The sequence below is a fragment of the Brevibacillus sp. FSL K6-6036 genome (assembly GCF_037964015.1).
Lineage (GTDB): Bacteria > Bacillota > Bacilli > Brevibacillales > Brevibacillaceae > Brevibacillus > Brevibacillus borstelensis.
This window is the reverse complement of sequence record NZ_CP150173.1, coordinates 3,142,156-3,199,826: the sequence shown is the minus strand read 5'-3', so window position 1 is coordinate 3,199,826 and position 57,671 is coordinate 3,142,156. Positions and strand designations below refer to the sequence as shown.

The 57,671-nt window shown below is 53.5% G+C and carries 57 protein-coding genes and 2 riboswitches (1 of these 59 running past the window's edge); of the genes, 46 read left to right on the top strand and 11 right to left on the bottom strand.

Features of this window, described 5'->3' with window-relative positions:
- The 8 genes from NST37_RS16070 to NST37_RS16035 all read left to right on the top strand — a co-directional run.
- Positions 1-690, top strand: partial view of a DNA topoisomerase III gene (locus NST37_RS16070; protein ID WP_003386221.1) — the final stretch only. Its footprint begins 1,464 nt before the window's first position; only the last 690 of its 2,154 coding nucleotides appear in the window; its start codon lies beyond the left edge, outside the window; its stop codon occupies positions 688-690.
- Between the two features lie 170 nt (positions 691-860).
- Entirely contained in the window at positions 861-1,526 is a 666-nt protein-coding gene (locus NST37_RS16065; protein WP_024984277.1) for a PspA/IM30 family protein, read from the top strand.
- Positions 1,527-1,746: 220 nt separating this feature from the next.
- On the top strand, positions 1,747-2,151 hold the full coding sequence (locus NST37_RS16060) for a DUF350 domain-containing protein (RefSeq protein ID WP_003386219.1): 405 nt from the start codon (positions 1,747-1,749) through the stop codon (positions 2,149-2,151).
- Between the two features lie 26 nt (positions 2,152-2,177).
- A complete protein-coding gene (locus NST37_RS16055) occupies positions 2,178-2,684 on the top strand; it encodes a DUF4178 domain-containing protein (protein WP_003386218.1) in 507 nt (168 codons plus the stop codon).
- A 12-nt stretch (positions 2,685-2,696) separates the two neighbouring features.
- Positions 2,697-3,485 carry a DUF4247 domain-containing protein gene (locus NST37_RS16050; protein WP_003386217.1) on the top strand — a complete coding sequence of 263 codons (789 nt, stop codon included), beginning with the start codon at positions 2,697-2,699 and terminating at the stop codon, positions 3,483-3,485.
- Positions 3,486-3,789: 304 nt separating this feature from the next.
- The gene (locus NST37_RS16045; RefSeq protein ID WP_003386215.1) at positions 3,790-4,020 is read left to right on the top strand and encodes a spore coat associated protein CotJA; all 231 of its coding nucleotides are present in this window, start codon (positions 3,790-3,792) and stop codon (positions 4,018-4,020) included.
- Positions 4,017-4,286: a spore coat protein CotJB gene (locus tag NST37_RS16040; RefSeq protein ID WP_003386213.1), complete on the top strand. Its 270-nt coding sequence runs from the start codon at positions 4,017-4,019 to the stop codon at positions 4,284-4,286. Before NST37_RS16045 ends, NST37_RS16040 begins: the two co-directional genes overlap by 4 nt.
- Before the next feature lie 21 nt (positions 4,287-4,307).
- Entirely contained in the window at positions 4,308-4,877 is a 570-nt protein-coding gene (locus tag NST37_RS16035; protein WP_024984275.1) for a manganese catalase family protein, read from the top strand.
- 57 nt (positions 4,878-4,934) lie between these two features.
- On the opposite strand, the gene NST37_RS16030 is transcribed toward NST37_RS16035, so the two are convergent.
- Together NST37_RS16030 and NST37_RS16025 are read right to left on the bottom strand one after the other, a co-directional pair.
- Positions 4,935-5,819, bottom strand: a complete 885-nt coding sequence (locus tag NST37_RS16030; protein ID WP_155808033.1) for an IS3 family transposase — start codon at positions 5,817-5,819, stop codon at positions 4,935-4,937.
- Entirely contained in the window at positions 5,759-6,085 is a 327-nt protein-coding gene (locus NST37_RS16025) for a helix-turn-helix domain-containing protein (protein ID WP_024985204.1), read from the bottom strand. The genes NST37_RS16030 and NST37_RS16025 overlap by 61 nt, the downstream gene beginning before the upstream one ends.
- A gap of 421 nt (positions 6,086-6,506) precedes the next feature.
- Between NST37_RS16025 and NST37_RS16020 the strand changes: the two genes are divergently transcribed.
- The 19 genes from NST37_RS16020 (at position 6,507) to NST37_RS15930 (ending at position 27,895) form a co-directional block, all read left to right on the top strand.
- Positions 6,507-6,953, top strand: coding sequence for a DUF4912 domain-containing protein (locus NST37_RS16020; protein ID WP_024982951.1), 447 nt, complete (start codon positions 6,507-6,509; stop codon positions 6,951-6,953).
- Between the two features lie 126 nt (positions 6,954-7,079).
- Positions 7,080-9,110 (top strand): sugar phosphate nucleotidyltransferase, encoded by a 2,031-nt coding sequence (locus NST37_RS16015; protein WP_339185563.1) that lies wholly within the window; start codon positions 7,080-7,082, stop codon positions 9,108-9,110.
- 146 nt (positions 9,111-9,256) lie between these two features.
- A complete protein-coding gene (locus NST37_RS16010; RefSeq protein ID WP_031932974.1) occupies positions 9,257-10,669 on the top strand; it encodes a phosphoglucomutase/phosphomannomutase family protein in 1,413 nt (470 codons plus the stop codon).
- 214 nt (positions 10,670-10,883) lie between these two features.
- Positions 10,884-11,531: a serine/threonine protein kinase gene (locus tag NST37_RS16005; protein ID WP_031932973.1), complete on the top strand. Its 648-nt coding sequence runs from the start codon at positions 10,884-10,886 to the stop codon at positions 11,529-11,531.
- Positions 11,532-11,639: 108 nt separating this feature from the next.
- Positions 11,640-12,089, top strand: coding sequence for a signal peptidase II (lspA, locus tag NST37_RS16000; protein ID WP_003386201.1), 450 nt, complete (start codon positions 11,640-11,642; stop codon positions 12,087-12,089).
- Between the two features lie 53 nt (positions 12,090-12,142).
- A complete protein-coding gene (locus NST37_RS15995; RefSeq protein ID WP_339185562.1) occupies positions 12,143-13,072 on the top strand; it encodes an RluA family pseudouridine synthase in 930 nt (309 codons plus the stop codon).
- 54 nt (positions 13,073-13,126) lie between these two features.
- Positions 13,127-13,528, top strand: a complete 402-nt coding sequence (locus NST37_RS15990) for a VOC family protein (RefSeq protein ID WP_003386199.1) — start codon at positions 13,127-13,129, stop codon at positions 13,526-13,528.
- A 129-nt stretch (positions 13,529-13,657) separates the two neighbouring features.
- A complete protein-coding gene (locus NST37_RS15985; RefSeq protein ID WP_339185561.1) occupies positions 13,658-15,025 on the top strand; it encodes a hypothetical protein in 1,368 nt (455 codons plus the stop codon).
- Between the two features lie 249 nt (positions 15,026-15,274).
- Complete coding sequence (gene pyrR, locus NST37_RS15980) at positions 15,275-15,814, top strand: bifunctional pyr operon transcriptional regulator/uracil phosphoribosyltransferase PyrR (RefSeq protein WP_003386197.1); 540 nt, start codon at positions 15,275-15,277, stop codon at positions 15,812-15,814.
- Positions 15,815-15,967: 153 nt separating this feature from the next.
- Positions 15,968-17,323: a solute carrier family 23 protein gene (locus NST37_RS15975; protein ID WP_031932970.1), complete on the top strand. Its 1,356-nt coding sequence runs from the start codon at positions 15,968-15,970 to the stop codon at positions 17,321-17,323.
- A gap of 189 nt (positions 17,324-17,512) precedes the next feature.
- On the top strand, positions 17,513-18,457 hold the full coding sequence (locus NST37_RS15970) for an aspartate carbamoyltransferase catalytic subunit (protein WP_277614051.1): 945 nt from the start codon (positions 17,513-17,515) through the stop codon (positions 18,455-18,457).
- The gene (locus tag NST37_RS15965; protein WP_171505974.1) at positions 18,427-19,707 is read left to right on the top strand and encodes a dihydroorotase; all 1,281 of its coding nucleotides are present in this window, start codon (positions 18,427-18,429) and stop codon (positions 19,705-19,707) included. The genes NST37_RS15970 and NST37_RS15965 overlap by 31 nt, the downstream gene beginning before the upstream one ends.
- Positions 19,708-19,723: 16 nt before the next feature.
- Positions 19,724-20,821 (top strand): carbamoyl phosphate synthase small subunit, encoded by a 1,098-nt coding sequence (locus NST37_RS15960; RefSeq protein WP_003386192.1) that lies wholly within the window; start codon positions 19,724-19,726, stop codon positions 20,819-20,821.
- Complete coding sequence (carB, locus tag NST37_RS15955; protein WP_039070117.1) at positions 20,805-24,017, top strand: carbamoyl-phosphate synthase large subunit; 3,213 nt, start codon at positions 20,805-20,807, stop codon at positions 24,015-24,017. Before NST37_RS15960 ends, carB begins: the two co-directional genes overlap by 17 nt.
- A gap of 80 nt (positions 24,018-24,097) precedes the next feature.
- Positions 24,098-24,802 (top strand): orotidine-5'-phosphate decarboxylase, encoded by a 705-nt coding sequence (gene pyrF, locus NST37_RS15950; RefSeq protein ID WP_035979068.1) that lies wholly within the window; start codon positions 24,098-24,100, stop codon positions 24,800-24,802.
- A gap of 25 nt (positions 24,803-24,827) precedes the next feature.
- A complete protein-coding gene (pyrE, locus tag NST37_RS15945; RefSeq protein WP_003386189.1) occupies positions 24,828-25,472 on the top strand; it encodes an orotate phosphoribosyltransferase in 645 nt (214 codons plus the stop codon).
- A 211-nt stretch (positions 25,473-25,683) separates the two neighbouring features.
- On the top strand, positions 25,684-26,424 hold the full coding sequence (gene nfsA, locus NST37_RS15940) for an oxygen-insensitive NADPH nitroreductase (RefSeq protein WP_003386188.1): 741 nt from the start codon (positions 25,684-25,686) through the stop codon (positions 26,422-26,424).
- A gap of 150 nt (positions 26,425-26,574) precedes the next feature.
- Complete coding sequence (locus NST37_RS15935) at positions 26,575-27,027, top strand: hypothetical protein (protein WP_141334163.1); 453 nt, start codon at positions 26,575-26,577, stop codon at positions 27,025-27,027.
- A complete protein-coding gene (locus NST37_RS15930) occupies positions 27,008-27,895 on the top strand; it encodes a tetratricopeptide repeat protein (RefSeq protein ID WP_122958675.1) in 888 nt (295 codons plus the stop codon). Before NST37_RS15935 ends, NST37_RS15930 begins: the two co-directional genes overlap by 20 nt.
- Here the strand turns inward: NST37_RS15930 and NST37_RS15925 are convergent.
- Positions 27,886-28,506 carry a YdcF family protein gene (locus NST37_RS15925; RefSeq protein ID WP_339185559.1) on the bottom strand — a complete coding sequence of 207 codons (621 nt, stop codon included), beginning with the start codon at positions 28,504-28,506 and terminating at the stop codon, positions 27,886-27,888. The two genes, NST37_RS15930 and NST37_RS15925, sit on opposite strands and share 10 nt — an antisense overlap.
- Positions 28,507-28,619: 113 nt before the next feature.
- Positions 28,620-29,237 carry a TetR/AcrR family transcriptional regulator gene (locus NST37_RS15920; RefSeq protein WP_003386184.1) on the bottom strand — a complete coding sequence of 206 codons (618 nt, stop codon included), beginning with the start codon at positions 29,235-29,237 and terminating at the stop codon, positions 28,620-28,622.
- 149 nt (positions 29,238-29,386) lie between these two features.
- Here NST37_RS15920 and kynU point away from each other — a divergent pair, with 149 nt between their 5' ends.
- From kynU to dapF, 5 genes are all read left to right on the top strand, one after another.
- Positions 29,387-30,673, top strand: coding sequence for a kynureninase (gene kynU, locus NST37_RS15915; RefSeq protein WP_024982935.1), 1,287 nt, complete (start codon positions 29,387-29,389; stop codon positions 30,671-30,673).
- Between the two features lie 46 nt (positions 30,674-30,719).
- Positions 30,720-31,355: an arylformamidase gene (kynB, locus tag NST37_RS15910; RefSeq protein WP_003386182.1), complete on the top strand. Its 636-nt coding sequence runs from the start codon at positions 30,720-30,722 to the stop codon at positions 31,353-31,355.
- 67 nt (positions 31,356-31,422) lie between these two features.
- On the top strand, positions 31,423-32,118 hold the full coding sequence (locus NST37_RS15905; RefSeq protein ID WP_003386180.1) for a tryptophan 2,3-dioxygenase family protein: 696 nt from the start codon (positions 31,423-31,425) through the stop codon (positions 32,116-32,118).
- 219 nt (positions 32,119-32,337) lie between these two features.
- The gene (locus tag NST37_RS15900) at positions 32,338-33,573 is read left to right on the top strand and encodes a dicarboxylate/amino acid:cation symporter (protein ID WP_327970457.1); all 1,236 of its coding nucleotides are present in this window, start codon (positions 32,338-32,340) and stop codon (positions 33,571-33,573) included.
- A complete protein-coding gene (gene dapF / locus NST37_RS15895; protein WP_003386178.1) occupies positions 33,570-34,436 on the top strand; it encodes a diaminopimelate epimerase in 867 nt (288 codons plus the stop codon). Before NST37_RS15900 ends, dapF begins: the two co-directional genes overlap by 4 nt.
- Before the next feature lie 203 nt (positions 34,437-34,639).
- On the opposite strand, the gene NST37_RS15890 is transcribed toward dapF, so the two are convergent.
- From NST37_RS15890 to NST37_RS15880, 3 genes are all read right to left on the bottom strand, one after another.
- Entirely contained in the window at positions 34,640-36,376 is a 1,737-nt protein-coding gene (locus NST37_RS15890; protein WP_024982932.1) for an amidohydrolase, read from the bottom strand.
- 15 nt (positions 36,377-36,391) lie between these two features.
- Positions 36,392-37,537: a spermidine/putrescine ABC transporter substrate-binding protein gene (locus NST37_RS15885; RefSeq protein WP_003386176.1), complete on the bottom strand. Its 1,146-nt coding sequence runs from the start codon at positions 37,535-37,537 to the stop codon at positions 36,392-36,394.
- A gap of 130 nt (positions 37,538-37,667) precedes the next feature.
- Positions 37,668-38,870, bottom strand: coding sequence for a saccharopine dehydrogenase C-terminal domain-containing protein (locus NST37_RS15880; RefSeq protein ID WP_003386175.1), 1,203 nt, complete (start codon positions 38,868-38,870; stop codon positions 37,668-37,670).
- 627 nt (positions 38,871-39,497) lie between these two features.
- Positions 39,498-39,609: riboswitch (SAM riboswitch) on the top strand.
- Between the two features lie 103 nt (positions 39,610-39,712).
- A riboswitch (SAM riboswitch) is annotated at positions 39,713-39,827 on the top strand.
- An 85-nt stretch (positions 39,828-39,912) separates the two neighbouring features.
- Here NST37_RS15880 and NST37_RS15875 point away from each other — a divergent pair.
- From NST37_RS15875 to NST37_RS15835, 9 genes are all read left to right on the top strand, one after another.
- A complete protein-coding gene (locus tag NST37_RS15875) occupies positions 39,913-41,163 on the top strand; it encodes a homoserine dehydrogenase (RefSeq protein ID WP_003386174.1) in 1,251 nt (416 codons plus the stop codon).
- 101 nt (positions 41,164-41,264) lie between these two features.
- Positions 41,265-42,758 carry a glycerol kinase GlpK gene (gene glpK, locus NST37_RS15870; protein WP_122958680.1) on the top strand — a complete coding sequence of 498 codons (1,494 nt, stop codon included), beginning with the start codon at positions 41,265-41,267 and terminating at the stop codon, positions 42,756-42,758.
- A gap of 240 nt (positions 42,759-42,998) precedes the next feature.
- Positions 42,999-44,075 (top strand): extracellular solute-binding protein, encoded by a 1,077-nt coding sequence (locus NST37_RS15865; RefSeq protein ID WP_003386172.1) that lies wholly within the window; start codon positions 42,999-43,001, stop codon positions 44,073-44,075.
- A 12-nt stretch (positions 44,076-44,087) separates the two neighbouring features.
- On the top strand, positions 44,088-45,215 hold the full coding sequence (locus NST37_RS15860; RefSeq protein ID WP_339185558.1) for an ABC transporter ATP-binding protein: 1,128 nt from the start codon (positions 44,088-44,090) through the stop codon (positions 45,213-45,215).
- Positions 45,212-46,918, top strand: a complete 1,707-nt coding sequence (locus NST37_RS15855; RefSeq protein ID WP_003386169.1) for an iron ABC transporter permease — start codon at positions 45,212-45,214, stop codon at positions 46,916-46,918. Before NST37_RS15860 ends, NST37_RS15855 begins: the two co-directional genes overlap by 4 nt.
- 12 nt (positions 46,919-46,930) lie before the next feature.
- Positions 46,931-47,701: an HAD-IIA family hydrolase gene (locus NST37_RS15850; RefSeq protein ID WP_003386167.1), complete on the top strand. Its 771-nt coding sequence runs from the start codon at positions 46,931-46,933 to the stop codon at positions 47,699-47,701.
- Positions 47,702-47,750: 49 nt separating this feature from the next.
- The gene (locus NST37_RS15845; protein WP_003386166.1) at positions 47,751-48,317 is read left to right on the top strand and encodes a glycerol-3-phosphate responsive antiterminator; all 567 of its coding nucleotides are present in this window, start codon (positions 47,751-47,753) and stop codon (positions 48,315-48,317) included.
- 128 nt (positions 48,318-48,445) lie between these two features.
- Positions 48,446-50,161 (top strand): glycerol-3-phosphate dehydrogenase/oxidase, encoded by a 1,716-nt coding sequence (locus tag NST37_RS15840; protein ID WP_339185557.1) that lies wholly within the window; start codon positions 48,446-48,448, stop codon positions 50,159-50,161.
- A 42-nt stretch (positions 50,162-50,203) separates the two neighbouring features.
- Positions 50,204-51,019 (top strand): VOC family protein, encoded by an 816-nt coding sequence (locus tag NST37_RS15835; protein ID WP_003386164.1) that lies wholly within the window; start codon positions 50,204-50,206, stop codon positions 51,017-51,019.
- A gap of 69 nt (positions 51,020-51,088) precedes the next feature.
- On the opposite strand, the gene NST37_RS15830 is transcribed toward NST37_RS15835, so the two are convergent.
- Both NST37_RS15830 and NST37_RS15825 read right to left on the bottom strand, forming a co-directional pair.
- Positions 51,089-51,571, bottom strand: coding sequence for a cytochrome c biogenesis protein CcdC (locus NST37_RS15830; protein WP_003386163.1), 483 nt, complete (start codon positions 51,569-51,571; stop codon positions 51,089-51,091).
- Positions 51,572-51,676: 105 nt separating this feature from the next.
- Positions 51,677-52,879 carry an MFS transporter gene (locus NST37_RS15825; RefSeq protein ID WP_003386162.1) on the bottom strand — a complete coding sequence of 401 codons (1,203 nt, stop codon included), beginning with the start codon at positions 52,877-52,879 and terminating at the stop codon, positions 51,677-51,679.
- A 157-nt stretch (positions 52,880-53,036) separates the two neighbouring features.
- Between NST37_RS15825 and NST37_RS15820 the strand changes: the two genes are divergently transcribed.
- Positions 53,037-53,720: a type II CAAX endopeptidase family protein gene (locus NST37_RS15820; protein WP_339185556.1), complete on the top strand. Its 684-nt coding sequence runs from the start codon at positions 53,037-53,039 to the stop codon at positions 53,718-53,720.
- A gap of 22 nt (positions 53,721-53,742) precedes the next feature.
- Positions 53,743-54,303: an RNA 2'-phosphotransferase gene (locus NST37_RS15815; RefSeq protein WP_024982924.1), complete on the top strand. Its 561-nt coding sequence runs from the start codon at positions 53,743-53,745 to the stop codon at positions 54,301-54,303.
- On the opposite strand, the gene NST37_RS15810 is transcribed toward NST37_RS15815, so the two are convergent.
- Positions 54,267-54,812: a DUF309 domain-containing protein gene (locus NST37_RS15810; protein WP_003386159.1), complete on the bottom strand. Its 546-nt coding sequence runs from the start codon at positions 54,810-54,812 to the stop codon at positions 54,267-54,269. The two genes, NST37_RS15815 and NST37_RS15810, sit on opposite strands and share 37 nt — an antisense overlap.
- 88 nt (positions 54,813-54,900) lie before the next feature.
- Between NST37_RS15810 and NST37_RS15805 the strand changes: the two genes are divergently transcribed.
- Positions 54,901-55,140: a hypothetical protein gene (locus NST37_RS15805; RefSeq protein WP_003386158.1), complete on the top strand. Its 240-nt coding sequence runs from the start codon at positions 54,901-54,903 to the stop codon at positions 55,138-55,140.
- Between the two features lie 52 nt (positions 55,141-55,192).
- Here NST37_RS15805 and NST37_RS15800 read toward each other — a convergent pair whose 3' ends face one another.
- Complete coding sequence (locus NST37_RS15800) at positions 55,193-55,363, bottom strand: YjzC family protein (RefSeq protein ID WP_003386157.1); 171 nt, start codon at positions 55,361-55,363, stop codon at positions 55,193-55,195.
- 143 nt (positions 55,364-55,506) lie between these two features.
- Between NST37_RS15800 and NST37_RS15795 the strand changes: the two genes are divergently transcribed.
- Both NST37_RS15795 and NST37_RS15790 read left to right on the top strand, forming a co-directional pair.
- Complete coding sequence (locus NST37_RS15795; protein WP_024982922.1) at positions 55,507-56,451, top strand: GntR family transcriptional regulator; 945 nt, start codon at positions 55,507-55,509, stop codon at positions 56,449-56,451.
- Between the two features lie 23 nt (positions 56,452-56,474).
- The gene (locus tag NST37_RS15790; protein WP_039070107.1) at positions 56,475-57,410 is read left to right on the top strand and encodes an EamA family transporter; all 936 of its coding nucleotides are present in this window, start codon (positions 56,475-56,477) and stop codon (positions 57,408-57,410) included.
- Positions 57,411-57,671: the final 261 nt, after the last annotated feature.

Here is a 57,671-nt window from a genome sequence, read left to right as displayed (position 1 = left end):
CAGTTGATCACCTTGATGAAAACGGCGGGCAAGCATTTGGACAACCAGGAGCTGGAAAAGGTCCTGATGAAGACGGAAGGCTTGGGGACGGAAGCGACCAGAGCCGGGATCATCGCCATGCTGAAGCAGCGCAAGTACATCGAGGTAAAACGGAACCAGGTGTTTGCCACGCAAAAAGGCATTCTCTTGATCGAAGTGATTGGAGACAAGATTCTGGCATCCGCCGAGATGACGGCGCGTTGGGAGCAGCGTCTGGCCGAGATTGGCCAGGGACAGGCGTCTGCCCAGGCGTTCATGGAGCAAGTGCGAAAATTGTCCCATAAGATCGTCCAGGACGCCGTGGAGCAATCGAAGGAATGGAACCTGCAGGACTACGATGTCCAGGCCCTGCCCAAACAGGCTTCGCGATTCAGACTCGGCAAAAAGGTGGCCGCCTGCCGGGTATGCGGCGGAGATCTGGTAGACAAGGGAGATTTCTACGGCTGCAGCAACTACCAAAAGACAAAATGCAGCGTGACCATCTCCAAGCAGATCATGGGCAAGAAGATTACCGAAACCAATGCCAAGAAGCTGATGGAGCAGGGCAAAAGCAACAAGATCAAGGGATTTAAAAAAGGACAGGAGAGTTTTGACGCCTATCTGGTTTGGGACGAGGAGGAGAAAAGAGTGAAGGTCGAACAGGACTCGTAATACTGGCGCTGAAGCCTTGAATGGGTGATCGGGGAGCGAAAAGAGTTTCTCTGCCCTGAGTCCTATCGTTTTTTGAAACTTCTTTTGTACTCATCCGTACCTATATAGAGAAAGAGGTACAGCGTCTAAAGTTGTATTTCCAAGTTCCTTATCCGAGGAGGAAAAGACCTATGTCCATTTTTAAAAGACTTCGCGACCTGACCATGTCCAATCTGTATGCGCTTATAGAAAAAGCGGAAGATCCGATTAAAATGACCGACCAATACCTGCGTGACATGCAGGAAGACCTGGCGGAAGCGGAAAAAGCGGTGGCTGCTCAGATCGTTTTGGAAAAGAAATTCAAACAACTGTATGAAGAGCAGGAAGCCCTGGTGAAAAAACGCGATGAGCAGGCCCATGTCGCAGCGCAGGCGAAAAATATCGACCTCGCTCGCCGCGCGCTGGAAGAAAAGAAAGCAGCCGAGCAAAAAATGGCCGAGTACAAAACAAGCTATGAGCAAAACAAGGCTGCTGCCGATATGCTGCGCGAAAAGCTGGAAGAAATGCGCAAGCAGATTACCGAGCTGAAAAACAAACGGGAAACATTGGCTGCACGCGTGAATGCCGCCAAAGCGCAAAAGCAAATCAACCAATCGATGTCCGGGTTCGACTCCAGTACTGCTATGGCCGGGCTGAAGCGCATGGAAGAAAAAGCGATGCAGCTGGAAGCAGAAGCGGAAGCGAGCGGAGAGCTGTACAAGAAACAATCCTCTCTGGACGAAGAAATTGCCAAACTGAGCAAGGATCAGCAGGTTGAAGACGAGCTTGCTGCGCTGATGAAAAAATACGAGGGGTAAGCCGCCTGGGCGGTCCCCCTTTTTTCGTCGCAGGAAGTAACGAAATGATGCGTAATGGACCGATAGTACAACTATTGAAGCCCGTGTCCCCTTGGGCACTGCGTTCAGCCAAGGCTTGGCAAAGCCGGCTTTCTATCAGCAGAGACGGTTGGAGCCGAGGGAAAGACGAAGGCACGGGATTTTCCGGATTGAATGAACTTGATGCGTGGGGGGATTGTCAGTGGCCTGGAGAGAAATTCTCGCCATGCTCGTTTGGACGGGAGCAGGGGCTATCTTGTTGTTTGTGCTCATGTGGATAGATTCCTTGTTTACCAGATACAAAGATTTGACGGAAATGAAAAAAGGCAATGTGGCCGTCACGACGAGATTTGTGATGAAGCTGTTTGCACAGGGATACATTCTGTCGCAGTCGATTGCGACATCCAATGACCTGTGGGAAGCGCTGCTCGTCTCGGTGGTATCTTTTATCATCTTGTTCATTTTGGAATTTGTGGTGGAAAGGCTGTTAAAAACGTTTACAGGCCTGGATCTGGATGAAGGCACCCAGCAGGGAATGGTAGCGTATGCGCTCCTGGCCGGGTCCTTTCATGTCGTTGGAGCATTGATTTTGGGGGCCTGTCTGTAAATGGTTAGATTGAGAGGGGTTCACCAATGAGTGTATGGAAGAGAATCCAAAACATCTTTGCCAAGCATGAGCCTCCTCATGAGGAAGAGAGCTTGCTTGCGATCGGACCGGGAGATGTCATCGAAGTCTCGCTGGAGACCTATCAAGTGACGGGCAAGACCCGCAATCTCAACCGGAACGCTGTGATGCTCACTTTGCAGGATGGCAATCGAGTGCGCTACTTTTTGATTGAAGAGCGGGAGCGGACGGTTTATCAGCTATATGACGTCATTGACGGGCGGCTGGATTCAGTGGATGAAATCCCGAGCACGATTGAATTGGACGATGCCACCTACCATCTGGAGGAGCAATTTTCCGGAAAGGTGACGGCGACGGGAAGCACAGCGTTCCAATCCTCGGGGGAGCAGCATATTTGGCAGTTCCAATCAGATGACCGGCGGCTGCTCAGAATCGAGTGGCAAGACGGACGCATTATGCTGTATGAAGGGGAGAGCATCCTGCCGGCCGACGTGCAGATTATTCGCGGGACGTAAAGGGGGAGAGACATGCGACAGGCACTGTATAAAGCGATCAAGCTCATCCTGGTCCCGGCCCTGTTGCTGCTTGCCTTGTCAGGGTGCAACACCCAATCAGTAGGTGAAACCTATCCGCTGGAATCTGTGATTTCCAAAGACGGAAGCCAGACCTCCCGCGTTTACCGCGCTGAAAATAAAACGGTGCCGGAAGTGGCCAAGGAGTTGTCCGCGCAAAGAGAGCCGGACGAAATCTCCAAAGAGGACGAGAAACACATGTTTCTGGTCTACTCGGATGAATGGTATCATTTGCAGCAGGATGAGGCCAAGCCTTCAGATACGCTCATCGAAGTGGACAGCAAGGAATTTGTTCGACAAAACTACAATCCGTCCTTCCTCGAAGGGTACATCCTTGCAAGCATCCTGAGTGATCTGTTCGATGGCCACAAAAGCTATCCGGGTACGTACCGGGGCTACACGACCAAGGAAGTGTACAAACCGTCAGGGACGTACCGTACACCTACTGCAGAAGAGATAAAGAAGGCTCCGCCGATCACAACGCAGGGAACCGGCAGCATCATCAAACGGGGAGCGAAAGGAAAAGATACGACCGTCGGCTCCGAGGGCAGCATCACCAAGAAGCCGGTGGATACGTCTTCAGGCTCGAGCAAGAAAGGAAAAATTACCCGAACCTCAAGCAAGGGCAGCAGCATTTCTGACAGCAGCTCCAGCAAGAAGTCGTCGATCTTTTCCACGCCCCGAAGCAAATCGCCGCCGCGTACGAAGGTAGGGGGCTACGGACGAATAACCAAGAGAAGATAATCCGTATGAGAAAGATCCGCTTTCAGAAGCGGGTCTTTTTTGTTTGTACATACATGCAGGATTTCCAATCGTAATCGCATGCATTTTTTCATCATCAATAACTGACGGAGAGGAACAGACATTTCTTCTCCTAAAGCTGAGAGGCGGAGAATTGGACGCATTGACCTGTGACCGGAACGATTGTCATACGCAAATAGACGATTTTTATTTACGCGAATCGGGCGATTGCCCAACACCGGGCATGGGTAATTGTCATAGAGTGGTAGTGGTTAGTCAAAGACCTATCCCCAAGGAGGTTTCAGCATTGTACTCCCAGTACCGAGTCTATTATCCGTATGTCAGCCCGTTTGATCCTTGCCCTCCGCAACGAGTGAAGACATATGTGGTTCCGCCGCAGCTATTTATTCACTTCCAACCTCCCAATTTGCCGCAGTTTTCACCTCGTGAGGCGCTATTCCACGGCACACTGTGGCCAGAGCTGTACAGCCCTTATGAAGGACGCGGCGACAGGAGCGAAGGGAGGAGAAAAAAATGAATGAACCAAAGCCTGTTGACGAGCGATACTACCAACTATTGCATCAACTGCAGGCACTCGATTTCGTCTTGGTCGAATTGACGCTCTATCTCGATACACATAGCAATGACGCTGACGCGCTGCAGCAGTTCAACCAAATATCCGAGGAGCGCTGGAAGGTTGCTTGTGAATTTGAAGCAAGCTACGGACCGCTGCTGCAATTTGGTCTCAGTTTTTCTGGTTACCCGTGGCAGTGGAACGACACGCCTTGGCCCTGGCAGGTATAAAGACGAGGAGGAGAACACATCGTGTGGGTGTATGAAAAGAAACTGCAATATCCTGTCCGCGTGAGCAAATGCGATCCGCGTATGGCAAAATTCCTGCTTGAGCAGTACGGGGGCGCGGATGGTGAACTGGCTGCGGCTCTCCGCTATCTGAACCAGCGGTACTCGATTCCTGACAAGGTCATCGGCCTATTGACAGATATCGGGACGGAAGAGTTCGCTCATCTTGAAATGATCGCGACGATGGTCTACAAACTGACGAAAGACGCTACGCCCGAGCAGCTGATAGAAAACGGGCTTGGCGATCATTACGCCAACCACGACAAGGCATTGTTTTATCAAAATGCATCCGGCGTCCCCTGGACTGCAACCTACATCCAAGCCAAGGGCGATCCCATCGCCGACCTCTACGAAGACATCGCCGCAGAGGAAAAAGCGAGAGCGACCTATCAGTGGCTGATCGATATGACCGATGACGTGGATTTGCAGGACGGTCTGAAATTCCTGCGTGAACGGGAGGTCATTCACTCGCTTCGTTTCAGGGAAGCAGTGGAAATACTGAAAGAAGAACGAGATCGGAAAAAGTTTTTCTAGCCCGGGGCCACCGTGGTCAAGACCCCATTTAGTGGACAGTAAGAAAAAACCCGACCGTTAGACCGACAGCTGACGTCTGAATTCAACAGGCGTCAGCCTTTTTAATTTTCGTTGTGGTCGACTTTGGTTGTAGAATTGAATATATTCCTCAATTCGCCTTTGTGCCTCATCCACACTTCGGATATCATAAGGGTAGAGCCCTTCCGTTTTGAGATGCGAGAAGAAGCTCTCCATCGAGGCATTATCATAACAGTTGCCTCTCCGAGACATGCTGATTTGGGCGCCAACCTTCGGCAACATGTCGTGGTAAGCGTAGGACGTGTACTGGAATCCCTGATCGCTGTGAACGATCAGTCCAGTCACGTCTTTCGTCTTTTTAAAGGCTTTCTCAAAGGTCCGTAGGACCAACTGATTGTCGTTGCGAACTCCAATGTGGTAAGCCACAATCTCATTATTAAACAAATCCTTAATAGCAGACAGGTAGAGCCACGTATCCGCGACACGATACTGTGTGACATCGGTTACCCATTTTCGATTAGGTGCATCCGCTTTGAAATTCCGCTGCATCACATTCTCAGCGACTCGTCCACCTTCGGTTGAAGCATAGTGACCTCGATATTTGCGGCGTATTCGAGAACGGAGCTTCATTTCTTGCATCAGACGTAGTACCTTCTTATGGTTGACCCATACCCCGTGATCTCGTAAGAGAAACAGCTGGGTTTGTCGATACCCATATTTACCATCATACTTCTTATAAACTACTTTGATGAGGTCTTTCACGGGCTTGTCCCGGTCCGCTTGTTGCCGTTTCAAGTATGCATAGTATCCACTTCTTGAGACTCCAAACAGCTTGCAAAGTTCACTAGTCGTATACTCACCAGCTACTTGCTTGATCGCCTCATACTTATGGGCTGCACCTCCCGCATCCAGATTTTCAAACACTTTTTTAGCATCGAGTTCTCTCGTTTTAGCTTTTTAACATATCGATCTTGATCAACATATTCTTCACGTCTACCTCGTTGATCCATCAACCCAAATTCGCCTAACTGTTTATATTTTTTCATCCATACTTTAAGCCGGTGGCGGTCCGGAATCCCCAGATGCTCCATGATTCGACGGTATGTCCATCCTTCTTCGATATGCAGTCGTATGGCTTCCACCTTTAATTCGTGAGAATAACTTCTAAACGTTTGCCCCTTTTTCACCATAAAAAATGCACCCCTTAAATTTCATCGGATTTACCAGGGGTTTAATCCAATGTCCATTCTAAGGGGTGCACTTCACCGCACAGGTGGGCTCTTTTCTTTTGAGTTGAAACAGCTATGTAGCCTGAGGTCGCTGGAAATAGCTGCTTACGATGTAGAGATTTTCCATAAATTTTCTCCTCGTTCAAGATGCAACAATTTTAAGTGATTCCCTCCAATCAAAACGGTCAAAACGATTTTTGTACGATGATGACGAAAAAGAGCTGTTTACTCGACAAAAGAACAAGCGATATGTTTGCAGCGTTCGACAGTTTTTGTCTGCCACTTCCGCTATGATTGCAATGGTGATTGATCCGTAAACAGTCTTCGTGGGATAGGAGAGAAGAACTACATATGGGAATACGACAGAAGGGAGCGATGTACGGTGCTCATTCAACCAGTTCCAATCCATTCACAGTCGAAGTCCGATTCTCAGGAGAGCCCGTGTCCGTTTGGCCACAACAGAATCTTGACTGCTGTAAAAAGACCTGACGCCTTCTGTGTAAAGTGGGAAATAGGCGCAGCCCGGCTGCGGATGATTGCTTCCTACCTGCAGGCTGACGAACAAGAAGTAGCCCAAGGGCTTCGTGTGTACGATGCCACGAATCTGCGAATAAATGGCAAACCTCCTCATCCCATCAGAGAGATTTGCGTGCAGGCGGATACAAGGGAAACTGTTGTTGATCGCTTGCGCCCGGGTGGAACGTATCTCGTTGATTTCGGATTATTTCACGATAGACGATTTTGTCCTGTCCTGCGCTCGGAGCCAGTGACGATGCCAGCGAGGAATCAGATGTTTTGGCAAAGACTGCATGCGGGAGGCAGCCGATAGAGGACAAATTCATTTCAAGCAGTAAATCCGCCGTTTTGTTCTATTGGCCGGAAAATCGGAATAGAGTAAACGTACGCTTCTTTCCCGGGGGTTCCGGATGATTGTGCAAACAAGGAGGTACCGTGGATGAAGGCTGTAATCTTGGCGGACGGAAAGGGCGAAGAGCTCCTTCCATTGACCGTTCGTACTCCAAAAGCGATGGTACCGCTATTGAATCGCCCGTGCATGGAGTACACGGTCGAGCTCTTAAAGCAGCATGGCATTACAGATATTGCCGTTTCGCTAGAGTACCTTCCCGAGCTGGTTCGGGATTACTTTGGCGACGGTTCCCGGTTCGGCGTTGCACTTACCTATTTTGAGGAGCAGAGGCTGTCTGCAGGCGATGAAAAAAATCGGCAGAGCCTTGCGGAATTTCTGAATGATACAAGCGTCGTCATTCGCGGAGACATCTTGACCGACTGCAATCTGTCGGAAGCCATTGGCTTCCATCGGGAAAGGCGTTCGATGGCGACTCTGGTGCTGTCTGGTGACGAGTCTCGTTTGGAAGGTCTCCACGTATGGACAAATCGGGAAGGCAACGTAACAGGGGTTGCGGAACAATCAGTCGAAGAAGGCAGTTTTGCCTTGGGTACGGGAATTGTGTTGATAGAGCCGGAGATTTTTTCGCTGCTTGAGGATGAAGGCGAACTAGCGGAACCGGAACAGCTTGTTCACTCGCTTTTCCAACAGGGAATCCCTCTGAGCGGTTATGTCATGAAGGCGTATTGGTCGAAAATACACTCGCTGATGGAATACAAGCAGGTTCAATGCGATCTGCTGGACGGCAAGGTGGACAGGGCTATCCCCGCCAGGCAGCTGGCTCCCGGAATTTATGTGGAGGGAGATCTTGCAATCGATGCCTCTGTGAGATTGGAAGGACCGCTCCTGATCGGAAAAGGGGTCCACCTGCAAACAGGGACATCGGTTGGGGCTTACTCTGTCATCGGGAGCCGATCTGTCGTAGCAGAAGGGTCAGCATTGACACAAACGATCCTCTGGGAAAACAGCTATATCGGGATGCAAGCGGATGTGTCGGGCAGTATCCTCGGGAGAAACACAAGCATCGGCGATTGCGTCCTGCTCGGGGAGAACACAGTCGTGGGGGATGGTTGCCGCATCGGACGCGCAGCCAGTGTCAAAGCCGGTGTGCTGATCTGGCCCCACAAAGGAATTGAGGAAGGAGCAACGGTGAACCATACGGTTATTTTCGGCAATACGCAGCCGAGGAGGTTGTTTGACAGCCAAGGGATTACGGGGATAGGGAATGTTGACATAACCCCGGAGTTTGTTTCCCGACTGGCTGCTGCCTACGCCTATCAGCTTCCGCCGGGGAGCCGAATAGCGCTTTGCGCTTGCGATCATCCATTTGCTCAATTGCTCAAGCATAGCGTCATGACCAGCCTATGTGCAGCAGGGATTGATACAATCGATTTCGGTGTCGGTATTGCGCCTCAGCTTCGCTATGGTGTACAAAGCCTTTCCTGCACCGGCGGCATCCATATCCAGATGGCAAAGCAGCATGGAGAAAAGCAGGTAACGCTTCGAATTGCGGATCAAGACGGATTGCCCATCAACCGTGAGATGCAGCAAAGCATCGAGTTGTCATGTAGACAGGAGATGTACGCTCGTTCCCTGGGGCGCTTGGGTCAGCTGCATGTGGAGCATCGCGTTTGGGATGCGTATAAACAGGCATTGTTTATGCAAGTCGATGGCGGAACAATCAAGCACAGGGGATATACAGTACTGGTTGAATGTGAATCCCGTTTTTTGCTTAGCCTTTTATATCCTTTATTCACTGAACTGGGAATGACCGCTTTGGTTGGCTCGATTGCCGACGGCGTCAGCAGCTATCAGGCGGATATGGGCGTACGGCTTCTGCAAAGCGGGGAAGCGCTCGAGCTGTTTTCCCATACGGGCGAGCGGTTGACGGAGGACCAGCTTGCCGATCTGCAAATGATCTTTAGCGAGACGAGAAGCGAGGGAACCAATGAGGCCCGTTTCCATCCGAAGCTGGATGCTGTCTACATACTCATGTGCATCGTAGATTACCTTTGCAAAAAGGAGCTTTCGCTGGCGGATTTGGTTCTTCAGAGACGGGCTGCGCTCCGTTTGCAGTGAGGCAAAAGATAGCCGGTTGTCCATGGTTATCAGGGGGAAAATCGCGGCGTAAAATGTGGGAGGAAGGAAATCTGCAGCCTTTCCATTTTAAATGGATCCATAAAGGAGACGAGAGAAATGAAGCAAGAGAGCTGAGGTGAAACAATGTGACTGCAATACGCTTTGGCACGGACGGCTGGCGAGCCATCGTAGCTGATGAGTTTACGATGGAAAATGTACGGGTCGTGGCCCAAGCCATTGCTGCTTATACGAAGGGAATCGGTCAGGAGGAGCAAGGCATTATCATCGGTCATGACACCAGGTTTTTGGGTAGACGCTTTGCACTTGCCGTTGCCGGTGTCCTGGCCGCCAATGGCATTCGGACGTATTTGGCAAACGAATCCGTCCCGACGCCTGTTGTCGCTTTTGGAGTCAAGCATTTTGCCGTCAGCGGGGCGATTATGATCACGGCCAGTCATAATCCTCCCGAATACAACGGCATCAAGTATATACCCGATTACGCGGGACCGGCAACGCCGGAGATTACCGAGAGACTGGAGGAGGAAATTCAGCGCATTCAAAACGGGGGAGAAGTGCTGTCGATCACCCCTGAGGAAGCAGTAGCCCGCAGGCTTCTTGAAGTAATTGTGCTGCGTCCCCACTACGAAGCCCATCTGCGTCGCATGATCCATTTTGACAAGATGAGGCAGGCGCATCTTCGTGTTGTGGTCGATCCCATGCACGGTGCCGGGATTGGCTATGTCAGCCGCATGCTTGCAGAAGCAGGCGTAGAAACCTGCGGGATTCGGGAAACAGCTGATCCATTTTTCGGCGGACAGCTGCCCGAGCCAAAGGATCAGCACCTTTCTTTGCTCAAGCAGGAGGTCATCAAGCAGAAAGCGGCATTGGGACTCGCCAATGACGGCGATGCGGATCGCTTTGGCGTCGTGGACCGGTTCGGCCAGTATTTGACGCCCAATGCCATCCTCGTTCTGGTCGCCTATCATCTCGTAAAAAACAGGGGGCTTCGCGGCAGAATCGTTCGGACGGTCGCTACTACTCATTTGCTCGATCGGTTGGCGGAGCGTTACGATCTGGAGCTGGTGGAGACGCCTGTCGGGTTCAAGTACATCGGTGCCCAAATGATGCGAGGCGACGTGCTGCTGGGCGGAGAGGAAAGCGGGGGTGCCAGTATTTTGGGTCACATCCCGGAAAAGGATGGCGTCCTGATCAACCTGCTCTTGGCGGAGATGTGTGCGTGGGAAAAGAAAGGCATCGACCAGACGCTGCGGGACGTGTATGACGAAATTGGCGAACTGTTCAGTACGCGTATGGACATCCGGTTGCCGGAGAAAACGCCTTGGCTGGAGCAAATCAGGACCGTTTCTCCTGCAAAAGTGGGACCTTATGCTGTCACAGGCGTGAACAGAATGGATGGGATCAAGCTCTTGCTCCAGGGAGGACACTGGGTCCTGATCCGCCCGTCCGGTACAGAGCCGCTTTTGCGGATTTATTGCGAGGCAGCGAGTGTCGGAGCGCTGAACAAGATAACGGAAGCCATCCGCGACTGGTTTTCGTAGCCAGCAACGCGTAGAATCGGCGGCCCTTTCACTTTTTCCGGTGAAAGGGCCTTTTTGTGAGTTGCCGACCGTTTTGGCGTTTTGCTAGAATCAAAAGAAGCTATCTTGGTCTCGTTCGACCCGCCCAATAAATCTTGTCTGGAGGAACGAGTGGATGCTTTTTTTGCATCAGACTGCCAAATGCCAGCTTTTTACTCATGAAAGAAGTGGACACATGCGCATTCATCGGGATGTATTAACCCCCTTTTTGCAAACGGTAAAAATAGAAAGTCGCTCACCGGATGATCCTGTGGTCGTTCTGTCGACCCCCTATCCATGGGAATTGGTCGGTACGGGAAATTATGCGGCCGTATTCGGACATCCCGATTATCCCGACGTCGTCGTCAAGCTGTACGCACCGGGACGGCCGGGTTGGGAACAAGAGGTCGAGGTCTACCGGAAACTGGGGGAGACACGTTCGTTCCCGGTATGCTACCAGGCGGAGCCGCACTATCTGGTCTTGAAGCGGATACGCGGCATTTCCTTGTACGATTGCTTCCGCTACGGGATTCCCGTCCCTCCCCAGGTGATCGAGGATGTGGAGGAGGCGTTGCAGGAGGCCCGCTCGAAAGGCCTGTTTCCACATGACGTTCACGGCAAAAACGTCTTGATGGATCGAGGCCGCGGCTATTTGATCGACGTCTCCGACTACTACAAGAGCGACAAGCCGGACAGCAAGTGGCGTGATCTGCGAAAAGCGTACTATCGGTTTTATTTGCCGTTTATCAAAGACCGCGGCTGGAAAATGCCGCTGTGGCTTTTGGAAGGGATCCGAAGAGGGTATCGCTATTACAAAAAGCTGTCCAGGCTGCTGCGAAAGTAAGTGGCCGAGAGGCGAGATTGTTGAGCTATTCCACCTATGGTACAATAATATTTTGACGTGAATCTTTTGCGGCTGTCTGTAGTCGGGACTTAAGGAGGACTTCCATTTATGTACTTTATCATCGCTGCCGCCATTATTGCGCTTGACCAGTGGACAAAGTCTCTGGTGGTAAAACATATGGAGCTGGGACAGTCGATTCCCTTGATTCAGGATGTGCTTCATTTGACATCTCATCGCAACACGGGAGCGGCTTTCGGCATCCTTGCGAACCAACGAATGCTGTTCGTTGTGATCACGATCGCGGTCGTGGTCGGCATTTTGATCTCGCTTATTCGGATCGGCAAGTCCCAACCGCGTGTTTCACTTGCGCTTTCGATGGTTTTAGGCGGAGCGATCGGCAACTTTATTGACCGCGTCACCACAGGGAAAGTAGTCGACTTTGTCGATGTGACAGTGATCAATTTCCCTATTTTCAACGTAGCCGACATGGCGATTACAATCGGTGTGGGGCTGCTTTTGCTCGATGTTCTGCTGGATAGCAAGCGCAAGGCCGTTTAATGGATAAACGGATATTGACGGATACTAGAGTGACTACACCAGAGGAGAGTATCATGGACGATTTGGAGTTGTTTGAAAGGTATGACTGGGTGGCAGAGCCATCGGATGCAAAAGAGCGCATCGATAAATTTATTACCGGGCAAAACGAGGAGTGGTCCCGCTCTCAGGTGCAGGCCTGGATCAAGGAAGGCCGAGTCTTTGTAAACGGAGAGCCGATCAAAAGCAACTACAAGCTGTCTGCCGACGATGAGGTGACGCTGCGCGTACCGGCGCCGAAAGAAATGGAGATCCAGGCGGAGCAGATGGCGCTGGATATTGTTTATGAGGACAGCGATGTCGTGGTCGTCAACAAACCGCGGGGCTTGGTCGTCCATCCGGCACCGGGACACTATTCGGGGACATTGGTGAACGGCCTGCTTGCCCATTGCAAGGATTTGTCCGGGATCAACGGCGTCCTCAGACCGGGTATTGTCCACCGGATCGACAAGGACACGTCGGGACTGTTGATGGTGGCAAAAAACGACAAGGCGCATCTGTCGCTTGCCCATCAATTGAAGGAGCATACCGTAGACCGCAAGTACGTGGCGATCGTACACGGGGTCATCCCGCACGAGATGGGAACGATTGACGCGCCGATTGGCCGTGATCCGAAAAATCGCCAGCAGATGGCAGTCGTCTTTGAGAACAGCAAGCCGGCCGTGACTCATTTTGTCGTGCTGGAACGCTTCAAAGAGTATACACTCGTTGAGCTGAAGCTGGAGACGGGCAGAACCCATCAAATCCGTGTACATATGAAGTACATTGGCTACCCGCTGGCTGGAGATCCGAAGTACGGACCGAAGAACACGCTTGATCTGGATGGACAAGCGCTCCACGCCAAAACATTGGGCTTTGACCACCCGCGAACAGGGGAGCGCCTGCAGTTCGAAGCGCCGCTGCCAGAAGAAATGGTCGATGTGATCGATTATTTGCGGCAAGCGTAAAGCGTACGATTGGAAGGGCTTTTTCAAGATGATCACAGTAACGGAGGCAAAGGTATGCTGCGAAGACTGGCACATGTCACGCTGTACGTGAGGGACTGCGAAGAGGCGCTGCAATTCTACACGGAAAAGCTGGGCTTTGAGGTGCGGATGAGTGCCAAAATGGACTCGGGAGCCTGGTGGCTGACGGTCGGACTCCCGGGGCAGGAAGTGGAAATTGTGCTGCACGACCCGACGCATTGGCACGATCAGGAGACGGCGGAACAAATGCTGGCCCTGGTAGGGAAAAATCCGATGTGGGTGTGGGAGACGGATCGGTTTGACGAGACGTATGCGACATTCCGCGAACGGGGAGTGCACTTTGTCACTGAGCCGCGTGATCAGATGTACGGGCGCGAAGCCATTTTTGCCGATCTGTACGGAAATCTGTTTTTGTTGATGGAGCCAGCCTTGGTATAGGTGTCACATAAAAGCGATGCGATTACTAGGGATTGAGAAATCATTTCCCTGGCGTTTTTTGTTTGGGAGGTAACAAAAGACAGCCGAAATGCGTCGTACGATTGAACAAGAATGAGGGAGGCAAATGCGATGCGGAAGTGGGTTTCCATCCTGTCCGGTATCGTTTGCGCAGCAGTTGTGCTGTTTGCTGGCAGCGGTATCGGCAGTGCAGCCGAACAAATCCAGACACCTGAGAGAATATTTGAGGCGAGCGTACCTGCAAGAGTGGCGTTTACCAGCAACGCGCAATTATGGCTGCTGGACGGCAGTGACCCGAAGGCAAAACCCAAGCAGATCACGACAACCGGTGCAGTGGAGATTGCAGGATGGTCGCCAGACGGAAAATGGCTGTTTTACTTGCACAACCAAAATCCGGCTGATGCTTCATCCGGAAATGTTCTGTGGGCAGTGAAAGCGGATGGATCCGGAGCCTTTCAGGTGGACCCGCGCCGGGTTCTGGAGAAACCGAAATGGGCGAGTGATGCAAAGACCTTTGCATACATGGTTCAATCCACTCAAACAGGTGGTCCAGACAATGCCTATTCTCCCGAGTTCGTCGTGGCAAGACTGGATGGGGAGCGGGTACAGAAGCTGCTGGAGCAAAGGCGGGAGATTGAGGATTTTGCCTGGCTGCCGGATGGAAAGCGTCTGCTTGTGTCTGTTCCTGCTGCAAAGGGGCGTCCTATTACTTTGGAGTTGACCGATCTTGCAGGGAAAAAGCTGGCCGCCTATGCGCTGGGGGGGCCGCCGAATGTCGAGGAAGGCATCTATCCGTATTCGGCCGAAGGACTCACATTGTCCCCTGACGGCAAACGGGTGGCCTACTATGTCCGGGTTTCATCGGGCTCACTGTCGGCCGATGGCGTAAGCATTCAGCTTTTTGACCTGACGAAGCCGGACCGAAAGCCGGTCGAGATCGGGGTGGGGCTGGCTTATCCGGAATGGTTCTCCTGGTCGCCGGATAGTTCCCGATTGGCTTTTATCGACGGGAGCGGACGCATCGCAACGGAAAACAAACATCTGACCCTTGCAGATAAAGACGGCAAGATTGTACATGCAGGACAGCCTGGCAAAGTGGACGCCCTTCCGCGTTGGCCCGAGAAAGCAGTGGACAGCTTGTATTTTGCGAGAGGGTTTGAAAATGCGAAATGGCTCGGGAATTACGATCCGAAACAGCTTCTTATCCCCGGACAACGAATCTGGATGCGAGATACGCAAGGCCGTGCGCTGCCAGTCACCAAGGGACCCGAGGGTACAGCCGATACGTATCCCCACCCTTCTCCAGACGGAAAGCAGCTGATCTTTGTCCGATTGGATGGAGCTGAGCATGGCTCTGTCTACGCTCGCACAACGGATGGGCAAGAGAAAGAGCTGGTTCGCCATGTGACGGGTGACCCGGGATACTATGCGAATTATTTGCCCGAATGGGTGGGAGTTTACTGGATTCAATCTGAGTGAAATGATTCGAGGAATATGAAAAAGTGTTGACACCTTGCCCGATTCATGACATAATGTGTTCTGACGAATCGAGAACCTTTAAATCCAGTCCCGTGAGGCTGGCAAGGGCACGGATACAAGCATGGACAAAAGAGAATGGGGCTCTGCCGCTTTTCTTCTGTCATGCCCAGTGGCTTCTTGTCAACCGGCAAGAAGCTTTTTTTCATCTCGTCAAATATGTCAAGCTGTCAGTCGGGGGAGGAAATACACATGATCAACAAAAGCGTGATTATGGATGAAGCTGCGATCCGTCGGGCTTTAACCCGGATTGCCCACGAAATTATCGAACGCAACAAGGGCGTGGAAGACTGCATCGTCGTCGGCATCAAGACGAGAGGGATTTACCTTGCAGAGCGATTGGTTGAGCGGATCGAACTGATCGAAAATGTAAGAGTTCCTGTCGGACAGCTGGACATTACATTTTACCGGGATGATTTGCAGCACAAGTCCGAGGACGCCGTACTCCACGGTTCCCAACTGCCTGATGAAATTACTGGTAAAACGGTGATTCTCGTCGACGACGTGCTCTTTACCGGCCGTACGGTGAGAGCGGCGCTGGACGCGCTGATCGACAACGGGCGTCCGCGCATGATTCAATTGGCCGTACTGGTAGACCGGGGCCACCGCGAGCTGCCGATCCGGCCGGATTTTGTAGGAAAGAACGTTCCGACCTCGCGTAGCGAAATTATCGATGTACAGCTAGCGGAAGTGGACGCCATGGACATGGTGACCATTCGCCAGTTGATCTAACTGCATGACACCTCTTTAAATGGCAATCCCGTGAGGTTGCAAAGAGGTACTTGCTTCCCGTCTTTCGATGGAAGGAGTATGCCTCTTTGCGCCTCTCGCAAAGAGGTTTTTTAGTAGACAGAAACGTTATACACGCACAGGGGGATATCGAAAATGAGTCAAAAAAACTTTGTTGATGTGCACGAAACGCCGCCGATCTCCAGGCTTTTGCCGCTCAGCATTCAGCACCTGTTTGCCATGTTCGGTTCGACTGTACTGGTGCCGATTTTGACAGGCCTGGACGTGGCGACCGCACTGTTTACCAGCGGGATCGGGACGCTTCTGTTCCTCTGGATTACAAAAGGAAAGATTCCAAACTACCTGGGCTCTTCCTTTGCCTTCATCGGTCCGATCATCACAGTGAGCCAGGCTTACGGAGTCGGCACTGCACTGCTCGGCTGTCTGCTCTCAGGCCTTGTCTACATCATCGTGGCGGCCATCGTCAAGAAGGCAGGTGTCAAGTGGCTGGATCGGGTACTGCCACCGGTGGTAATTGCGTCGGTCATCGTCGTAATCGGACTTAGCCTGTCTGTCGTCGCTGTCGATATGGCGACAAAGGTAACGGTAGACGGACAATCGCACCTGTCCTTGACCTCCATCGAGATTTCGCTTGTCACGATGATCGTGACAATCCTTGCGGCAGTGATGCTGCGCGGATTTTTCGCCCTGATTCCGATTCTGATCGGGATCATCGTCGGGTATCTTTACACCCTGCTCCGCCATCCCGATTTGATCGACCTGAACAAAGTGGCTGAAGCAAAATGGTTTGTCGGCTTCTCGGGGATGTTTCACGATCACTTCAAATTCGGCGAAGTTGCAGCTGTAATCGGCAATCCTTCCGCATGGGTTGCAGCGCTGATCATTGCGCCGGTCGCATTCGTGACACTGGCAGAACACTTGGGTCATCTGCTTGTTACGAGCAAAGTCATGGACCGTGACCTGATGAAAGACCCCGGCTTGCACCGCAGCCTTTTGGGTGACGGGATTGCGACCTCTCTGGCCGCGTTCATCGGAGGACCTCCGGCGACGACGTACGGCGAAAACATCGGAGTTCTGGCAATCACTCGGGTCTACAGCCGGGTCGTGATCGGACTGGCTGCTGTCTGTGCCATCCTGTTCGCCTTCGTCGGCAAAATCAGCACGCTGCTGATGACCATCCCTACACCGGTGCTTGGCGGCGTCTCCATTATCCTGTTCGGAATCATCGCCGCCCAAGGATTGCGCATGTTCGTCGAAAACAAGGTCGACTTTTCCAACAAGCGCAATATGATCATCTCTGCCGCGATCCTCGTAACCGGGATCGGCGGCTACAAAATAAGCTTCGAAGGTGCTACCTTCTGGCAGGCATTCCTGCACAATCTGACGATTGACAACATCGCCTTCGCTACCTTCCTCGGGATCATCCTGCACGTGATTCTCCCGGGGAAAGAATCGGCGATGGGGGAAGCTCACCGCGAAGCACAATCCTGACACGTTCCAAATTCCTTTAAAACAGTCCCGTGAGGCTGGCAAGGAAGTAGGGCGCTGTTTGCCCTGCTTGTCGAACGAAGCGAAAAGCTTCTTGCCTATGCCCGCCTCACGCGGCAGCTTGGCAAGAAGCTTTTTTTGCACACATCTACAGACGGTTTGGAGAAATCGGAAATAACGGAGGGATTCGAGATGAGTAACATGCGGCATCTGACTGGAATCAAGAATTTGTCTAGAGAAGAGATCGGCAGCCTTTTGGAGCGTGCGGATTTCTGGGCAAAGAGTCCGGGCGTGCAATCAGAGGTGTTGCGGGGACGCTTCGTCGCCAACCTGTTCTTTGAAGCAAGTACGCGGACCAGATTCTCTTTTGAGGTAGCCCAGAAGCGGCTCGGTGCCCATGTACTGAACTTCATCCCGGAGACCTCCTCCACGGTAAAAGGGGAAACCATCCTGGATACAGTGCGAACACTGGAAGCGATGGGCGTGGAAGCAGCGGTCATCCGGACTCGCAAGGACGGCCTGTTTGAAGAGCTGGCTGATCAGGTAGAGCTCCAGCTGATCAACGCCGGGGACGGTACGAACGAACACCCGACGCAGTGCCTGCTCGATTTGCTGACCATGCAGCAGCAATTTGGCAAAATCGAAGGGCTGAGCGTCGCGATCATCGGCGACTTGCGGCACAGCCGCGTCCTCGGCTCGCATCTGCACGCTCTGCCGAAAATGGGCGCCCAGCTGCTGCTTGCGGGACCTGCGAGCATGATGCCGCAACCCCAGCTCGTCCCTCATGGAGTTCAAATCGTCGAAATCGACGAAGCCGTCAGGATGGCTGACGTGGTCATGATGCTGCGTGTCCAGCTCGAGCGGCACACCTCCTCGCTGTTCATATCCAAGGAAGAGTATCATCTGGCCCACGGACTCACGCTGGAGCGAGCACGCATGATGAAGCCGGGAGCGGTGATCATGCACCCTGCTCCAGTGAATCGCGGAGTGGAGATTCACACGGATCTGGTCGACTGCGAGCGGTCGCTGATCCATAAGCAGGTGACCAACGGCGTAGCGGCACGCATGGCCGTCATGGAAACATTACTGAGAGGGAGCGATGTGAAATGGGAATCATCCTTGGCAACGGCAAACTGATCAATCGGACGGGAGAGCTGATCCCCGCAGAGGTGCTGGTCACTGACGGACGGATCACGGCGATAGCGGAAAAGGTAGACAGAGCCGGACACCAGTGGATCGATTGCAGAGGCGGGCTCATTTCCGCTGGCTTCATCGATGTGCACGTCCACCTTCGCGAGCCTGGCCTGGAGCAAAAGGAAACGATCGCGACCGGAGCGAATGCGGCGGTGCGAGGCGGATTTACGACCATTGCCTGCATGCCGAATACCCGGCCCTCCATCGACAGTGTCGAGACAGTCCGCTACATCCACGATAAGGCACGCGAAGCAAGTGCTGCCCGCGTCCTCCCTTACGGCGCAATTACGATCCGCCAGCTGGGCAAAGAGCTGACCGATTTTGCCGGATTGAAGGAAGCAGGGATCTTTGCCCTCACAGACGACGGCGTAGGCGTGCAATCGGCCGGCATGATGAAAAAAGCGATGCAGGAGGCGGCGGCCTTGGGTCTTTCCATCGTCGCCCACTGCGAGGACGACACGCTCTTGCCTCCGGGCGGCGCGCTGCACGACGGCGTTGTGGCCGCCCGCCACGGACTGCCCGGCATCCCGTCGGAGTCTGAGTCGGTCCATGTGGGACGCGATATTCTGCTGGCCGAGCAGACAGGCGTTCACTATCACGTCTGCCACATCAGCGCCAAGGAATCCGTACGGCTGGTCCGCGACGGCAAACGCGCCGGAGTCAACGTCACCTGCGAAGTGACTCCGCATCATCTGCTTTTGTGCGATGAAGACATCCCGGAAGATTTGAATACGAACTGGAAGATGAACCCGCCGCTGAGGTCCCGGGACGATCGCGCGGCGCTGATCGCAGGTCTGAAGGACGGCACGATCGACATCATCGCGACGGACCACGCCCCGCATACGGCAGAGGAAAAGGCAAACGGCCTGGAGCGGGCGCCGTTTGGCATCGTCGGTCTGGAGACGGCCTTCCCGCTGCTGTACACAAACCTCGTTCTGACAGGCGAGCTTACATTGAAACAACTGGTCGATTTTCTCACGGTGAAACCGGCTGACTGCTTCCAGTTGCCATACGGACGCCTGGAAATCGGAGCACCGGCCGACCTGACCGTGATTGATCTGGATACAGAAAAAGAAGTAGACCCCGATACGTTTGCGAGCAAAGGCAAAAACACGCCGTTTGCCGGCTGGAAATGCAAAGGATGGCCTGCAGTAACACTGGTTGACGGAAAAATCGTTTACCGCCAAGCGTAAAAAAGGAGGAGCGAAGATGCGAGCGAGACTGATTTTGGAAGACGGTACGGAATGCGTCGGAACGGCGTTTGGAAAGGTGAAGGAAACATACGGTGAAGTCGTGTTCAACACGGGCTTGACGGGCTATCAGGAGGTATTGTCCGATCCGTCTTACTGCGGACAAATCGTCACGATGACCTATCCCTTGATCGGAAACTACGGGATCAACCGCGACGACTTCGAAGCTGTACGTCCGTATATCCACGGATTTGTGGTCAGAGAGCACTGCGACGAACCGAGCAATTGGCGCAACACCAGCACCCTTGACGAGCTGCTCAAGGCGTACGACATCCCGGGAATCGCCGGGGTGGACACGAGGATGCTGACACGGAAAATCCGCTACCACGGAACGATGAGAGGGCTCATCACGACGAGTGACGCTCCGCTTTCCGAATTGCTTGATTCGCTGCGCAGCACGCCGCTCATGACCGATCAGGTGGCCCGCGTATCGACCAAGAGCGTTTTCAGCTGCCCGGGGACGGGACATCGCGTGGTGCTGGTCGATTTCGGCGCAAAGCACGGCATCCTGCGTGAGCTGACCAAGCGCCAATGCGATGTGGTCGTGGTGCCGTACAACGTGACCGCCGAGGAAATTCGCCGCTTGCAGCCTGACGGAATCCTGCTCTCCAACGGCCCCGGCGATCCGAAAGACGTCCCGCAGGCGATCCGGATGATCAGCGAAATACTCGGAGAATACCCGATCTTCGGAATTTGTCTGGGCCACCAGTTGTTCGCGCTCGCATCCGGGGCGGACACGATGAAGATGAAATTCGGGCATCGCGGAGGCAACCATCCGGTCAAGGAAGTCGCCACCGGACGCACGTATATCACCTCGCAAAACCACAGCTACGCGGTGAAGGAAGAGTCGATCGCCGGAACCGGTCTGACGATTACGCATACGGCTCTCAATGACGGAACCGTGGAAGGGCTGAGCTGCCCGGAGAAGCGGGCCTTCTCGGTACAGTACCACCCAGAGGCCGCTCCGGGTCCATATGATTCGGGTTACCTGTTCGACCGCTTTATCGAAATGATGGAAAACGCCAAGGAGGAGAGTTCGCATGCCAAAACACGCTGATTTGAAAAAGATTCTGGTTATCGGTTCCGGTCCTATCGTGATCGGGCAGGCGGCAGAGTTTGACTACGCAGGCACGCAGGCTTGCCAGGCGCTGAAAGAGGAAGGACTGGAGGTCGTCCTGATCAACTCCAATCCGGCCACCATCATGACAGATACAAATATGGCAGACAAGGTGTATATCGAGCCGATCACGCTTGAATTTGTCACGCGTGTCATCCGGCAGGAAAAGCCGGATGGTCTCTTGCCGACGCTCGGCGGACAGACAGGCTTGAATATGGCGGTAGCCCTTGCCGAGGCAGGGGTGCTGGAAGCGGAGAACGTCAAGCTCCTCGGTACCAATCTGGATTCCATCAAACAAGCGGAAGACCGCGAGCTGTTCCGTGCGCTGATGAAGGAGCTGGGCGAGCCGGTGCCGGATTCCACAATCGTCAGCACGGTCGAAGAAGCAGTCGATTTTGCCAACGAGATCGGCTACCCGATCATCGTCCGTCCGGCCTACACGCTGGGCGGCACCGGCGGAGGCATTTGCGCGGACGAAGAGAGCCTTCGCGAGATTGTCGCCAGCGGTTTGAAATACTCGCCGATTACGCAATGCCTGATCGAGAAAAGCATTGCCGGCATGAAGGAAATCGAATACGAAGTGATGCGCGATGCCAATGACAACTGCATCGTGGTCTGCAACATGGAAAATATCGACCCGGTAGGCGTGCATACGGGCGACTCCATCGTTGTCGCGCCTAGCCAGACGTTGTCGGACCGCGAGTACCAAATGCTCCGCTCCTCCGCGCTGAACATCATTCGCGCACTGGGCATCGAGGGCGGCTGCAATGTGCAGTATGCGCTTGACCCGCACAGCTTCCAGTATTACGTGATCGAGGTCAACCCGCGCGTCAGCCGTTCTTCGGCCCTGGCCTCCAAAGCGACCGGCTATCCGATCGCCAAGATGGCGGCAAAGATCGCGATCGGCTACACCCTGGATGAGCTGCGCAATCCGGTTACCGGACAAACGTACGCTTGCTTCGAGCCGACACTCGACTACGTCGTGAGCAAAATCCCGCGCTGGCCATTTGACAAGTTCCAATCGGCCAACCGCAAGCTGGGCACCCAGATGAAGGCGACCGGAGAAGTGATGGCGATCGGTCGAACATTCGAGGAATCGATCATGAAAGCGATCCGCTCGCTGGAAGTGGGCACCTATCACCTGGAGATGAAAGGCGCATCGGAAATTGCCGAAGAAGAGCTGACGGCTCGCCTGATCGCTGCCGACGACGAGCGGCTGTTCCTTCTGGGAGAAGCGCTGCGCCGCGGATGGAGCCTTGAGAGACTTCACGACTTGACCAAAATCGACTTCTTCTTCCTGCACAAATTCCACAAGCTGGTGGCATTCGAGTCGGAGCTGGCTCAAGGTTTGACGGAAGAAAAGCTGTATACAGCCAAGCGCCTCGGATTTACGGACAGGAAAATCGCCGAGCTTGCGGGGCAAACCGAAGACGAGGTTCGCGCACTCAGAAAGCAGCACGGGTTTACGCCGGTCTTTAAAATGGTAGACACCTGCGCGGCTGAGTTTGAGGCGTCAACGCCTTACTACTACTCCAGCTACGAAGTAGAGGATGAGCGCATCGAGACAGGCAAAAAGCGGGTGATCGTGCTGGGCTCGGGTCCGATCCGCATCGGACAGGGGATCGAGTTTGACTACGCGACCGTACACGCTGTTTGGGCGCTGCAGGAAGCGGGCTACGAGGCGGTCATCATCAACAACAACCCGGAGACGGTCTCCACCGACTTCAACACATCCGACCGGCTCTACTTTGAACCGCTCTACATCGAAGACGTAATGAACATCATCGATGCGGAGAAACCGGAAGGCGTGATCGTCCAGTTCGGCGGTCAGACGGCGATCAATCTGGCAGACAAGCTGGCAGCCCGGGGGATCAAAATCCTGGGAACCAGCCTGGAGAACATCGACGCAGCAGAAAACCGGGAGAAGTTCGAGGCTCTGTTACGCAATCTCAACATCGCCCAGCCGCCCGGAAAAACGGTCACCTCGGTACAAGAGGCAGTCGTGGCTGCGGAAGAGCTCGGATTCCCGGTACTGGTCCGCCCGTCTTATGTGCTGGGCGGACGCGCGATGGAGATTGTCTACAACAATGACGAGCTGCTGGAGTACATGGAAAAGGCCGTAAAGGTAAACCCGGATCACCCGGTGCTGGTCGACCGCTACATGGTAGGGACCGAAGCCGAAGTCGACGCGATCTGTGACGGCGAAAACGTCCTGATCCCGGGAATAATGGAACACATCGAACGCGCAGGGGTGCACTCCGGCGACTCCATCGCGGTTTATCCGCCGCAGTCTCTGTCAGATACGATCAAGCAGGAACTGATCGAGATGACGACCAAGCTGGCCCGCGCACTGCAAATCAAAGGGCTGCTCAACATCCAGTTTGTCATCTACAAAAACCAGCCGTACGTGATCGAAGTGAATCCGAGATCATCCAGGACCGTGCCGTTCCTCTCCAAAGTAACCGGCATTCCGATGGCCAACATCGCGACAAAGGCCATCCTCGGCCACTCGATCACAGAGCAAGGCTTTACACCGGGCTACCATCCGGAAGAAGCGATGGTTTCCGTCAAAGTGCCTGTCTTCTCCTTCGCCAAGCTGCGCCGGGTAGACATCACGCTCGGACCGGAAATGAAATCGACCGGGGAAGTCATGGGGCGTGAAAGCACCTTGGCCAAAGCGCTTTACAAAGGGCTGGTGGCTGCGGGCATGAACATCCCGACTCACGGCTCCCTGCTGGTCACCGTGGCAGACAAGGATAAAGAGGAAGCGCTGGGTATCGTCAAACGCTTCCGCATGCTCGGGTTCAAGCTGCTGGCTACGGCAGGGACAGCCGACTATCTGGAGCAGGCAGGTCTCCCCGTCACCCGCGTGAACAAATTGTCAGAGGGCACACCGAACCTCTTGGACATGATTCACAGGGGCGAAGCCAACATCGTGCTGAACACCTTGACCAAAGGCAAGACGCCGCAGCGCGACGGATTCCGCATCAGACGCGAAGCGGTGGAAAACGGGGCGGTATGTCTCACCTCGCTGGATACGGCGACGGCACTTCTGCATGTACTGGAGACGATCACCTTCTCCACGGAGGCCATGCCGGCGCAGCGCTCTGGCGCGCAAGTTGCGGTAACCGTGTAAGGGAACGGTAAGCTTGAATGAAACGGGATAGAAAAGAGGAGAGTAGTGTGCAATCACAACCAACAGATGTTCGCGAGCGGATGATCGTAGCGCTGGACTTTTCCACCAAAAAAGAAGTAGAGCAATGTCTGCAGCGCCTGGATGGACGGGTCCGCTATGTAAAGGTGGGAATGGAGCTGGCATACGCGGAAGGTCCGGCAATCGTGCACTTCCTGAAAGAGAAGGGCCTCAAAGTCTTCCTCGATCTGAAGGTGCACGACATTCCCAACACGGCCAAAGGAGCGATGCGAAGCCTGGCCCGCCACGGGGTAGACATGGTCAACGTCCACGCAGCAGGCGGCACACAGATGATGGCCGCTGCACGGGAAGGCCTGGAGCAAGGAACGCCGGCGGGCGCTGCACGCCCGCTCCTGATCGCAGTCACGATGCTGACATCTACGGGGAAAACGACGATGAACCAGGAGCTGGCTATTCCCGGGAATGTCGAGGATGTAGTCGTACACTACACGATGATGACGAAGCAAGCGGGCCTCGATGGGGTCGTTGCCTCTCCTCTGGAGGTCCCCGTGATCAAACAGGCAGCGGGCAGCTCGTTTCTTACTGTGACTCCGGGGATACGGCCGCTCGGTTCGGACAAAGGAGACCAGACCCGTATCACGACACCGGAGAAGGCTTTTCAGCTAGGCAGCGATTATCTGGTCATCGGCCGGGCGATCACGGGTGCGCCGGACCCGGCGGAAGCATGGGAAAAAATCGTGCAAGAGGCAGAAGCGGCACGCATCTAGCGCGCATGGGGGAGGAAAAGCAATGATGACAAATACAAAAACTACTGCCAAGGAAATCGCGGGCAAATTGCTGGAGATCGGGGCCGTGCATCTGCGGCCGGATCAACCGTTCACCTGGACGTCGGGGATCAAGTCTCCGATTTATTGCGACAACCGGATCACGATGTCCTACCCGACTGTTCGCCGCCAGATCGCGCAAGCATTTGCGAAAGCGATCCGCGAAAAGTACCCGCAAGCGGAAGTGATCGCGGGCACGGCGACAGCTGGCATTCCGCATGCGGCTTGGGTGGCGGAAATTCTCGATCTGCCGATGATCTATGTTCGTGACAAGGCAAAAGGCCACGGGCGTCAAAATCAAATTGAAGGCGCCCTCCACAAAGGCCAAAAAGTAGTCGTCATCGAAGACTTGATCTCGACAGGCGGAAGCTCGCTGAAGGCGGCCCAGGCTGTAGCGGAGGAAGGAGCCGAAGTGCTTGGCGTGATCGCGATCTTCAGCTACCAATTCCCCGACGCTTCGGGGCTGTTCGCGGAAGCCGGCATTGAGGCAAGCACCTTGTCCAACTATACGGCATTGCTGGAAGCTGCCAAAGAGAACGGAGTTATCACTGCTGATCAGGAATCCATTCTCGCCGACTGGCGCAAATCGCCCAGAACCTTTTTTTCTTCCTGATCGCGTGTAGCACGAAGCAGAGGGACAACAGATCATCACGCTTGTGCAAAAAGCTGCGGATTTTCCCGCAGCTTTTTGCTGTTCAGACGAAAGAGGGGCAGACAAGCTATAATAGTGGTATCAGGCTTACGGGGGAAAAACCGAATCGGCAAACCATAAGGAAGAATAAGCTTGATCAAATATTCGTTCAGTTACCGACAGGAGGCATACGATGCAGACAGATGTAACCAGGTTGATCCAATCGCACCGCTCCATCCGCAAGTACACGGACAGACCGATCCCGGACGACGTGCTTGCGGATATTTTGGCAAGCGCCCAGTGGGCTCCTTCCTCGCACAACGTTCAAGCCTACAGCATTGTCGTCGTGCGTTCAGCGGAAAAGAAAAAACAGCTGGCCCAGCTATGCGGGGGACAGAAATGGGTGGAGACATGTCCCGTCTTTCTTGTGTTTTGCGCTGATTTCTACAAGTTGAAGCTGGCGAGCGACATGCACGGAAGCGAATTTTTGGCTGACGAGGTGGAAAATATGCTGGTGGCCGCCGTAGATACGGCATTGGCAGCGGAAAACGCGCTAGTCGCCGCTCGTTCTCACGGTCTGGGCGGAGTAATGATCGGCGGAATACGCAATCAGCCGGAGGATGTCGCCCGCCTGCTTAAGCTTCCTGTGCTAACCGCTCCGATCATGGGCATGTGCCTGGGCTATCCCGATCAAGACGTGGAGCAAAAGCCAAGACTGCCCAAGCGTGCGGTCATCCATGAAGAGGAATACCGGACGGAGCATTTGCCGGAAGCGCTGGAGGAGTACGAAGCGGTTTCCGCCGAATATTATGCCCGCAGAACAAGGAAAGATCATGCGGAAGGCTGGACCAAACAGATGGCCGATTATTTGCAAAAACCAAGGCGTCCGCATCTTGGCGACTTTTTAAGGAAGCAGGGATTTCCTTTGAAGTAGGAGCCGAGATCAGCCAGGGGGAACGGAAAAAAGTGCCCAAAGTTTCGCAGTAGGAAACCGGGCACTTTTTGTTTGTCAATTCTTGACAATGCTTGGTATGCTAGTAAGATTAATGGTGTTTGCATTATCGGGATTGGAGATGACAGTTTGTTGAACCGGGAGCTTTTACAGCCTTCTTTGGCGAATGGAGAGATACGTGTAACCAAATCTTACGACATTGATCGTTTTTTTTATCTCGGCTTTTTCGGCGGCGTGCTGCCGGTCATGATTTTGGGTACGAGAAATGCGATATGGCTGCGGTGCAGCAAGAAGATGATCGCGATGCTGCTTGGAACCAGCTTGCTTCTTTGCGGATTGAAGCTCGCTTACGTCGCCTGGACGGGAGCCGACAGCGTAGCGCTTCTGTCACGGATCATGGGCGTCGCCCTGGCAGTTGTCTATCGATACGCCCAACGAAAGCGCTACAAGCTGCATTCCGTCATCATCGGTGAGGATCAGCCGATTTTTTGGTGGGGACTGCTTGCCGTGGTGGCCGGAATCGTATTCGACAGTTGGCTGGTGACGATGGGGAAGGGGATTCACGATGTATTTGATCAGGGATGACAATAACGTAGCCTGGCAGGAAGCCATGCATTTGTACCACATGGGGCGCTATGAACAGGCAAAAGAAAAATTCATGCCGTTTTTGGCAACCAGTCAGGAGGACGGTCAGCTGCTGTTCTTCGTAGCCTATTGCTCTTTCAAGCTGGACCAGCTGGACGAAGCCGAGACGTTTGCCCGCGAAGCTTTGCGCGTCGGCTACTTCGGGGAAGAGGTATACTCGCTGCTTGGTATTATTTGCAAGGCAAAGGGCGCTTACGCTGAGGCGGAAGAATTTTTTTTGGCCGGCCTTGCCAAAAATCCGCAGGACGGCGATTTGCTCGCCCAATACGGGTATTTGATGCTGGTCACCGGTTACGAGGAAAAGGCGAAGCTGTTGATGGCTGAAGCGATGCGAGTCGACCCGGAAAGCGAAGTCGTCCTGCACTACCATTACCATTTTTTGCGGGCGTACGATGAGGTCGAAGCCCAGCAGGAAACGATCCGAAAATACAACGAAATCGCCGGAAGTGATGTTGACAAGCTGCTGAAAATGGGGCTGGCCGCACTGGATCGGGGAAATTATCGGGAAGCCCGGGAGTGTTACCGGCAGGCCTATTTGCTGGATCCCGGCAATGAACCGCTCTTGTATGCGATCGAAGAAATCGACGAGATCATCCATCCGGTCTTTTTCCCGAATCGCTTGATGCAGAAAACGGGCGGGCCGGTCGTCTGGTGGATTTGTTTTATCGGGGCCGTTTTTCTTTTCGGCAAGCTAGACTGGGAGGGGGCTGCGGGAGTCCTCGCCATGGTCTACGTCCCTTTCTGCATATATACATGGATCTCCCCTTTCATTTACCGGGCAGTGCGAAAATGGGGGCGCTATCGGTAAAGGCCCAGCCACCTGAGCGGCTTGCTGGCTTGATAGCCGAGGTAATAGAACAGCTCGCGAAGAAAAAAAGGAGCTTTTGTCTTCAGGCTTTGATAGGCTGAGGTGGGCGTCGGCGAGGAGTATGCCTCCATCCCCAGGTCGTGGGCCATGGCCAGAGAGCGTTTCATGTGCAGCGGATCGCTGACAATCGTAAAGCTGCGCCAGTTTGCGGTACGGGCAACCTCGAGTGCGAATGAAAGGTTTTCTTCCGTAATAGTAGAGCGGTTTTCCACCAAAATATCGGCAGGGTGCACCCCATGCTTGATGGCGTAATCGCGAGCCACCTCGGATTCGGCTTCGGCGCTGTCTGCGCTTTTGCCGCCTGTAAACAGGATTCCTTGGACATACCCGTTCTGGTACAGCCAGATAGCGTGGTCGATCCGTTCCCGAAACACCGGGGAAGGCTGCGAATCCCAGAAGGCTGCTCCGAGGACGATGGCCGCATCTGTCTTTCCCCAATAGCGGACGGAGGCAAAGGACCAAATGCTGTAGGCTGCGTGAGACACCGTCAGTAGAACAAGCAGCGACAACAGCAATAAAACGCGGGTAGATCGCTTTTTTTTCATTTTCATGAAGAACCCCCAAGTGGAAACCGAAATTCCGTGAAAAGGAATGAAATTGTACAAATGCCGGAAAAAAGAGACTTGTCCGTCAACAAGCGGGCTGCAAGTCTCTTTTTTGCTGCTTATGAATACAATCCACCCGTATAGATGGCTGCCAATGTTTTCGCGATCTCGTCCAGTTGAGCTTGATGTTCTCCCCGAACGATTTCCCAGAGGTACATTTCATGCGAGTAAAACCAGCCGCGTGCGACCAGCTCCGGATCAAGTCCGGTCCGTGCCAAGCCGTTCTGCTGGGAATAGGCGATGTCCTGGGCAATTCTGTTGATGAAGCGCTCGCGGATCTCGGCCCATTTTTGCGAAGCAGAGGCCGAGACGCCAATCGCCTCTCCAAATACCTGCAGCATCTTGCGCTCAGACTCAGCCATTCGTAAAAAGGCAGTCGTCTGGTACAGAATAAGCTCTTCAGCTTCGGCGCGGGAAGCGGGTGTAAAGGGAAGCTCTGCAATACTGTAGAATGCCGTCATGACATCTTCCATCAAAACGATCAGGAGGTCATCCTTGCCTGTAAAGTGGACATAGGCGGTACCGTATCCTGTTTTTGCCCGCTTGATGATCTGGGAGATCGTCGCTTTGTGGAAGCCTTCCTCGCGAAATACTTCTTTGGCTGCTTCCAACAGCTTGTGCCGGGTGTGCAGCGAACGCAAATGGCGTCCATCCGTTACGCTCTTTGTCTCTTCCACAGCACCGCCCTCCTTTACCAACTAGAATACAGGGAAATAAGGGAAAAAGGAAGAGAGGCGGACTCCAAAGCAAACTAATTCAAAATATTGACACTATGTCAACTTTTCTGTAATCTTGTGCTAACAACCGATGCGAAGGAGGTTTTCCCTTGAAGGAATCTGCGTTTTCGCCCACGGAAGAATTTGCTCTGGAGCAGGACAATCGCGATGCTCTGGGTCCTTTTCGCGAAGAGTACTACCTTCCGCAAGGTATTGTCTACCTGGATGGAAACTCGCTTGGGATGTTGTCAAAAAGGGCCGAGCGTACCCTCATGGACTCGCTGAACGATTGGAAACGGATGGGGATTGATGGGTGGACACAAGGGGAGCGACCGTGGTTTTACCAGGCGGAGAGGCTGGGGGCTTGTCTGGCGCCGCTTGTCGGAGCGGATCCCGATGAAGTGATTGCAAGCGGTTCCACAACGGTCAATCTCCACCAGTTGGCGTCCACCTTTTATCAGCCTGAGGGGAAACGGACCAAAATTCTCGCCGATGAGCTTACCTTTCCCTCGGATATTTATGCCTTGCAAAGCCAGATCAGGCTGCGTGGACTCGATCCGCATGAGCATCTGGTCTTGGCAGCCAGCCGCGATGGCCGCTTTCTGGAGGAGGACGACATCATCGCTTGCATGACTGAAGAGATCGCCCTGATCGTCCTCCCCACTGTTTTGTATCGAAGCGGACAGCTCCTCGATATCCCGCGATTGACGGAGGAAGCGCACAAGCGGGGAATCATGATCGGCTTTGACGGCTGTCATTCGGTCGGTGCGATTCCGCATCGATTCAGCGAATGGGATGTCGACTTTGCCTACTGGTGCAACTACAAGTACCTCAATGGCGGGCCTGGCAGTGTTGGCGCGCTGTACGTAAACCGGAAGCACTTCGGGCGGTTGCCAGGACTGGCCGGCTGGTTCGGATCGGACAAAGAGAAACAGTTTGATATGGAGCTGAGCTTTTCGCCCGCGCAGACGGCTGGAGCGTACCAGATCGGGACGCCGCATATTTTGAGCATGGCCCCCTTATTCGGAGCGCTGTCCATGTTCGAGGAGGCGGGAATAGACCAGATTCGCCAGAAGTCCTTGCAGCAGACTGCCTATTTGATGGATCTGCTTGATGAGGAGCTTGCGGATCACGGCTTTGTCATCGGAAATCCGCGAGAGGATGCGAGGAGAGGGGGACATGTCAGCCTGGAGCATCCGGAAGCGGCCCGCATCTGCAAGGCTTTGAAAGATAGCGGGGTGATTCCGGATTTTCGGGCGCCAAACGTGATACGCCTGGCACCAGTAGCCCTGTATACCTCATACCATGATGTATGGCGTGCCGTCCAAATCCTGAAGCGGATTATGGAGGAGCGGACGTATGAACGTTACGAGAACAAACGCGGCGTGGTCGCTTGAAGCACAATAAATCTGCCGGAAACGCAGGAGAGGAGCTGCCAGGAATATGAACTGGATTGACATATCGCGTCCGCTCGCGCCCGGTGCCCCTACATGGCCTGGCGATACGCCGTTTCACTACGAGGTGAGCTGGCCGAAATCCGAGAGCGGCTCTGTCAATGTAGGCAAGCTGACGATGAGCCTGCATACGGGTACACATGTAGACGCTCCTTATCACTTTGACGATGACGGGAATAAAATTCTTGATTTGCCGATCGAGATTTACATCGGTCCGGCTATAGTTCTGGATGTGTCCGGGAAACAGAGCGTCGGAGCCGCCGATCTGGACGGTATCGATCTGACAGGGGTGGAACGGCTTTTGCTCCGTACCGGCTCGTGGCCCGATCCTGGGCGTTTTCCTTCTGATATCTGTTATCTCCGCTCTGATCTGGCTCCTTTTTTAGCGGAGCAGGGCATTCGCCTGATCGGTGTCGACGTCCCGTCGGTCGATCCGCTGGACAGCAAGGAGCTGCCGGCTCATCACAGTCTGCACGCCTGCCATATTCACATTTTGGAGGGGCTGCTGCTGGATCATGTAGAGCCGGGACAGTACGAGCTGATAGCCCTGCCGCTGCCGCTCGTCCAGGCGGACGGAAGTCCTGTTCGTGCCGTATTGCGCCGTTTAGCACAGGGAAATGAATAAGACATCCGGAGCCGGATGCTTTCGGCCATGCTGCTCGCTGTTACTTGAAAAAGGGGAGGAAAAGCCGTTGACCAGAGAGCTGTCGGATTACGAGAAATACATTCGGACAGAGGAACTGCTCGGGTTGCAAAAGCGTGAGGATGAGTTGGCGTGCGCGGATGAACTGACCTTTCAGGTGATTCATCAGATCGCGGAGCTGCATTTCAAACTCGTCATGCAATATCTGCAAATGGCCAAATCGGCGATGGTCGCAGGGGAGCCTGACAAGGCAAAGGAACATCTGCACCGCGTCAATCTCCACATGAAGCATCTGCCGGAAGTATTTACGATGGTCAAAGTGATCAGTCCGTTGGATTACCATACCATACGGCTCGCGCTCGGGAGGGGCAGCGGACAGGATTCGCCGGGGTTCAATCAGATCCTCCAGTTTGGCCCGACCCTTTGGGAGCCATTTGAAAAGCTCCTGGGCGAAAAGGGACTGTCTCCTCTCGACGTGCACAAAGAGCCCACGGCACATCTCGCCTTGTATCAGCTGATGCAGGAGCTGATCCAGTTTGACGAGGGCTTCCAAAGCTTTCGCTATCAGCATCTGCAGCTAGTGCGCCGGATGATCGGCCTGGAGACAAACAGCCTCAAGGGGATACCGGCCCAAGCGCTGCAGAAGGGGGTCCGACACGAGTTTTATCCGGTGTTATGGAAGGCGATCAGCGAGTTGACCGACTGGACCGGCTCCAGCTACAATCCGCGGCCGCTCGGCGAGTAATCAGCTTCTCTCGAATGGAAAAATGTCTCCATTCGAGAGAAGTTTTTTTGTCAGTGGAGAAGCTTCAAGTCTTAAAGCGGGTGATAGTGCTACACTTTCCCCTGTTCTCGTACTTTGAACGAACAGGCATTATTTTAGTGAATTTTCAGAAATGTATCGAGCGTTCCTCCATATATTTAAGTAGACAACTCCACACAAGTCCAAAAAGGGGTGAAAATAATGGGGGAATCCGGGAAAAGCCGGGCATGGGAAGCGTATCGGTATCCCATCCTTTTGTTGGTTGCGATCCTCATCGGCGGCGTGATAGGGTGGGTGGCCGGACCGAAGGCAGATGTGCTCAAACCGTTTGGCGACATTTTTATCAATCTGATGTTCACCATTGTCGTGCCGCTGGTCTTTGTCAACATCAGCAGCGCGGTAGCCAGCATCGCAAACTTGAAGCGGCTGGGAAAAATCCTGGGCGTGATGCTGGCAGTCTTTGTCGCTACGGGTATCGTTTCATCTGTGCTGATGATCGTCGGAGTTTCGCTTGTTCCGCCGGCTGATGGTGTTCAAATCGAACTCAAAGCACCGGACGAGCTGAAGCCGCTGCAAACGGGAGAGCAGTTCGTATACGCCTTTACCGTGCCCAATTTTAGCGATCTGCTGTCGCGGAAAAACATGCTGGCACTCATTGTCTTTTCGATCTTGTTCGGCCTTGCGGTAAGTCTTACCGGAGAAAAAGGGAGGAGGGTAGCAGACGGCCTCTCTCTTTTGTCCGAGGTAATGATCAAGCTGATCAAGCTGCTGATGTACTATGCTCCGATTGGGCTGGGTGCCTACTTTGCCACGCTCGTCGGGGTATTCGGGCCGGAGCTGTTAGGTTCGTACGCCCGGGCGATGTCGGTGTACTATCCGATTGCAATTTTGTATTTCTTCCTGTTCTTCACGTTGTATGCGTATATGGCAGCAGGCAGGGGAGGTCCGGGAAAGTTTTGGCGGGCAGCCGTCTCTCCTGCCGTCACTTCGCTTGCGACATCGAGCAGCGTAGCGACCATTCCAGTCAATCTGGAAGCGACGGCCCGGCTCGGTGTGCCAAAGGACATCCGCGAGATCGTCATCCCGCTCGGAGCCACTGCCCATATGGATGGTTCCTGTCTGAGCGCCATTCTGAAAATTTCATTTCTGTTTGGCTTGTTTCAAATGCCGTTTCACGGGTTTGAGACATACGTGACAGCCATTGTCATCGCTGTTCTGAGCGGTGTGGTCATGTCTGGCGTCCCGGGCGGCGGCTTTATCGGGGAAATGCTGATCGTTACGATGTACGGTTTTCCGCCGGAAGCACTGCCGATCGTCGCGATGATCGGAACGCTGGTCGATCCCCCTGCGACGATGGTGAACGCTACCGGGGATACTGCCGCCAGCATGCTCGTTTCTCGCATCCTCGAGGGCAAAGGGTGGATGAACAAAGCATGAATCCCGGAAATTCCATTGAGATCATGAAAAGGTGCATCCCTTTTGCGAAGATGCATGGCTGCGGCAACGACTTTTTGATTATGGACAATCGGCAGGAAGAATGGGAGGGCAAGGAGCTCGGAGCAATCGCCCGTCGGCTGTGCAATCGGGAAACGGCATTGGGAGCTGACGGATGCATGTGGGTGGAGAAGTCCGACGTTGCCGATTTTTCCATGCGTTACTTCAACGCAGATGGCAGCGAAGGGGAAATGTGCGGGAACGGGGCCAGATGTATTGCCCGTTACGCCTTTGAAAAAGGGATTGCGCCTGCAGCGATGCGGTTTGCTGCCAAAGACGGCCTGTATCATTCTCTTGTGGAAGGTCGATGGGTAGACGTGTACTTTCCGGCAATGGACAGGGCTGACTTTTTCCTGAATCGCCGTTATGAAGCCATGGATGGAGCTCGTCAATACCATTTTGCCGTGGTCGGTGTGCCGCATACGGTCTGGTTTGTCGCGGATACAGAAGAGATGAGTGACGAGCAGGTATCAGCCTGGGGAAAAGCGATCCGGTACGATCACTCGATCTTTCCTGACGGCGTCAATGTGAACTTTGTGCAAATAGCTGACGAAAACAAGCTCAAGATCCGGACGTATGAGAGGGGAGTAGAGCGAGAGACGCTCGCCTGCGGCTCGGGTGCGACGGCCAGCGCAATCACGTCGTCGTTGCTCGGTCTGGTCGCGTCGCCGGTAACAGTCTTGACCAGGGGAGGAGAGCTTAGGGTTTCCTTTCGCCTTGAAAACAATCTGGTCAGAGACATCGTTCTCGGAGGACCGACGAGGTGGGTAGCTTCCGGGTACCTCTTGCCGGAAATGTGGATGTAAGAGGAAGAGCGGTTTATAGATCGAGTTGGGATAACGAACAGGCTGTGACGGTTAAAAAGTTGTTAGAATGACAAACAGACTGCGAAGGTGAAACGAAAAGAAGCATGCTTTCCACCAAGCCGCCAAGCTCTGCTCAGGAAAGAATTTTGCAGAGCGCTCCCGGTCGGCTGCCTGAGGAAAACATGCTTCTTGTTTATCAAACGCTATTTGCCTGCCGGTCCAAATGAGCTGTCGCGATAAACCGGCTTGCCTTCAAATAAGGTGAGCAGAACCTTTGTCTCATTGATCTGGGTCGCCGGGATCTCAAACAGATTTTTCTCCAGGACGACCAGGTCGGCCTTTTTGCCGATCTCGATGGAGCCAGTCTCGTTTTCGAGGAAATTGGCATACGCTCCTTCGATCGTAAAGCTGGCGATCATGTCAGCCAGCGTGGCTCTCTCCTCCGGCCAGAGAATGTCGCCGGGATCGGTAGAACCGTGCTCCGCCCGAGTGACGCCGCGCTCGATGCCATCCAGGGGAGAGAACTCCTGCGTCACCGGATAGTCGCTCGAGGAGGCCATGTGTACCCCGGCGGCAATAAAGCTCTTCATCGGGTATTCGCGGTCAGCCCGTTCCTGACCGAGGTACGGTACCTGGATGTCTTCGTAATAGCCCGGTTCTTTAAAGAACCAGAACGGCTGAGGAACTCCGATCACTCCCAGAGCCTTGAAGCGGCTGATATCCTCCGGCTTGACAAGCTGGAGATGGGTGATGAGATGGCGGGAGTCGCGTTTGCCGTTGCTTTTTTGCACCGCTTCCAGTCCGTCCAGCGCAATCGAAGTGGCCGCATCTCCGATGGAGTGAACATGAACCTGAAAGCCTGATTTGTCGATGGCCGCTGCCATTTGCTTGTAGCTGTCCGGCCTCCAGACAAGCTCGCCATGTGAATCAATATGTTCGTAAGGCTCGGACAAATAACCTGTGCTGCCTTCGATTACGCCATCCATAAAGATTTTGACACTGTTTGTCTGGTAGAGCGGTCCTTTGTTTTTCTCCCGTTCCTTAATGAACTCCTGGAGCTGTTCCGGCCCTTTTCCGGGATCAGCCAGGAAGGAATTGCGGAAACGCATGGTCAGCTTGTTGTTTTCCTCGGCTTTTTTGTAGGCGGCCAGAACGTTGGGACCGCCGATCATTGGCTCGTGGGCTGTCGTGACACCGCGTTCTGCTGCCATTTCCTGATAGGCCAGGATGCCATCCATATACTGGTCGACAGTAAATTCGGGAACCACGTCGGCGATCAGATCAACGGCTTTTTCGCGGAGCGTCCCCCATGGTTCGCCCGTGGCGTCATCCCGTTCGATTACGCCTCCCTCGGGATTTTTCGTATCCTTGGTAATGCCGGCGAGCTCGAGTGCTTTTGAATTTGCCCATACAGAGTGAACGTCTTCCGAAGTGAGCACGACGGGAATGTCCGAAATGACATCATCGAGCATTTTTTTGCTCGGCCCTTTGCCCGGGATCAGCGGGTTGCTCCAGCCCATACCGGTAATGACTTTGGCATCGGGATGCTTTTTGGCGAATTCGCGCACGGCCTGCAAATATTCATCCACCGATTGCTTGCCGTACAGATCGACAGAATGAATTTGCTTGACCGTTTCGCTGGCGTGGGTGTGACTGTCGAAGAAGCCGGGCAGCACCATTTTGCCTTTCAAATCGACGACTTCGGTCTTGGGGCCGGCATATTTTTTCGCATCGGCATCGGTTCCGACAAAAAGGATGCGCCCGTCTTTGACCGCGACGGCTTCCGCCCAGTTGCGGTTTTTGTCCACCGTGTAAACGGCTCCATTTTGCAAAATCAGATCGGCCTGCTTGTCCGCAGGCAGAGGTGCAGCATTTGCGCCATAGCTGCCCAGGGAACCGAGCAGCAGCAGGCTTGCCAGAAAACAGGTTGTCCGTTTCACGCGTCATCCACCTTTTTACTCAAGTTTAATTTCCGACCAAATCCGGTCATACTGCTTGGCGGCATCCCCGATGTCCACCATGTATTCCCCTTTTGCCAAGTCCTCCTTCGGCGGATAGACGGCGGGGTCTTCCAAAACGGCCTTGTCGATCAGCTCGTGGGCGGCCAGGTTCGGATTCGCATACGGGTAATGTTTGGAGATTTCGGCGCTGATGTCCGGGCGAAGAATGAAGTTGATGAATGTCTCTGCCGTTTTTTTGTTTGGACTGCCCTTGGGAATGACGAAATTATCCTGCCAAAGCTCCATGCCTTCCTGGGGCAGTATCGTTTTGATCGCCGGATTTTCCTGACGGGCTAGCGAAGCCTCGGCACCGTAGACGATGCCGGCCGCCACCTCGCCGGATACGAGCAGCGTCTTCGGGCTGTCGCTGTCAAAAGCCTTTACGTTGGGCATCAATTGGCTGAGCAGCTCTTTCGATTTTTCCAGTACGGCGGGGTCCGTCTCATTCAGTGACTTGCCCTGCATTTGATTGGCGATGCCGATCATCGAGCGGGCGTCATCCAGTACGACCAGCGATCCCTTCAACTTTGGGTTAAGCAGATCCCGGTAACCGGAAATGGGGATGGAAACCTTGTCCGCATTGACCGCAATCACGACATTTCCCCACATGTACGGCACAGAAAAAGCCCCCTCGGGATCAGAGGAGCGTTTCAAAAACTCCGGACCGACGTTTTTGATGTTGCTGATGCTGGAGTAGTCCAACTTTTCCATCAATTGCTGTTTGCGCATCAAGTCTACCATGTAGTCGCTCGCGACGGCAAGATCATAGCCCGAAGAATTGACAGACAGTTTGGCGAACATTTCCTCGTTCGAGGAGTAGGTGCTGATATTCACCTTTACGCCGTACTCTTTTTCAAATGCCTCCAGAACACTTGGCGGGATGTACTCCGACCAGATAAAGAGGTTGAGCGATTTGGACAATCCTGCCTGGCTGTCTCCGCCCGCTTTGGCAGCTTCATTTCCCGACGAGGGAGCGCCATTCCCCTGGACCTGCTGACCCGGCTGGACAGAGCTGCTTCCGCAACCAGTCAATCCGGTCAACAGAACCAGAGCAGCGACTAAGATGAGCATGAACAGGCTTGTCCGCTTTTTCTCCATCATGAGAGGTTTCACCTTCGTTTCATGTAGGATTGATGAATCGGAAGAAACGTACCCGATCTGTATTTAACAAAGATCGGGACAGCGGCAACAGCTGCCAATCCCGATCTTTTTCTATATCTCAAGTTACGTACTACGATATTTGCCTGAGAGGGGCAGTCTTCTCAATCACATCCCAAGTCATGCCGCGAGCCTTTAACCGCTCTAAAAAGGGGAGCGGGTCGATCAGCTCCGGCGGAATGCAGCCGGTCGTGGTCAACAATCCTTCAGCGATCATGTCGACAGCGACGACCGGCGGGATGCCTGTCTGCCAGATCGTTGCTTGAAATTCCGTCTTGTAGTAAACCTCATCGTGATTGGCGATCGTGTAGACGTAAACTTCTTTTCGCTTGTTGTTCTTCTTGCCTTTGACGAGTGCGCCGACGGAGGAGTATCCGTGGATTTTTCCGGCGAGATCGGCCGGTTTCGGCATGGTCGTCACGACTACATCGCGCGGCGCTACCTTGACGCCTTTGACCTCGATCTCTTCGTCGCTGTCCAGTCCCAGATAGCTCAGCACCTTGAGGGTATTCACAAAGTCGGGATGGAGGGCGTACTTGAAGTCCACGTATTTGCACCCTTTTGCGCGGCCAATCGTCTCGCCAAGAGTGGTCGCTTCTTCGTGCTCCACGTTGTAGCAGTCCAGCCAGCCGATCGGCTCGGGGAATTCGAACTCCTCTTTGTTGGCAAAGGGAGTAGGCAAGTATTGTTCACCCTTGTCAGCCGTCCAGAAGTTCGGTTTGGCCAAACACTCCTGAATGGCTGTCTGCGGACTGAAGAAGGAGCAGAAGCCGTCGTAGTCGACGACGGAATTGTCGCCGTCGCGAATCAAAATCTCATCGACTTCGTCCAACTGATCCACAGCGTACCGCGCCGCGATGTTGGAGAAGCCGGGATCGCACCCAAGCCCCATGATTCCGAGAATGCCTGCCGCTTTGAATTTATCGGTCCAGGCTAGCTGCTTGCGGAGCCATTGCGGGCCGCTGGAAGCCGTGTCGATATAATGGGTTTTCGTGTTCAGGCACGCTTTCATCACTTCAAAGTTGTTTTCCGGCAAGCCGATATGCAGCAGTACGTCAATGTCAGTCAAAATAGATTGGACGCTCGATACATCGCGTGCGTCGACACGTTTTACCTGGATTTCCACATCCGTCTCCCGGCGCAGCTCGGCAGCCAGCTCTTCAGCCGGGCCGATCGATATATCTGCCAGCACCAGTTTTTGCAAATACTTCGATTTCACGATTTCACACGCGCTTACTTGTCCTACACCGCCAACTCCTAAAATAGCGACTCGCATAGAGTCCTCCTTCCATTTTTGGAAAACGTTCTATCTTCGCATTCGAAACAGCCATTTCTGCAAATGCAGATCGATCGTAGCAGGAAATACCGCGACTTGTGTCGCAACATCGATTGGTTCACGCGGACGAAGTCTCATCCAAACACCCTCCTTCTGCACACGGGCAGATCATAGTAGAAACCGAAGCTAAGTGGGACGATCGTGGATCAAAACAGGCAGCAGCCTACTCAAAAAAAGCACCTCCTTCCTGCTGAAAAAGTCAGAGTGGAGCGTCTTTTATTCATGTATATTCGACGCACCCGACGTCCCATGCGAATGGAAAAAGGGAATTATACTCTGACTTTTCTGAAAATATATGCAAGAATGATACCAAATGACCGGCTGCTTCCTGTGCAGTATGAAGGAGCATCGGCAGTACCATTATTCTCACTATTGAGAAAGCAAAAACCAAAACAAAGTGCTGGAAATGTCTGTTGGTGCGCCATCACCTGCATGAGAACACCTTATTAAAAATGAGAAACCTTTCTTTTCAAAAATGAAAGGAATCGTCCGAAGATGAAATGTCGGAAATATCTGGTTAACGGCTCAAACCGAATTCCTTACAATGTTGCCAACAGGAAAATACTGTTCTTATCCAGAGAGGCGGAGGGACTGGCCCGATGAAGCCCGGCAACCGTCACGCAGTTTGTGACAAGGTGCCAATTCCTGCAGGACTGATGACAGTCTTGACAGATAAGAAGCGGGAGTACGTCCATTCCGGATGCCAACCTTCTTCTTAACGGGAGAAGGTTTTTTATTTGTATGATCAAATGTTTTTGAGTTATCGCAACTTCATAACTTCTTTCTTATCCAGAGAGGTGGAGGGACTGGCCCGATGAAGCCCGGCAACCGTCACGCAGTTTGTGGCAAGGTGCCAATTCCTGCAAGACAGCAGCAGTATGTCTTGGCAGATGAGAAGGAGGCCCCCTGTAGCTCGCGAGCCTTCTTCTTAAACGGAAGAAGGCCTTTTTTATGTTTGAAATGAGAAAAAGAGGTGGAGTACATGAGTGCAAGTGTGGTAAAAGTAGGATTGCTTGGCGTAGGGACGGTGGGGGGCGGCGTCTTGAAAACGATCCGCTCTCAGCAGCAAAAGCTGTCGGACAGGTTGGGCAGACGTGTCGAGGTGGTCAAGGCGCTGGTCCGCAATGCGGAAAAGCAGCGGTCTGTACCGATTGAGAACAATCTGATCACGACCCGGTTTGAAGAAGTGCTGGCGTCGGACGTGGACATCGTCGTCGAGGTGATGGGCGGCGTCGAGCCGACATACGGCTATGTCCGTGCACTGATTGAAAAGGGCTGTCACATCGTCACCGCGAACAAGGAGCTGCTTGCCAAGCACGGAACGGAGCTGGTGCGGCTAGCCAATCGGCACGGCGTTCAGCTCGCGTACGAGGCCAGCGTAGCCGGAGGGATTCCGATTCTCGGCGTGCTGCGCCAGTTTCTCCGGACTAATGACATCGTATCGGTCAGCGGCATTTTAAACGGGACGACGAATTACATCCTGACGCGGATGGAACAGGAAAAGCTTCCCTACGCCGAAGTGCTGAAGCAGGCGCAGGAGCTGGGCTACGCCGAAGCGGACCCTGCCTCGGACGTAGAGGGCTGGGATGCCTTGTACAAAACGTACATCCTCGCCCAGCTCGTATTTGGTGAATCGCTGCCGCTGCATGCAGCCGAGAGGCAGGGGATTGAAAAGCTGCATCTCGGACAGATCGGCCTCGCCCGCGAATTGGGGTACCGGATCAAGCTGCTGGCCAAGGCTTCCAAGGCCGGGGGCGGTCTACAGCTTTCCGTCCGTCCAACGCTTCTGCCGCTGGATCACCCACTCGCGCAGGTGCAGGATGCCTACAACGCCGTGCAGGTGTCGGGCAATATCGTCGGCGACCTTTTGTTCATGGGCAAAGGGGCAGGCGAGCTTCCGACAGCAAGCGCTGTGGTGGAGGATCTGGCCTATTTGCTGACCCAGCGCTTCACTCCTCAGCCGGTCTGGCAGGAAAGCGAGCCGGCAGGCAATCGGGAAGCCGGGGAGAAGCGGTGCTTTTGCTATCTGGAAAGTAAAGCGTTGCGGGGAACGCCTGATCAAGTCACGCATTTTTTGGATCGGGCAGGAGTTCTCGTGGAAAAACAGCGAATACAATATGACTGGGCGAGCGTCTTGCGCATCGGCATGATTGCCAGCGGTTTTGCAGAGGAGCACAAGAAGGCGCTGCACCGCGATTTCGGCATCAGGGCGGAAGTGTTTCCCGTGTTGTGAGCGGAGACGGCCCAATGCTTCGGGATATAGACCGCATCCGGTTTCACCCCTAATAGAGGAGAAAAAGGGTGCCCATATCCCGCGGTAGAAGGAGGAAGCTCATGGATAAAAAGTATGTGCTCGCAATCGATCAGGGGACGACCAGTTCCCGGGCCATCTTGTTCGACAAGCAAGGAAGCATCGTCGGGATGGCCCAGAAAGAATTTCCCCAGCTCTTTCCCCAGCCAGGATGGGTAGAGCACAATGCCCTGGACATCTGGTCATCGGTCGTCGGCGTAATCGGCGAGGTTTTGGCCAGCCACAATGTTTCGGCGCAGGAAGTGGCAGCCATCGGGATCACCAATCAACGCGAGACGACCGTGGTGTGGAACAAGCATACCGGAGTGCCCATCTATCACGCAATTGTCTGGCAGTCGAGACAGACAGCGGGAATTTGCGAAGAGCTCAAAAGCAAGGGATACGACCCATTGTTTCGGGATACGACCGGTCTGCTGATCGATGCTTACTTTTCGGGCACAAAAGTAAAATGGATTCTCGACCATGTGGAAGGCGCCCGCGCTTTGGCGGAGCAGGGCGACCTCCTGTTCGGAACGATTGACACGTGGCTGATCTGGAAGCTGTCCGGCGGCCGGGCGCATGTGACCGACTATACCAACGCGTCGCGCACACTCATGTACAATATTTTTGATTTGAAGTGGGACGATGAGCTGCTGGCTCTGCTCGATGTCCCGCGTGCGATGCTGCCTGAGGTGAGAAGCAGCTCGGAGGTGTATGCGGTAACCGACAAGGATTTGTTCTTTGGCGTCGAGGTTCCGATCTCGGGGGCTGCAGGAGACCAGCAGGCCGCTTTGTTCGGGCAAGCCTGCTTCGAGCGGGGCATGGCCAAAAATACATACGGCACCGGCTGTTTTTTGCTGATGAACACCGGAGAACAAGCCGTTCGCTCCGAGCATGGCTTGCTGACGACGATCGCCTGGGGCCTTGGCGGAAAAGTGGAGTACGCGCTGGAAGGGAGCATTTTTGTCGCAGGCTCTGCAATCCAATGGCTGCGGGATGGCCTGCGCATGCTCAAAACCTCGGCAGACAGCGAACGCTACGCAACGGCCGTGTCATCCACCGAAGGCGTCTATGTCGTCCCGGCTTTTGTGGGCTTGGGCACTCCTTACTGGAACAGCGAGGTCCGCGGCGCGATTTTTGGACTGACCCGGGGAACCAAAAAAGAGCATTTCATCCGGGCCACACTGGAGTCGCTGGCGTACCAAACCAGAGACGTGGTGGCAGCCATGGAAGCAGATGCCGGCATTCCGCTGAGCAAGCTTCGCGTAGACGGCGGTGCCGTAGCGAATCACTTCCTGATGCAATTTCAAAGCGATATTCTCGGTGTCACCGTCGAGCGTCCGCGCGTACATGAAACGACGGCGCTCGGTGCCGCCTATTTGGCCGGGTTGGGCATCGGTTTTTGGAAAAGCAAAGAGGAGATTTCGCACAATTGGCAGGTTGAGCGCTCATTCGAGGCGAGACTGGAAGAGACGGAGCGCAGCAGGCTATATGCCGGTTGGCAAAAGGCTGTCCGGGCTGCGGCAGCATTTGTGTAAGCATTTTCATTGACAGTTATTGAAAACTATGGTTATACTTTAGAAAAGTTGATCGTGCAGCACGAAAACATACGGAAATACGGTTAGGCGGAGAAAACGGAGAAAACCCTTACCAGTAAACACATTCCTTTTAAGGGGAGGAGTGTGTTTATATACGTAAGGGTTTTCTTTTTCTTCATTATCGTCAAACCTATTCGATCAACAGAAAAATGAACACGAATAGAAAGAGGGGTCTGACAAATGGTGAAAAAGTGGCTGAATGTCGTAGCGACCGCGGCGTTGTTGTCGACGGTGGCAGTAGCGGGGTGTTCCTCGGGGGATACGGGCTCATCCAGTACGGGCCAAGGAGAAGCTGGCGGGGGTTCGGGTGCCGCAAAAGAACTGGGTCAAATTGCACTCTACTCGCCTGAGACACCTGATATGACCAAAGAAATTGGTCAGAATTTTGAAAAGGCTTTCAAGGGCTCGACCGTTAACATTCAGTACGCCGGCACCAACGTTCTGGTGAACAAGATGATTGCCGAAAAGGACAATCCGATGGGGGATGTCTGGTATGGCGGAGGCGGTTTCCTGCCGTTTGAGTCGGCGAAGGACAAGGATATTATTACGGCCTATACGCCTGAAGCGATCAAGGATTGGCCGGAAGTGCGCGACGGGATCAAAATCCGCGACAAGGATTGGAAATGGATCGGAGCAGAGGTGTTCGTCCTCGGGTTTGTTTACAATACCGACCTGGTAAAACCGGAAGAAGCGCCGAAAACATGGGACGACCTCTTGGACCCGAAATGGAAAGGCAAGCTCCAAATGCCGAACCCGGCAGCATCCGGAACAGCCACGCTTACGGTTCTGAGCCAACTGATGGAGCGCGGGGAGGAACCAGGCTGGGAGTACTTCAAAAAATTGGTCGATCAGATGAGCGCGATGCCTGACTCCGGCTCGGCGCCCGGAAAAGCGGTAGCCAAAGGCGAAGCCCATGTCGCGATCGCATTTGACTTCATGGCATACGAAATGAAGGCAAAGGGGGAAAAGGTGGACTTTATCGTTCCTGAGAAAACTCCTGTCATCGTCAACCCGGTATCTCTTGTCCAGGATGGACCGAACCCTGACGGCGGCAAAGCGCTGATCGACTACCTGTTGTCCAAGGAAGGACAGCAAACGCTTGCCAACTGGTACCATATCCCGATTTCCAAAGAGGTTGAATCGAAAACGCCGCTCACGCTGGAAAAGGTCATCCCGCATGCACAGGAGCTCGACGTAGATTGGGTCGTGCAAAACTACGACCGCGTACGCAACGAATGGCGGCAAAAATTCCAATAAGGAGGTTCTTCCATGGGGTCGGTCAGAATTGAGAACTTGCACAAATCGTTTAACGGAATCGCCGCATTGGAAGACGTCAGTCTGGACATTCGGGAGGGCGAGTTCTTCGCCCTTCTCGGCCCGTCCGGCTGCGGAAAAACGACGACTATGAGCTGCGTGGCCGGGTTTGAAAGTCCCACATCCGGCAAAATTTTTATCGGGGACCGCGATGTCAGCAACGTCCCCGCCAACCAGCGCAATTGCGGAATGGTTTTTCAAAGCTATGCGCTGTTCCCTCATTTGAATGTATTTGAAAATGTCGCCTACAGCCTGCAGGTGCGCCGTTTCTACCAAGGCGGCTTCGGCACCAAGCTCGCAGTCCTCGGCAATATGCTCAATCGGAAATTGGGCAGGGTGGACAAAGAGACAGAAAAAAAGGTGAGAGATGCACTGGATTTCGTAGAGTTGGGTCATTTGGCCGACAGGCTGCCAGGACAGCTTTCCGGCGGCCAGCAGCAGCGGGTGGCGCTGGCTCGGGCCTTGATCATGGAGCCGGCTGTGCTGTTGATGGATGAACCGCTCTCCAACCTGGACAAAAAGCTGCGCAACAGCATGCGGGTCACGATCCGCCGGATTCAGCAAAAAGTAGGAATTACGACGATCTTTGTCACACACGATCAGGAAGAGGCCATGAGCATGGCTGACCGGGTCGCAGTTATGCAGGGAGGCAAGCTGGTGCAGGTGGACACGCCCACCGCGCTGTACAGCAATCCGGGCTCCACTTTTGTAGCGGATTTCGTAGGCTCGTCCAATATTTTCAAGGGCAAGGTAAAAGGAACGGAGGCAAGCGGTACAGTCATTCAGCTTGAAGGCGGGCAACTGCTCACATCGGCTTTTTCCGCGAAACGTGAAGATGTAGAGGTAATCATTCGCCCTGAAAGCATTCGCCTGGCTGCCGGAGAACCGGTCGATGCAGGTGATAAATCGATAGAGGGTACCATCACCATGTCTACCTACCTTGGACCCAGCATTCGCTATGACGTACAGGTCGGAAACATGCAGATCGAAGTGGACAAGACGTTTGAAGCAGGAACGCCGCTGCTTCCGCCAGGCACAAAGGTCTATCTTTCCATCGATCCTCATCTAGTGGTGATCCTATGAAAAAGCGATTTCTCGAATCATTGAGCGGGTTTACGGTCCTGAAATGGTTTATCTACTTGTTCTTCTTCCTGTTTCTCCTGGTTCCGTTGTTCTCGATTTTGCTCGTCAGCTTTACCGGCCAGCCGATCAACCTGTTCGGCAGCCTGGTCAGCCAAAAAACGCTGGCAAAGACAATCGAGAAGCTGTCCAATGTGTCTCTGGAGGCCTACTCCTCGCTGTTTGAGGGCAAGGGCTACTTTGATGCCCTCCTGAACAGCCTGAAGCTGAGTACCGGAGTAGCACTGCTTGTGACCATCGTTGTCATTCCGATTGCGTACGCCTTTGCGCGGACGAAAATGCCGTTCAAAGGACTTTTTGCCACACTGTGTACAATTCCTCTGGTCGTACCCACGTTTATTTCGTCCTATGCTTTCATGCTGATGTTCGGAAAAACGGGGTGGGTCAATCACATCTACCAAGCATTGGGCGGGGAAGGCGTGCTTTTTGACATCCAGTCGATGCTCGGGATTGTGCTCGTACAGGTCTTCTACTTCTTTCCTTACGCCCTGTGGCCGATGGTGGCAGCCTTCAAGATCAGCGACCTGACCTTGGAAGAAGCGTCGCAAAACCTCGGTGCCCATAGTTGGTACACGTTTATGCGAGTGACCTTGCCGCTGGCGATGCCGGGGATCGTTTCGAGCATGCTGCTGATTTTTACCGTCAGCTTTTCCGACTTCGGGACACCGATTATTTTGGCGCCAAAAGATCTCAACCTGATCGTGGTCGAAGCGTATCGGGAGATGGCCGGCTTCTTCAACTGGGCAGGTTCCGCGGTATTGACCGTCATCATGCTCCTGGTCGCAGCCTTCTTCTTCTGGCTCCAGCGCCTCGTGATCAAGGGAAAGGAATACGGCACGATCTCGGGAAAACCGACTCGCCAAAAAATGAACGATCACAAGGGCGTAGTCTCCGTACTGACCACCTACTCCTTTTTGGTCGTACTGATTCCCGTACTCGGTGTCGCATCCATCTTCCTGTCGTCGCTCGCGACTACATGGGGACGTCACGCATTGCCGGACGGCTATACGCTCAGCCACTATCTGACGATTTTCAGCACGTCGCATAAAAATATTCTAAACAGTCTGGTTCTTGCCGGCGGAGCGCTGGTCCTGAGCGTGGTGATTGCCACCTTCGTCTCCTACTTTGTCGTGCGTCGCAACTCCGGGGGACTTGATTTTATCTCGTCCATTCCGCTGATCGTACCGGGCATCTCGCTGGGAATCGCGCTTATCCAAACGTTTAATACCGCTCCGTTGAAGCTTACGGGAACAGCGATCTTGCTCATCATCGCCTATACGATCAGGCGAATGCCGTACATGATCCGCTCGACGATGAGCTCGATGATGGCGATTCGCAAGGATATCGAAGAGGCAGCGGTAAATATGGGGGCATCCAACCTGCTCGCCGCCGTGACCGTGATCGGACCGCTGATGCTGCCCGGCATTGCAGCGGGTGCTATCCTCGTATTCGTAACGGTGATCAAGGAAACGAGCATTTCCCTGCTTCTGGCCCCGACAGATTGGGCGCCGATGAGCCTGGCGGTATTCCAAAACCTGCTGCGGGGTGAATACTACACCGCGTCAGCGATGGCGATTCTGATCATTGCGATCGTCATTGTCCTGCAGTACCTGGCGAAAAAATTGACCAAGGATCAACTGTACTAAGGAGGAAAGGCAGTGAAGGGGTTTATCTTCGACCTCGACGGTACGGTGTATCTCGGAGACCGCCTGATCGAGGGAGCAGCAGAAGCGATTCAGGAACTAAGGAACCGCGGGGACAAGGTCGTGTTTCTGTCCAACAAACCGATCGCGACCCGTCAATCCTACGCGGAAAAGCTGACCAAAATGGGAATTCCCACCACAGTGGAGGATGTGCTGAACTCATCCTTGATCGCAGCCAGATACCTTCAGCAAGTGATGACTCCGACAGATAAAGTACTGGTGATCGGCGAGCAGCCGATTCGAGACGAGCTGCGCGCGCACGGCATACAGATGAGCGAAGACCCGAATGAAGTGTCTTATGTCGTTCTCTCTTGGGATCGCCAGTTCACGTATGACGGATTAAACGACTTGTATCAAGCCGCCATTCGCGGGGCCAAGGTGATCGCGTCCAACCCGGATCGCACCTGCCCGCTGGAGGATGGCCAAATACCCGATACCGGGGCCTTCATCGGGGCACTGGAAGGCGCGACGGGAAGACCGATTGATCTGGTGGTCGGGAAGCCTTCTCCGATAGCAGCCGAAGCGGCCGTACGTCACCTCGGTCTGGACTACCATGCTTGCTACATGGTAGGGGATCGGCTGGAAACGGACATCAAAATGGGGAACGATACAGGCATGAACTCCGTTTTGGTCTTGACCGGAATTTCGACCAGGGAAATGGCCGAGCAAAGCGAATACAATCCGCGGTACATTTTAAACAGTATTAAAGAAATTGTGAATCTTTAGACATGCGATGCTATAATGGGAGCAACCAAGCACCATATGGAGGTAGCGGATGTATCCTATTGTAGATCTGGTCGAGTATGAAACCATTGCTGCCGTCCAATCCGAAGCCGATTTGGATGACGCACTCAGAAGCAATGTCAATATCATCTTTCTGTTGACCGGCTCCATTTTTAACATTCAGGAGCTTGTCGACAGAAGCAAAGCAGCAGGCAAACAGGTGTTTCTGCATATGGAATTTATCGAGGGGATCGCACCGGACAAGAGCGGGGTTGCCTATGTGGCAAGAAACATCGCCCCTACCGGTATTATTTCCACGCGAAGCAACCTGATCCGAGTTGCCAAGGAAATGGATCTGATGGCGATTCAGCGGATATTTTTAATTGACCGAAATGCGGTAGTCAAAGGAATCAGGGTAGTTGAGCAGAGCGCCCCCGATGCTGTCGAGATCATGCCGGGTGTGATGCCCAGAGTCATCCGGGAAATGACCGAGCTCACTCCGCTGCCGATCATCGCGGGCGGCCTGATCGGAACCAGGCAGGAAATCGACGAGGCACTGGCGGCTGGCGCCCTGGCCGTGTCGGTCGGAACAAAAGAATTTTGGTTTTCACCTGAATAGGAAAAAGGGAAGAGATGAGGAGATACCCCTTTGGAAAGACGGCATGTCTGCATGGCAGGCCGATCTTTTCATGGGGGTTTTTTCGTTGATCAAAAACATCCGGCACGAAGCCGGAGAGGAGGCAACCAGTGGGTAACCGATTTTCAGCACGGACCAGACAGGAACTTCTGCAGCAAATGTCCACAGATACGCTTGACCTGCTCGTCATCGGTGGAGGCATTACCGGTGCCGGCATTGCGCTTGATGCGAGCAAACGCGGACTGAAGGTAGGCTTGTTGGAAATGAACGACTTTGGTTCTGGCACGAGCAGCCGGTCGACCAAGCTGATTCACGGAGGTCTGCGGTATTTAAAGCAAGGGGAAGTGCGGCTGGTTCAGGAGGTGGGACGAGAGCGGGCCATTCTGTACAAAAATGCCCCTCATCTGGTGATCCCTGCACCGATGCTTTTGCCGATCTACAAGGGAGGGACCTACGGCTACCTGGCTTCGTCTGTCGGCTTGTACGTGTACGACTGGCTCGCCGGAGTGGCGCGGAAGGAACGGCGCAAGATGCTGGGGAGAAAGGAAACACTCTCGCGGGAGCCGCTGCTCAAAACGGAAGGGTTAAAAGGCGCGGGCCTGTATTTTGAGTATCGGACGGATGACGCCCGCCTGACGCTTGACATCATGAAAACAGCTGTCGGATTGGGCGCAACGGCCGTTAACTACGCGAAGGCTGAACAATTTTTGTACGACAACGGCATGTTGAAGGGGGCGCTCATCACAGACCGGTTAACAGGCAAGAGCTACCCGATCCATGCCAAATATGTCGTCAATGCGACGGGGCCATGGGTGGATGGCGTACGGCAAGTGGACGGCTCCCTGCAAGGCAAACGGCTCTATTTGACAAAAGGTGTTCACCTGGTCGTATCGGCGGACAGATTGCCGGTCAAGCAGGCCGCCTATTTTGATACGCCGGATGGACGGATGGTTTTTGTCATTCCCAGAGGAAGGATCACGTACATCGGCACAACGGATACGGCCTACGAGCATTCCATTGACCATCCGCGCACGACAGAAGAGGACCGGGATTATTTGCTCCGTGCCGTAAACAGCATGTTCCCGTCCGTCAGGCTGGAGCCGGCAGATGTCCACTCCAATTGGGCCGGGCTTCGTCCGCTCATTTACGAGGAAGGAAAGGGACCGTCGGAATTATCCCGCAAGGATGAAATTTTTCACTCGCCTACCGGATTGATCACCATCGCTGGCGGCAAGCTGACGGGCTTTCGCAAGATGGCGGAAAAAGTGGTCGACACGATCGCCCACAAGCTGAAGGAGAATGAAGGCAAGGAGTACCCGGCTTGCTCCACCGACCGCATTGTCATCAGCGGAGGGGAACACCATGGATATGAAAAGTACGGGGATTGGAAAAAAGAGATGCTTCGACAGGGAATCGAGCTGGGAGTAGAAACGGAGATAGCGCAGGAGTGGATCGATACTTTCGGTAGCAACACATTGAGCATTTACAAGCGGATTTCCGAGGGCTCACCCACCCGGGAACAATTGCTGGCGGCACAGATCAAGTATGCAATCGAGGAAGAAATGACCGTCCAGGCCGTTGATTTCCTCCGACTGCGTACGGGATGGACCTATTTTCAACTGCACAAGGCCGAGGAGCTAAGAGAGCTTGTCGTCCGGCTGATGGCACAGGAGCTGGGCTGGAGCGCTGCAGAGGCAGCTCGCCAGAATGCCGAAGCGCAAAACTACCTGCATTCGCTGAAAAATCTCCCGCGAAATGAGCAGGACCTATCCGATCATGTTGGGGAATCAATTGACTTTTCCCAAAAATCAGGTACTATTTTTTGAAACGATCATTATGAGGACGTTCAAGAAAAGAGGGCGGATAGGATGAAACTTTCGTTTGATCACCTCGTTCACTTTCTTTACAGACCACCCCTGGAGGCTTCTGATCGGCTGAAAAAGGCGGGCTTTCATACTGTAGCGGGGGGACGGCATGAATCGTGGGGGACTTACAACAGCCTCAGCTATTTCGGCTTATCCTACGTGGAGTTTCTCGCCGTAGAATTTCCCGATATTGCCGCGAGTGCAGAGAATCCGCTCGTCCGGCAATTGGTTGCCGAGGCGACAGTCGGCGAAGGAATGGGGCAGCTTGCCTTTCGCACAGATGAGATCGAGCGGTGGGCAGAGCGCTTTGAACAGCGCGGATACCAGGTGACAGGGCCGTTGCCTGGCAGCAGAAAGCGGGAGGACGGCACGTTCATTCAGTGGAAAATGCTTTTTGCCGAGGGGGCCGAAAAGCAGCGCCGCATTCCCTTTCTGATCCAATGGGATGAGTCAGATGAAGCCAGAGTGAATGACTTGACCAGACGAGGGATGATCGCCCCGCATGAAAACGGCTCACAAGAAATCGCATACATTGCGCTTGCTACCGGCAATTTGGACGAAGCGGCCCGCGACTGGCAGGAGTGGCTCGGTCTTGTGGCAGGCGAAGAATTTGCGGACGAACGGCTGCAAGCCAAATGCCGGCGCATCCAATGCGACGGGGCCGATCTGCTGCTCTGTCAACCGATGGGAGCCGGTGTCACCAGGGATGCGTTGTCCACCAGAGGGGAACGTCCCTTTCTCATCCGTTTTGCAGGTCCCGGCTCCAGCGTGCACAGCGCAGGAATTTTCGGCGGCAACTACGAGTGGTCGTCCATTTGATGCGAAAAAGAGCAGTTCCCTGGTTTTCCGCAGGGGACTGCTCTTGTTTTTTTGGAAGCACGTGTTTTGTTACGATTCCCGGACAGGATTTTTGGTAAATTGGCGATACATGTAGAGCATCGCCAGTCGCCACGGAACGATCATGCCATACGCCAAGACGAAGAACAGGCCGGCTGTCTGCATGACTGAAAACGAGTCGTTGACCCACAGCTTGATCACGGTCCGGATAACGAGCAACGCCAAAAGAATCATAAAAAACGCTTTGGATCGTTTCAAATATACGTCCTGCCCGACAATTTCAAAACGGGACGTCATAATCAACGGAATGGAAAGAATCATCCCTGCACCAAATGCAATCACGTGGTAGATCAGCGGTGTTGCCGTTTCCGGAAAGTGAAACATGGCAAAACCGGTTGACATGAACAATGGCGGCAGGATTATCCGGCGTGCGGAGACCGGCTTTTTCTGTCCGCGGAGTCGCAGAAAGATAACCGCGGTAGCCATGAGTAACGGGATAAGCATCCCGAGAGCGGTCGTTGACAGGATGTGCATGGAAATGCTCCTCCTTACTCCATGATGGTACTAGTTTACACCATTTTTTAAAAAAGAGGAAAGCGCTCTTTTCCATTTCTGCAAGCAATCGCAGTCAGACGGGTGTCAGGCGACTGCAGGCTCATCCGTCTCGCGGACGTCGAGTTTGTGCTTCTTGCTATACACCATCGTCAGCGCGGCCATCAGCAGCGTAACGGAGCCGATCCCGAGCATGTAACCGGAGACGCCGAACAGATCGAGGCAAATCCCGGTCGTTCCCAAAGCGACGAGAAAGAACCCGCGGTCAAGCATCCCTTTGAAGGAGAAGAACCGGCCTTGCTGGTGCTCTGGCAGCCGGCGCTGAAAAATCGTCGTGGTCACGGGGAAAAAGAAAGCGACGGTAAAGCCAAAGACGCCAAATGAAGCCAAGACCATGAACCGGCTGTCTGCAAACGACATGCCGTACTGCGAAAGGGCAAAAAAGAACAGCAAAACAGTGGATGCGGCGATCAGGTTGCGTCCGCCAATCCAACGCTTGGCAAGGAGTCCGCCCGCCAAAATGCTCATGCCCTCTACCGTATAAATCCAGCCCATCAGCTCGGGACTTTGCTGGATTTCGCTGAAATTGAGCACGAGCAGGTTAAAGCCGCCGAGAAACAGCGTAATCAGGCCTGTGTTGAGCAAGGCAACCATCAGCGCAGGGTCTTTCTTCGTCACGGTCAGCACCTCGCGGAATTCCACCTTTTCCTGTCGCTTGCGGGAATCGACTGCGGGGATACGCAAAAATCTGGTGACAAAGGCCAGAGCCAGATAAGCCGCGAGCGAAAACAGGTAGAGCTGGGATAAATCCATGTTCGCGACGAGTATGCCGCCTACGGCTGTTCCGCCAATCCGTGACAATGTCGAGAGGTTGAGGTAGACGCTGTTTGCCTTCAACAAGTCAGCCGGACTGAGGATGGCTGGCAGGGAAGACTGCACGGTCGGAAAATAAAAAGCGGCAGAGACCTGCATGATGACCAGAGAGACGACCATCCATGAAAGGGAGCCGTAGTAGATCGCAGGGAGCATGCATATCGGACTGAGACAACGCACGAGGCTCGCATAAAGCATGATCTTTCCTTTGTCGTAACGGTCGATCATGACGCCGGCTTTTGGTGACAAGAGAATGCTGACGATCAGTCCGCTCATCAGAATCAATCCCTTGACCGTGTCGGAAGGGATCATGTGCTGCATGAACTGGAGGTTGGCGATAATGGAAATCCACATACCGGCACCAGCGATCACTTCTCCGGTCATTAGGAGGAGAAAGGTACGATTTCGCCACAACATCTAAGCCACTCCTTCTGCCTATTCAAAATTTTTTTATTAATTGGATTCACACAGTATAGCATTTGCCCAAAATTTTGTATATTGATTCCCGGCTGTCGTATGCGCGACGGAAAATGGGGAACCCTATATTTGTCAAAAGGGAAAAGGGTGTTCCTCTGTGAAACGAAAGCGAGCTTTGCTCTTATTGGTGGCTTACGGTTTTTCAGCTACCTTGGCGATATTTTACGGATTGGTGGAAAAACGCAGCCTGTTTGCCACCTTTCTCTTGTTTCACTTGCTCGTTTGTCTGTTGGTGCCGCTGTTTCACGGCATGTGGGAAGAAAAGCTGTCCGCACAGTGGAAGCGGGCATGGGTGCCCTTTGATCAAAAAGGAATGCTATACGGTCTGGGCCTAGGAGCGATGCTCATGACGGGAGTGATGGCGGGGACCTGGCTCTTGATCAGCGGGGGAATAGTGAACGCCAGTCACGTCAAATACACGCTAAATGATTGGGGAGTGACACCTGACTGGCTTCTCCCGTTTTCCCTGTATTTGGTCGTTGTCAATTCCTTGTTGGAGGAGCTGCTCTGGCGCGGCTTTGTTCTGGAGCGTCTGCTGGATGCGCTGGCCCGGCCTGTCGCTGTGCTGATAAGCGGTTTTTTTTACTGCTTGTATCATCTCGTCGTCGGAGTCATTTTGTTTGGATTGTTATGGGGAGTGCTGATCACGGGACTTGTGTTTGGAACGGGCCTTTTGTGGGGCTGGCTGAGAGGATTGTTACCGACCGTTTACGCGACCTGGCTGAGCCACCTCATGGCCGATTTGGGGATCATTCTCGCACTGCACATCTGGGTTTACTGAATTGACCATAGGAGGGTGCCGAATGCTCAAGGATTATGAAGAACAACGGCTGCGGAAAAGGCTGCTCTCGGCTCTCAGACAAAACGGAGAACAGCCTTTGCTTTATTTTGATACATATGGATATACGCCTGTGAATGCCTTGCTGGCCTACATCCGCACGTTAAAAGGCTGCAGCGGTGTCACCCTGAACGACATCCGGCAAGTGGTCGATCACGATCCGGAGCACCGGATCGACTGGGATGGCGGAGCGTTGATCCGCGCTACGTACGGGTTTTTGCCAGGTCCGAAAAAATGGGGCGAGGAGGTGGAGCCGCCGCCGCAGCTGTTTTATGGTACGCATCGAAAGCTGATCCCGCAAATAGCCGAGGGAGGACTCCTGCCAATTGCAAACGAACATGTGCAGTTGGCTGCAAGCCCGGCCGATATCGGTGAGGAGCAAGGTACACTGGTCTTGCTTGCAGTCAGTGCCCACGATGCATGGCAGCAAAAGATACGCTTTTATCAAGGCTCGGAACGTTATTTTTTTGCCGAGGCCATTCCTGCTGCTTACTTATCCGCATCGGTGCTGCCTGAGCGCCGCTGACTGCGCTCATCGAGCCGGCGAAGCCTTTCGGCGATTACATCCGACCGGTCCCGCTGTGTATGTTTATGTAACAAAAATGTATTGAACAGATCGCTTTCGCTGTCAAAATGAAGGCCTCGTTCTTCGCAACGCTTCCGGCAATCGGCCAGCAAGGCCGGGTCGGCAATAGGCAATCGGATGCTGTGATAGGGACTGTTTTGCTTCATCTCAGCAAGGAGTTGGCTGAGCGTTTGGATGGTTGCATCCGGGTCCAGGCCAAGCGACTGGACGTCGGTCCTCTCTCTATTGAGGATCTTGATCGCGCTGTCCATCATTTTGATGGCTCCGGCAAAATTCCCTCTGCGCTGGTGGTAGAGCGACACGGCTACTTGAATCAAGCCGACCCAAACCGCCCTTCTTTCTCCGGGAGGGCTTTCTTTCCAATATTCCTCCAGAATTTCGTGGCATTCAAAATAATCCCGTTCGGCATGGAACTGTATCAGGTATTCCAGATAGGGTTGGGGGTACATAACGATGACCTCACTCTTTTGTTTTCCGTTTTCACTATGTACTATTATAGAGGAGGATACATACAGAAAACGAGGTGCAGGAAAGAAAATGACCAAAGAAGAAATTCTTGCCATTCTGGAAGAGAAGCAATTGACAGATGTGATTGAACTGATACAAGATGCGGAAACGGGTGATCTGGAGGAGCTGGAGCTGGTTGAGAGTCTGGGGCTTCTCTGGGACGAGACGCTGAACCGGGAAGTGCTCCAGCTGCTTGAGAGCATGGGGGTTTCGATTATTTACGTGACCGATGATGACGAAGAAGGCGAGGAAGACGAAGGCGCTGATTGATACATGAAGAAGAACCAACCTTCCGGTGGGGGTTGGTTCTTCTCTTTATTCTTTACTTTTGAGTCCAAACCCGATTCTTGTTCCGGGTGGGAGGAAATTTGTCGCCTTTCCCCAGTTCGATGATCATCGGGTCCTGGACACTCGCTCCAGTCTCCCCGATTTCCATGTATACGGCGTTTTTCGGAGACTTGTCTCCCTCGTGAAAACGGCTGCGCTCGCCCATCTATATTCCCCTCTTTCCATGCGATGTAATCGTCACGCTTAGTATTTCATACGGCAGCGTGGTTCATCCTGATTGTTCATGTTGACGATACATTCAGAATTGATTTACGATTGAAATTAAATGATATACGGGGAGGTTGCCACGTGCTTCGCCTGTCTTTGCAAAAGGATTCCAATGTTTCGTATCACGAACAATTGTACCAGCAGATCGCAGCGGCCATACGCAGCGGTGAATTGCCGCCTCATGCACAGCTCCCCACGGTTAGAGAACTGGCGGCACAGCTCAAGGTAAACTACAACACGATTCGCAGCGTGTACTTGCGGCTTCAACAGGAGGGCCTGGTCGACTCCAGGCAAGGAAGAGGAACGATTGTCAGCAATGTTGTCAATGATCCCCTGCTGACCCGCAACCCCGCCCATCTAGCTTTGCTGGCCAAAGAGACGATTCACAAAGTAAAGGCTATGGGGTATTCGATGGAGGAATTCACGCGGGTGCTTTCCGTAGTGATGCATGAGATCAATCAGTTTCCCGTCCTCTTCATCCGTTTTACAGAGCTGGAGCTGGCCGAATATTTGCGTTTGGTCCAATATCACTTGCCCAGTGCGATGGTGGAAGGGCGAACACTGGATGACTTTTGGGATTGGCTGGAGAAAGAAGGAGGACTATTGTGCCAGTATAAAGCGATTGTCACGCATCCTTCGGTCAGCGCCAGAGTGAAGCAGGCGTTGCCGCGCGAATCACCGCCGATTGTCAGTCTCGATTTCATTCCGGACCCGACTACCGTGATTCCTGCCATGGAGGCGTACCCGCGGCAAACCAAGGTAGGTCTCATTTGCGCAACCCTCCGTGGAGCCGAAGGAATGATCGCCGATCTGCATAATGCCGGTATTACCCACTTGGATTTGCGAACGATAGAAGCCAATTCCCCGGACGTATTCGAGCTGATAGCCCATTGCGACGTCGTTTACATCTCCAAACCGGGCTACATGACCCGGCCGCATCTCCTGACGCTGCCCAAGGTGAAGGAATTTCAGGAAATTCCTGACCACCACGGGATCAATGAGCTAAGGAAAATCGTCACCCAGTAAAAGCCAACGGAGATGAAAATTTCATGAAACAAGCGAGCTGGATGCTGCTGGGAGCCGTTTTTTTATGGGGCCTGACGGTCGTCCCGGTAAAATGGGCCATGGAAACATTGCACCCTTTTTCCCTGATGTGCATGAGACTTCTTACAGCCGGATTCATTCTTTTTTTCTTTGCCAAACGAAACGCCAAAGCAAGGCGTCATGCTGGCGCCCAGCAAGAAGGACTTATCATTCCCTGGAAGCGAATGGCCATGCTTTCATTTACCGGTGTCGCTGGATACTTTCTCTGCAATTTTTCCGGGATGTCTCTTACCAGCGGGGTGCACGCCAGCATGATCGCTGCGATGCTGCCGCTCTTTACACTCTCGCTCGCGGCTCTTTATTTAAAAGAGCGCGTTACAATCTCCCAGTGGCTCGGCCTGCTGATCGGAATGGCAGGCGTACTCATGATCACACTGCAATCTCAAAGCAAAGCCAGCTTCTCGGTTTTGGGGGATTTGCTCGTTTTGGCTGGCGAATTTGTTTTCGCGATCTATGTGATTCAACAAAAACGGCCCGCAGGGGAAGAGAAGATGCCGAGCGAATGGTTTACCTGCCTGACGCTTTTGATCGGAGGAATCATGGTGATTCCGTTCGCCCTGGCGGAGGTCTGGATGTACGGGCCCCCTGTTTTTAACGGAAAGACCTTTGCCTGCTTTCTCTTCCTGACGCTCGGCTGCACGGTTTGTGCCTATAGTTTGTGGAATCAGGCATTGAAGACAGTGTCCGCAGCCCGGGCAGGCATCTACCTGAATGCAACACCATTGATCAATGTGGCGACGGCTATTCTGTTTCTTCACGAACCTTTGACCGCAATGACTGTGCTGGGAGGTTTTCTCGTTCTCATCGGTGTGGCCTGGGCGGAGCGAAATAAACAAAGGAATTCCCCGGCGGAACCGTTTCTCGAGTCAAAAAGCCTCTAGCTAGGGCGGATGCTCATTTTCCCATTGAATAGATACATGTACCGTGCCGAAGCACTCCCCTCGACATATTTTGTAACTGTACCAAGTGAAGAGGGGGTGAAGCGAGTGAGCTGCGGATGCAAAAAGTCTTACGGCCATTGCTATCACAAACAATGCTGCAAAAAGAAATACTACAAGAAAAAATGCTATTACAAACCCGTTTATAAGTACGACTGCCATAGCTATAAAAAAGGGTATGGTGGCGGCTACGGTCACGACTCC

What these genes read in the sequence shown, in the direction of transcription:
- NST37_RS16065 (WP_024984277.1), top strand. Translation starts at nt 861, where the DNA reads ATGTCCATTTTTAAAAGACTTCGCGACCTGACCATGTCCAATCTGTAT.
- NST37_RS16055 (WP_003386218.1), top strand. Translation starts at nt 2,178, where the DNA reads ATGAGTGTATGGAAGAGAATCCAAAACATCTTTGCCAAGCATGAGCCT.
- NST37_RS16050 (WP_003386217.1), top strand. Translation starts at nt 2,697, where the DNA reads ATGCGACAGGCACTGTATAAAGCGATCAAGCTCATCCTGGTCCCGGCC.
- NST37_RS16040 (WP_003386213.1), top strand. Translation starts at nt 4,017, where the DNA reads ATGAATGAACCAAAGCCTGTTGACGAGCGATACTACCAACTATTGCAT.
- NST37_RS16025 (WP_024985204.1), bottom strand. Translation starts at nt 6,085, where the DNA reads ATGGTGAAAAAGGGGCAAACGTTTAGAAGTTATTCTCACGAATTAAAG.
- NST37_RS16015 (WP_339185563.1), top strand. Translation starts at nt 7,080, where the DNA reads ATGAAGGCTGTAATCTTGGCGGACGGAAAGGGCGAAGAGCTCCTTCCA.
- NST37_RS16005 (WP_031932973.1), top strand. Translation starts at nt 10,884, where the DNA reads ATGCGCATTCATCGGGATGTATTAACCCCCTTTTTGCAAACGGTAAAA.
- lspA (WP_003386201.1), top strand. Translation starts at nt 11,640, where the DNA reads ATGTACTTTATCATCGCTGCCGCCATTATTGCGCTTGACCAGTGGACA.
- NST37_RS15995 (WP_339185562.1), top strand. Translation starts at nt 12,143, where the DNA reads ATGGACGATTTGGAGTTGTTTGAAAGGTATGACTGGGTGGCAGAGCCA.
- NST37_RS15990 (WP_003386199.1), top strand. Translation starts at nt 13,127, where the DNA reads ATGCTGCGAAGACTGGCACATGTCACGCTGTACGTGAGGGACTGCGAA.
- NST37_RS15985 (WP_339185561.1), top strand. Translation starts at nt 13,658, where the DNA reads ATGCGGAAGTGGGTTTCCATCCTGTCCGGTATCGTTTGCGCAGCAGTT.
- pyrR (WP_003386197.1), top strand. Translation starts at nt 15,275, where the DNA reads ATGATCAACAAAAGCGTGATTATGGATGAAGCTGCGATCCGTCGGGCT.
- NST37_RS15975 (WP_031932970.1), top strand. Translation starts at nt 15,968, where the DNA reads ATGAGTCAAAAAAACTTTGTTGATGTGCACGAAACGCCGCCGATCTCC.
- NST37_RS15970 (WP_277614051.1), top strand. Translation starts at nt 17,513, where the DNA reads ATGAGTAACATGCGGCATCTGACTGGAATCAAGAATTTGTCTAGAGAA.
- NST37_RS15965 (WP_171505974.1), top strand. Translation starts at nt 18,427, where the DNA reads ATGGGAATCATCCTTGGCAACGGCAAACTGATCAATCGGACGGGAGAG.
- NST37_RS15960 (WP_003386192.1), top strand. Translation starts at nt 19,724, where the DNA reads ATGCGAGCGAGACTGATTTTGGAAGACGGTACGGAATGCGTCGGAACG.
- carB (WP_039070117.1), top strand. Translation starts at nt 20,805, where the DNA reads ATGCCAAAACACGCTGATTTGAAAAAGATTCTGGTTATCGGTTCCGGT.
- pyrF (WP_035979068.1), top strand. Translation starts at nt 24,098, where the DNA reads ATGATCGTAGCGCTGGACTTTTCCACCAAAAAAGAAGTAGAGCAATGT.
- pyrE (WP_003386189.1), top strand. Translation starts at nt 24,828, where the DNA reads ATGACAAATACAAAAACTACTGCCAAGGAAATCGCGGGCAAATTGCTG.
- nfsA (WP_003386188.1), top strand. Translation starts at nt 25,684, where the DNA reads ATGCAGACAGATGTAACCAGGTTGATCCAATCGCACCGCTCCATCCGC.
- NST37_RS15930 (WP_122958675.1), top strand. Translation starts at nt 27,008, where the DNA reads ATGTATTTGATCAGGGATGACAATAACGTAGCCTGGCAGGAAGCCATG.
- NST37_RS15925 (WP_339185559.1), bottom strand. Translation starts at nt 28,506, where the DNA reads ATGAAAATGAAAAAAAAGCGATCTACCCGCGTTTTATTGCTGTTGTCG.
- kynB (WP_003386182.1), top strand. Translation starts at nt 30,720, where the DNA reads ATGAACTGGATTGACATATCGCGTCCGCTCGCGCCCGGTGCCCCTACA.
- NST37_RS15900 (WP_327970457.1), top strand. Translation starts at nt 32,338, where the DNA reads ATGGGGGAATCCGGGAAAAGCCGGGCATGGGAAGCGTATCGGTATCCC.
- dapF (WP_003386178.1), top strand. Translation starts at nt 33,570, where the DNA reads ATGAATCCCGGAAATTCCATTGAGATCATGAAAAGGTGCATCCCTTTT.
- NST37_RS15885 (WP_003386176.1), bottom strand. Translation starts at nt 37,537, where the DNA reads ATGATGGAGAAAAAGCGGACAAGCCTGTTCATGCTCATCTTAGTCGCT.
- NST37_RS15880 (WP_003386175.1), bottom strand. Translation starts at nt 38,870, where the DNA reads ATGCGAGTCGCTATTTTAGGAGTTGGCGGTGTAGGACAAGTAAGCGCG.
- NST37_RS15875 (WP_003386174.1), top strand. Translation starts at nt 39,913, where the DNA reads ATGAGTGCAAGTGTGGTAAAAGTAGGATTGCTTGGCGTAGGGACGGTG.
- glpK (WP_122958680.1), top strand. Translation starts at nt 41,265, where the DNA reads ATGGATAAAAAGTATGTGCTCGCAATCGATCAGGGGACGACCAGTTCC.
- NST37_RS15865 (WP_003386172.1), top strand. Translation starts at nt 42,999, where the DNA reads ATGGTGAAAAAGTGGCTGAATGTCGTAGCGACCGCGGCGTTGTTGTCG.
- NST37_RS15860 (WP_339185558.1), top strand. Translation starts at nt 44,088, where the DNA reads ATGGGGTCGGTCAGAATTGAGAACTTGCACAAATCGTTTAACGGAATC.
- NST37_RS15855 (WP_003386169.1), top strand. Translation starts at nt 45,212, where the DNA reads ATGAAAAAGCGATTTCTCGAATCATTGAGCGGGTTTACGGTCCTGAAA.
- NST37_RS15845 (WP_003386166.1), top strand. Translation starts at nt 47,751, where the DNA reads ATGTATCCTATTGTAGATCTGGTCGAGTATGAAACCATTGCTGCCGTC.
- NST37_RS15835 (WP_003386164.1), top strand. Translation starts at nt 50,204, where the DNA reads ATGAAACTTTCGTTTGATCACCTCGTTCACTTTCTTTACAGACCACCC.
- NST37_RS15830 (WP_003386163.1), bottom strand. Translation starts at nt 51,571, where the DNA reads ATGCACATCCTGTCAACGACCGCTCTCGGGATGCTTATCCCGTTACTC.
- NST37_RS15825 (WP_003386162.1), bottom strand. Translation starts at nt 52,879, where the DNA reads ATGTTGTGGCGAAATCGTACCTTTCTCCTCCTAATGACCGGAGAAGTG.
- NST37_RS15815 (WP_024982924.1), top strand. Translation starts at nt 53,743, where the DNA reads ATGCTCAAGGATTATGAAGAACAACGGCTGCGGAAAAGGCTGCTCTCG.
- NST37_RS15810 (WP_003386159.1), bottom strand. Translation starts at nt 54,812, where the DNA reads ATGTACCCCCAACCCTATCTGGAATACCTGATACAGTTCCATGCCGAA.
- NST37_RS15805 (WP_003386158.1), top strand. Translation starts at nt 54,901, where the DNA reads ATGACCAAAGAAGAAATTCTTGCCATTCTGGAAGAGAAGCAATTGACA.
- NST37_RS15800 (WP_003386157.1), bottom strand. Translation starts at nt 55,363, where the DNA reads ATGGGCGAGCGCAGCCGTTTTCACGAGGGAGACAAGTCTCCGAAAAAC.
- NST37_RS15790 (WP_039070107.1), top strand. Translation starts at nt 56,475, where the DNA reads ATGAAACAAGCGAGCTGGATGCTGCTGGGAGCCGTTTTTTTATGGGGC.